The 53,260-nt window shown below is 65.8% G+C and carries 62 protein-coding genes and 1 pseudogene (1 of these 63 cut by a window edge); 28 read left to right on the top strand and 35 right to left on the bottom strand.

Going from position 1 to position 53,260, the window contains the following annotated elements; translation table 11 throughout:
* Positions 1-17 precede the first annotated feature (17 nt).
* The 3 genes from KBY67_RS04400 to KBY67_RS04410 are packed head-to-tail and all read right to left on the bottom strand — an operon-like array spanning position 18 to position 2,739.
* The gene (locus KBY67_RS04400) at positions 18-1,064 is read right to left on the bottom strand and encodes a long-chain acyl-[acyl-carrier-protein] reductase (RefSeq protein ID WP_255109156.1); all 1,047 of its coding nucleotides are present in this window, start codon (positions 1,062-1,064) and stop codon (positions 18-20) included.
* Between the two features lie 60 nt (positions 1,065-1,124).
* Complete coding sequence (locus KBY67_RS04405) at positions 1,125-1,886, bottom strand: aldehyde oxygenase (deformylating) (protein WP_255109158.1); 762 nt, start codon at positions 1,884-1,886, stop codon at positions 1,125-1,127.
* A gap of 58 nt (positions 1,887-1,944) precedes the next feature.
* A complete protein-coding gene (locus KBY67_RS04410) occupies positions 1,945-2,739 on the bottom strand; it encodes a creatininase family protein (protein WP_255109160.1) in 795 nt (264 codons plus the stop codon).
* 52 nt (positions 2,740-2,791) lie between these two features.
* On the opposite strand from KBY67_RS04410, the gene KBY67_RS04415 reads away from it, so the two are divergent.
* From KBY67_RS04415 to pgeF, 3 genes are read left to right on the top strand one after another with little or no spacing between them, the layout of a single operon-like run.
* Positions 2,792-4,039, top strand: a complete 1,248-nt coding sequence (locus KBY67_RS04415) for a S1 RNA-binding domain-containing protein (RefSeq protein WP_255109162.1) — start codon at positions 2,792-2,794, stop codon at positions 4,037-4,039.
* Positions 4,036-4,935 carry a Tab2/Atab2 family RNA-binding protein gene (locus KBY67_RS04420; protein WP_255109164.1) on the top strand — a complete coding sequence of 300 codons (900 nt, stop codon included), beginning with the start codon at positions 4,036-4,038 and terminating at the stop codon, positions 4,933-4,935. Before KBY67_RS04415 ends, KBY67_RS04420 begins: the two co-directional genes overlap by 4 nt.
* Before the next feature lie 12 nt (positions 4,936-4,947).
* Complete coding sequence (gene pgeF / locus KBY67_RS04425; protein ID WP_255109166.1) at positions 4,948-5,760, top strand: peptidoglycan editing factor PgeF; 813 nt, start codon at positions 4,948-4,950, stop codon at positions 5,758-5,760.
* Here the strand turns inward: pgeF and KBY67_RS04430 are convergent.
* Positions 5,720-7,396, bottom strand: a complete 1,677-nt coding sequence (locus tag KBY67_RS04430) for an NAD(P)/FAD-dependent oxidoreductase (protein WP_255109168.1) — start codon at positions 7,394-7,396, stop codon at positions 5,720-5,722. The two genes, pgeF and KBY67_RS04430, sit on opposite strands and share 41 nt — an antisense overlap.
* A gap of 121 nt (positions 7,397-7,517) precedes the next feature.
* Here KBY67_RS04430 and KBY67_RS04435 point away from each other — a divergent pair, with 121 nt between their 5' ends.
* Together KBY67_RS04435 and KBY67_RS04440 are read left to right on the top strand one after the other, a co-directional pair.
* Positions 7,518-7,652 carry a hypothetical protein gene (locus tag KBY67_RS04435; protein ID WP_255109170.1) on the top strand — a complete coding sequence of 45 codons (135 nt, stop codon included), beginning with the start codon at positions 7,518-7,520 and terminating at the stop codon, positions 7,650-7,652.
* A gap of 36 nt (positions 7,653-7,688) precedes the next feature.
* Positions 7,689-8,429 (top strand): MBL fold metallo-hydrolase, encoded by a 741-nt coding sequence (locus KBY67_RS04440; RefSeq protein ID WP_255109172.1) that lies wholly within the window; start codon positions 7,689-7,691, stop codon positions 8,427-8,429.
* Positions 8,430-8,494: 65 nt separating this feature from the next.
* Here KBY67_RS04440 and KBY67_RS04445 read toward each other — a convergent pair whose 3' ends face one another.
* Positions 8,495-9,334, bottom strand: coding sequence for an Npun_R2479 family HD domain-containing metalloprotein (locus tag KBY67_RS04445; RefSeq protein WP_255109174.1), 840 nt, complete (start codon positions 9,332-9,334; stop codon positions 8,495-8,497).
* Between the two features lie 130 nt (positions 9,335-9,464).
* On the opposite strand from KBY67_RS04445, the gene gorA reads away from it, so the two are divergent.
* The gene (gene gorA, locus KBY67_RS04450) at positions 9,465-10,901 is read left to right on the top strand and encodes a glutathione-disulfide reductase (RefSeq protein WP_255109389.1); all 1,437 of its coding nucleotides are present in this window, start codon (positions 9,465-9,467) and stop codon (positions 10,899-10,901) included.
* 104 nt (positions 10,902-11,005) lie between these two features.
* Positions 11,006-11,782 (top strand): response regulator transcription factor, encoded by a 777-nt coding sequence (locus tag KBY67_RS04455; protein ID WP_255109176.1) that lies wholly within the window; start codon positions 11,006-11,008, stop codon positions 11,780-11,782.
* Positions 11,783-12,039: 257 nt separating this feature from the next.
* Here the strand turns inward: KBY67_RS04455 and KBY67_RS04460 are convergent, their stop codons facing one another.
* Positions 12,040-12,618, bottom strand: coding sequence for a ferritin (locus KBY67_RS04460; RefSeq protein ID WP_255109178.1), 579 nt, complete (start codon positions 12,616-12,618; stop codon positions 12,040-12,042).
* A 173-nt stretch (positions 12,619-12,791) separates the two neighbouring features.
* Here KBY67_RS04460 and KBY67_RS04465 point away from each other — a divergent pair, with 173 nt between their 5' ends.
* Positions 12,792-13,064, top strand: a complete 273-nt coding sequence (locus KBY67_RS04465; RefSeq protein WP_255109180.1) for a hypothetical protein — start codon at positions 12,792-12,794, stop codon at positions 13,062-13,064.
* 105 nt (positions 13,065-13,169) lie between these two features.
* Complete coding sequence (locus KBY67_RS04470; protein WP_255109182.1) at positions 13,170-14,471, top strand: FAD/NAD(P)-binding oxidoreductase; 1,302 nt, start codon at positions 13,170-13,172, stop codon at positions 14,469-14,471.
* On the opposite strand, the gene KBY67_RS04475 is transcribed toward KBY67_RS04470, so the two are convergent.
* Positions 14,472-15,236, bottom strand: a complete 765-nt coding sequence (locus KBY67_RS04475) for a lysophospholipid acyltransferase family protein (protein WP_255109184.1) — start codon at positions 15,234-15,236, stop codon at positions 14,472-14,474.
* Positions 15,237-15,464: 228 nt separating this feature from the next.
* Between KBY67_RS04475 and KBY67_RS04480 the strand changes: the two genes are divergently transcribed.
* Complete coding sequence (locus tag KBY67_RS04480) at positions 15,465-15,896, top strand: hypothetical protein (RefSeq protein WP_255109186.1); 432 nt, start codon at positions 15,465-15,467, stop codon at positions 15,894-15,896.
* Here KBY67_RS04480 and cysK read toward each other — a convergent pair.
* Both cysK and KBY67_RS04490 read right to left on the bottom strand, forming a co-directional pair.
* Complete coding sequence (gene cysK / locus KBY67_RS04485) at positions 15,893-16,879, bottom strand: cysteine synthase A (protein ID WP_255109188.1); 987 nt, start codon at positions 16,877-16,879, stop codon at positions 15,893-15,895. The genes KBY67_RS04480 and cysK overlap by 4 nt on opposite strands.
* Positions 16,880-16,927: 48 nt before the next feature.
* Positions 16,928-18,010, bottom strand: coding sequence for a calcium/sodium antiporter (locus KBY67_RS04490; protein WP_255109190.1), 1,083 nt, complete (start codon positions 18,008-18,010; stop codon positions 16,928-16,930).
* A gap of 251 nt (positions 18,011-18,261) precedes the next feature.
* Between KBY67_RS04490 and KBY67_RS04495 the strand changes: the two are divergent.
* A pseudogene (locus KBY67_RS04495) lies at positions 18,262-19,424 on the top strand (SulP family inorganic anion transporter).
* Here the strand turns inward: KBY67_RS04495 and KBY67_RS04500 are convergent.
* The 6 genes from KBY67_RS04500 to KBY67_RS04525 form a co-directional block, all read right to left on the bottom strand.
* Positions 19,315-19,923 (bottom strand): Crp/Fnr family transcriptional regulator, encoded by a 609-nt coding sequence (locus KBY67_RS04500; RefSeq protein WP_255109192.1) that lies wholly within the window; start codon positions 19,921-19,923, stop codon positions 19,315-19,317. The pseudogene KBY67_RS04495 and the gene KBY67_RS04500 overlap by 110 nt on opposite strands.
* Before the next feature lie 376 nt (positions 19,924-20,299).
* Complete coding sequence (locus KBY67_RS04505) at positions 20,300-20,449, bottom strand: hypothetical protein (protein WP_006171104.1); 150 nt, start codon at positions 20,447-20,449, stop codon at positions 20,300-20,302.
* A 75-nt stretch (positions 20,450-20,524) separates the two neighbouring features.
* A complete protein-coding gene (locus KBY67_RS04510; RefSeq protein ID WP_255109197.1) occupies positions 20,525-21,640 on the bottom strand; it encodes a GTP-binding protein in 1,116 nt (371 codons plus the stop codon).
* A gap of 247 nt (positions 21,641-21,887) precedes the next feature.
* Complete coding sequence (locus KBY67_RS04515) at positions 21,888-23,435, bottom strand: iron uptake porin (RefSeq protein WP_255109199.1); 1,548 nt, start codon at positions 23,433-23,435, stop codon at positions 21,888-21,890.
* Between the two features lie 165 nt (positions 23,436-23,600).
* Positions 23,601-24,326, bottom strand: coding sequence for a hypothetical protein (locus tag KBY67_RS04520; RefSeq protein WP_255109201.1), 726 nt, complete (start codon positions 24,324-24,326; stop codon positions 23,601-23,603).
* A gap of 124 nt (positions 24,327-24,450) precedes the next feature.
* Entirely contained in the window at positions 24,451-25,257 is an 807-nt protein-coding gene (locus tag KBY67_RS04525; RefSeq protein ID WP_255109203.1) for a multicopper oxidase domain-containing protein, read from the bottom strand.
* Positions 25,258-25,275: 18 nt separating this feature from the next.
* On the opposite strand from KBY67_RS04525, the gene KBY67_RS04530 reads away from it, so the two are divergent.
* Complete coding sequence (locus KBY67_RS04530) at positions 25,276-25,410, top strand: hypothetical protein (RefSeq protein ID WP_255109205.1); 135 nt, start codon at positions 25,276-25,278, stop codon at positions 25,408-25,410.
* Between the two features lie 93 nt (positions 25,411-25,503).
* On the opposite strand, the gene KBY67_RS04535 is transcribed toward KBY67_RS04530, so the two are convergent.
* A complete protein-coding gene (locus KBY67_RS04535) occupies positions 25,504-26,559 on the bottom strand; it encodes a metal ABC transporter substrate-binding protein (protein WP_255109207.1) in 1,056 nt (351 codons plus the stop codon).
* Positions 26,560-26,695: 136 nt separating this feature from the next.
* Here KBY67_RS04535 and KBY67_RS04540 point away from each other — a divergent pair, with 136 nt between their 5' ends.
* Positions 26,696-27,391, top strand: coding sequence for a metal ABC transporter ATP-binding protein (locus KBY67_RS04540; RefSeq protein ID WP_255109209.1), 696 nt, complete (start codon positions 26,696-26,698; stop codon positions 27,389-27,391).
* Positions 27,392-27,402: 11 nt separating this feature from the next.
* On the opposite strand, the gene KBY67_RS04545 is transcribed toward KBY67_RS04540, so the two are convergent.
* On the bottom strand, positions 27,403-27,816 hold the full coding sequence (locus KBY67_RS04545) for a transcriptional repressor (RefSeq protein ID WP_255109210.1): 414 nt from the start codon (positions 27,814-27,816) through the stop codon (positions 27,403-27,405).
* Positions 27,817-27,881: 65 nt separating this feature from the next.
* On the opposite strand from KBY67_RS04545, the gene KBY67_RS04550 reads away from it, so the two are divergent.
* On the top strand, positions 27,882-28,685 hold the full coding sequence (locus tag KBY67_RS04550) for a metal ABC transporter permease (protein WP_255109212.1): 804 nt from the start codon (positions 27,882-27,884) through the stop codon (positions 28,683-28,685).
* Here KBY67_RS04550 and KBY67_RS04555 read toward each other — a convergent pair.
* The 7 genes from KBY67_RS04555 to KBY67_RS04585 form a co-directional block, all read right to left on the bottom strand.
* Positions 28,674-30,056: a hypothetical protein gene (locus KBY67_RS04555; protein WP_255109214.1), complete on the bottom strand. Its 1,383-nt coding sequence runs from the start codon at positions 30,054-30,056 to the stop codon at positions 28,674-28,676. The two genes, KBY67_RS04550 and KBY67_RS04555, sit on opposite strands and share 12 nt — an antisense overlap.
* Complete coding sequence (locus KBY67_RS04560; RefSeq protein ID WP_255109216.1) at positions 30,053-30,748, bottom strand: TIGR03943 family putative permease subunit; 696 nt, start codon at positions 30,746-30,748, stop codon at positions 30,053-30,055. Before KBY67_RS04560 ends, KBY67_RS04555 begins: the two co-directional genes overlap by 4 nt.
* A complete protein-coding gene (locus KBY67_RS04565) occupies positions 30,724-31,719 on the bottom strand; it encodes a permease (RefSeq protein ID WP_255109218.1) in 996 nt (331 codons plus the stop codon). Before KBY67_RS04565 ends, KBY67_RS04560 begins: the two co-directional genes overlap by 25 nt.
* Positions 31,695-32,066 (bottom strand): 6-carboxytetrahydropterin synthase, encoded by a 372-nt coding sequence (locus tag KBY67_RS04570; RefSeq protein WP_255109220.1) that lies wholly within the window; start codon positions 32,064-32,066, stop codon positions 31,695-31,697. The genes KBY67_RS04565 and KBY67_RS04570 overlap by 25 nt, the downstream gene beginning before the upstream one ends.
* A gap of 185 nt (positions 32,067-32,251) precedes the next feature.
* Positions 32,252-32,968 (bottom strand): TrkA family potassium uptake protein, encoded by a 717-nt coding sequence (locus tag KBY67_RS04575; RefSeq protein ID WP_255109222.1) that lies wholly within the window; start codon positions 32,966-32,968, stop codon positions 32,252-32,254.
* An 11-nt stretch (positions 32,969-32,979) separates the two neighbouring features.
* Entirely contained in the window at positions 32,980-34,386 is a 1,407-nt protein-coding gene (locus KBY67_RS04580; RefSeq protein ID WP_255109225.1) for a TrkH family potassium uptake protein, read from the bottom strand.
* Between the two features lie 60 nt (positions 34,387-34,446).
* Positions 34,447-35,613, bottom strand: coding sequence for a cation:proton antiporter (locus KBY67_RS04585; RefSeq protein WP_255109227.1), 1,167 nt, complete (start codon positions 35,611-35,613; stop codon positions 34,447-34,449).
* Between the two features lie 44 nt (positions 35,614-35,657).
* On the opposite strand from KBY67_RS04585, the gene KBY67_RS04590 reads away from it, so the two are divergent.
* A complete protein-coding gene (locus tag KBY67_RS04590) occupies positions 35,658-38,420 on the top strand; it encodes a cation-transporting P-type ATPase (RefSeq protein ID WP_255109229.1) in 2,763 nt (920 codons plus the stop codon).
* Positions 38,413-39,105, top strand: a complete 693-nt coding sequence (locus tag KBY67_RS04595) for a DedA family protein (RefSeq protein WP_255109231.1) — start codon at positions 38,413-38,415, stop codon at positions 39,103-39,105. The genes KBY67_RS04590 and KBY67_RS04595 overlap by 8 nt, the downstream gene beginning before the upstream one ends.
* Before the next feature lie 466 nt (positions 39,106-39,571).
* Here the strand turns inward: KBY67_RS04595 and KBY67_RS04600 are convergent, their stop codons facing one another.
* On the bottom strand, positions 39,572-40,867 hold the full coding sequence (locus KBY67_RS04600; protein WP_255109233.1) for a hemolysin family protein: 1,296 nt from the start codon (positions 40,865-40,867) through the stop codon (positions 39,572-39,574).
* Positions 40,868-40,975: 108 nt separating this feature from the next.
* Complete coding sequence (locus tag KBY67_RS04605; RefSeq protein WP_255109235.1) at positions 40,976-41,443, bottom strand: 6-carboxytetrahydropterin synthase; 468 nt, start codon at positions 41,441-41,443, stop codon at positions 40,976-40,978.
* A 42-nt stretch (positions 41,444-41,485) separates the two neighbouring features.
* On the opposite strand from KBY67_RS04605, the gene hisIE reads away from it, so the two are divergent.
* Together hisIE and KBY67_RS04615 are read left to right on the top strand one after the other, a co-directional pair.
* The gene (gene hisIE, locus KBY67_RS04610) at positions 41,486-42,184 is read left to right on the top strand and encodes a bifunctional phosphoribosyl-AMP cyclohydrolase/phosphoribosyl-ATP diphosphatase HisIE (RefSeq protein WP_261350563.1); all 699 of its coding nucleotides are present in this window, start codon (positions 41,486-41,488) and stop codon (positions 42,182-42,184) included.
* Positions 42,185-42,223: 39 nt separating this feature from the next.
* Positions 42,224-42,580, top strand: coding sequence for a hypothetical protein (locus KBY67_RS04615; protein ID WP_315855549.1), 357 nt, complete (start codon positions 42,224-42,226; stop codon positions 42,578-42,580).
* On the opposite strand, the gene KBY67_RS04620 is transcribed toward KBY67_RS04615, so the two are convergent.
* On the bottom strand, positions 42,577-43,347 hold the full coding sequence (locus KBY67_RS04620; protein ID WP_255109237.1) for a matrixin family metalloprotease: 771 nt from the start codon (positions 43,345-43,347) through the stop codon (positions 42,577-42,579). The two genes, KBY67_RS04615 and KBY67_RS04620, sit on opposite strands and share 4 nt — an antisense overlap.
* Positions 43,348-43,356: 9 nt before the next feature.
* A complete protein-coding gene (locus KBY67_RS04625; protein ID WP_255109239.1) occupies positions 43,357-43,863 on the bottom strand; it encodes a DUF2214 family protein in 507 nt (168 codons plus the stop codon).
* 211 nt (positions 43,864-44,074) lie between these two features.
* Between KBY67_RS04625 and KBY67_RS04630 the strand changes: the two genes are divergently transcribed.
* From KBY67_RS04630 to KBY67_RS04650, 5 genes are all read left to right on the top strand, one after another.
* Positions 44,075-44,998 carry a sigma-70 family RNA polymerase sigma factor gene (locus tag KBY67_RS04630; protein WP_255109240.1) on the top strand — a complete coding sequence of 308 codons (924 nt, stop codon included), beginning with the start codon at positions 44,075-44,077 and terminating at the stop codon, positions 44,996-44,998.
* 95 nt (positions 44,999-45,093) lie between these two features.
* Positions 45,094-45,516: a YkvA family protein gene (locus KBY67_RS04635; RefSeq protein WP_255109242.1), complete on the top strand. Its 423-nt coding sequence runs from the start codon at positions 45,094-45,096 to the stop codon at positions 45,514-45,516.
* A complete protein-coding gene (locus KBY67_RS04640) occupies positions 45,516-45,878 on the top strand; it encodes a hypothetical protein (RefSeq protein ID WP_255109244.1) in 363 nt (120 codons plus the stop codon). Before KBY67_RS04635 ends, KBY67_RS04640 begins: the two co-directional genes overlap by 1 nt.
* Before the next feature lie 39 nt (positions 45,879-45,917).
* Complete coding sequence (locus KBY67_RS04645) at positions 45,918-46,169, top strand: hypothetical protein (RefSeq protein ID WP_255109246.1); 252 nt, start codon at positions 45,918-45,920, stop codon at positions 46,167-46,169.
* Positions 46,169-46,660 (top strand): phosphate-starvation-inducible PsiE family protein, encoded by a 492-nt coding sequence (locus tag KBY67_RS04650; RefSeq protein ID WP_255109248.1) that lies wholly within the window; start codon positions 46,169-46,171, stop codon positions 46,658-46,660. Before KBY67_RS04645 ends, KBY67_RS04650 begins: the two co-directional genes overlap by 1 nt.
* Here the strand turns inward: KBY67_RS04650 and KBY67_RS04655 are convergent.
* Both KBY67_RS04655 and KBY67_RS04660 read right to left on the bottom strand, forming a co-directional pair.
* Positions 46,602-47,141, bottom strand: a complete 540-nt coding sequence (locus tag KBY67_RS04655) for a Nif11 domain/cupin domain-containing protein (protein WP_255109250.1) — start codon at positions 47,139-47,141, stop codon at positions 46,602-46,604. The genes KBY67_RS04650 and KBY67_RS04655 overlap by 59 nt on opposite strands.
* Positions 47,142-47,150: 9 nt before the next feature.
* On the bottom strand, positions 47,151-47,630 hold the full coding sequence (locus KBY67_RS04660) for a GNAT family N-acetyltransferase (RefSeq protein ID WP_255109252.1): 480 nt from the start codon (positions 47,628-47,630) through the stop codon (positions 47,151-47,153).
* Positions 47,631-47,796: 166 nt separating this feature from the next.
* On the opposite strand from KBY67_RS04660, the gene KBY67_RS04665 reads away from it, so the two are divergent.
* Both KBY67_RS04665 and KBY67_RS04670 read left to right on the top strand, forming a co-directional pair.
* Positions 47,797-48,030: a DUF3136 domain-containing protein gene (locus KBY67_RS04665; protein ID WP_255109254.1), complete on the top strand. Its 234-nt coding sequence runs from the start codon at positions 47,797-47,799 to the stop codon at positions 48,028-48,030.
* A gap of 24 nt (positions 48,031-48,054) precedes the next feature.
* Entirely contained in the window at positions 48,055-48,441 is a 387-nt protein-coding gene (locus tag KBY67_RS04670) for a c-type cytochrome (protein WP_255109256.1), read from the top strand.
* A 15-nt stretch (positions 48,442-48,456) separates the two neighbouring features.
* Here KBY67_RS04670 and KBY67_RS04675 read toward each other — a convergent pair whose 3' ends face one another.
* Positions 48,457-48,726, bottom strand: a complete 270-nt coding sequence (locus tag KBY67_RS04675) for a YciI family protein (protein WP_255109258.1) — start codon at positions 48,724-48,726, stop codon at positions 48,457-48,459.
* A gap of 57 nt (positions 48,727-48,783) precedes the next feature.
* Entirely contained in the window at positions 48,784-49,170 is a 387-nt protein-coding gene (locus KBY67_RS04680) for a molecular chaperone DnaJ (RefSeq protein WP_255109260.1), read from the bottom strand.
* A gap of 225 nt (positions 49,171-49,395) precedes the next feature.
* On the opposite strand from KBY67_RS04680, the gene KBY67_RS04685 reads away from it, so the two are divergent.
* The 3 genes from KBY67_RS04685 to KBY67_RS04695 are packed head-to-tail and all read left to right on the top strand — an operon-like array spanning position 49,396 to position 50,122.
* Positions 49,396-49,581 (top strand): hypothetical protein, encoded by a 186-nt coding sequence (locus KBY67_RS04685; RefSeq protein ID WP_255109263.1) that lies wholly within the window; start codon positions 49,396-49,398, stop codon positions 49,579-49,581.
* A gap of 48 nt (positions 49,582-49,629) precedes the next feature.
* On the top strand, positions 49,630-49,785 hold the full coding sequence (locus tag KBY67_RS04690; RefSeq protein ID WP_255109265.1) for a hypothetical protein: 156 nt from the start codon (positions 49,630-49,632) through the stop codon (positions 49,783-49,785).
* 52 nt (positions 49,786-49,837) lie between these two features.
* The gene (locus KBY67_RS04695; protein ID WP_255109267.1) at positions 49,838-50,122 is read left to right on the top strand and encodes a FeoA family protein; all 285 of its coding nucleotides are present in this window, start codon (positions 49,838-49,840) and stop codon (positions 50,120-50,122) included.
* On the opposite strand, the gene feoB is transcribed toward KBY67_RS04695, so the two are convergent.
* The 3 genes in view from feoB to trpA are tightly spaced (at most 8 nt apart) and all read right to left on the bottom strand, a layout consistent with a single transcriptional unit that may run on beyond the window.
* Complete coding sequence (gene feoB, locus KBY67_RS04700) at positions 50,058-51,866, bottom strand: ferrous iron transport protein B (RefSeq protein ID WP_255109269.1); 1,809 nt, start codon at positions 51,864-51,866, stop codon at positions 50,058-50,060. The two genes, KBY67_RS04695 and feoB, sit on opposite strands and share 65 nt — an antisense overlap.
* On the bottom strand, positions 51,863-52,516 hold the full coding sequence (locus KBY67_RS04705) for a DUF938 domain-containing protein (RefSeq protein WP_255109271.1): 654 nt from the start codon (positions 52,514-52,516) through the stop codon (positions 51,863-51,865). The genes feoB and KBY67_RS04705 overlap by 4 nt, the downstream gene beginning before the upstream one ends.
* Before the next feature lie 8 nt (positions 52,517-52,524).
* Positions 52,525-53,260, bottom strand: partial view of a tryptophan synthase subunit alpha gene (trpA, locus tag KBY67_RS04710; RefSeq protein ID WP_255109273.1) — the 3' portion only. Its footprint extends 95 nt past the window's final position; only the last 736 of its 831 coding nucleotides appear in the window; its start codon lies beyond the right edge, outside the window — the gene reads right to left on this strand; it ends in the stop codon at positions 52,525-52,527.

Raw genomic sequence — 53,260 nt, forward strand, 5'->3', positions numbered from 1 at the left:
GAGGGAGGGAGGGTGAATCACACGGCCGCCAGCTGGGGCTGTGGAACCTGGTTCAGGCCGATGGAGCGGAAGCCGTGACGCAGGGAAGCGGCCCCGATCAGCTCCATGTTGGCCAGGGTGATGTTGTTGCGGCCCCAGCTGAAATTGGTGTGAAGGCCTTCGAACTCCAGCAGCATCGCTTCGGCGAAGCAGGCGAAGAGCTGGCGCCTGGGATTGTCCATCTCAGCCACCTCCATCATCTGCCAGCCGATGTCCTGCCAGAACTCGACGATGCCGCCCTTGATCACGTGCACGCCGCCACCGGCCACCTTGGTGTCGAGATTCTTGGGGTAGCCCCCATCAATCATCAGACAGGGGGATCTGAGGCTGTCCGCCTCGATGCTCAAACCCTGGGGAAGGCTGGCCACCCAGACCACCACGTCGGCTTGGGGCAGGGACTCCTCCAGGCTGAGGATGCGGCCGCCGCCCAGCTCGGCCTGCAGATCCAGCAGCGGCTGGGGCTGGCGGGCAACCAGCAGCAGCTCAGCCACGCCTGTCTTTTGGCTCAGCCAGCGGCAGACAGCACTGCCGATGTCGCCGGTGGCCCCCACCACCGCCACCTTGGCCTGGCTCAGATCGATGCCGAGGGCCGGTGCATTGAGTTCCACCTGCTGGGCTATCACCCAGGCGGTGTGGGTGTTGCCGGTGGTGAACCGCTCCCACTCCAGGGCGGTACTGCGTATCTGCTGGCTTTTGAGAAGGTTGAAATTCTCGAAGATGATCGAGGTGAATCCACCCAGGGCGGTGATATCGATCCCACTCTTCTGGGCCAGCTCCATGGCGTTGAGCACCTTGCGCCGGGCGGTCTTGAAACGGCTGAGCATCTCGGGCACAAACACCGAATCGATGTAAGCGCCCTCGATGGTTTTGCCGGTTCGGCTGGTGATGCTGACGGTTTCCACCAACTGAGGTGGAGCCACGCACCAGAGGTCCAGGTCACCCTCGGCATACTCGGGAAAGCCCAGCTCAAGGGCCTTGGACCGTGCCTGCTCCAGGCTGGTGGAGTGACCAATCAGACCGAACATGCAGCTGAGGCGGGGCGAGATGGGGGCGGCTGTGGCCGACGACACATCCTGCCATGGGCTTCAGCCCAACAGAGCGGCGGTGGCCATCCTGGCGATTTCCCGGGTGGTGAAACCGATGTCGATGAGGGCCTCCTGGTAAGAAGTCATGAAGTCGGCCATCAGATCCTCCTGGTCCATGTGCAGCACAGCGGCATCACCAGCCACCTGCTCCAGCATCTTGCGCACCAGCGGCAGGTTGACCCGGTTGGCCTGCTCCAGCTCAGCCCGGGAGGTTTCGAGATTGGCCTTCAGCCACTCCTGGCCGTAATTGAGGTGGGTGTATTCGTCCTTGACCACACCTTCGGTGATCTTGCGGGCGAAGGGATCAGCAACAGGAATATAGATGTGATAGGCGGAGATGGCGAAAGCCTCAATCAAGATGGCCTGAATCAGCAGGCAGGTCACCACCTTCCCTTCGGCGAGGGCCGCCTGGAAGTTGCCGTGGAGTGGTGAGAAGAACTCCTTGGCAAAGTCCATGTCGGCGGTCACCGAGAGATTGTTGGCACAGGCCGTGAATCCCTTCTTGTGCTTCAGCTCCATGCGGGCCAGCCGCGCCAGCTCTTCCGCCTGGTCGGGGATCAGACCACCAAGGGAGATGTAGTTGTCGTGGGCTTCCTGTTCGCCCTCGATCACGATCGCGTTGATGCGGCTGTAGGCGTCCTTGTAGGTGCTGCTGCTGAAATCAGGCAGGTCCAGGTCCTGGTCATCGCTGCTGCCAACAGCAGGGGTGGAGAGAGGGGAATCGGCTGTGCTGACGGCGATGGTGGTCTCAAGGCTGGGCATGGCGTCGCCTGCGGAGGGATCAGTGATGGCGACTGTAACCAGGCCGGCCGGGATTGGTTCAGGGGCGGGGTGGCCAGCTGCTGGTGAGCAGATCCCCCAGCAGCGTCACCCAGCCATCCACCAGGGCTGTGTACAGGGCTTCCCCCAGTGCCGCATCAGCCCCACGAGCATCTCCCACCACGCCACTGGCGGAGAGATCAGCGGTCAGCCAGGCGGTGGGAACAGCCCCCTCCAGGCTCCAGCCCGGCGGCGGCGGCGGATCCAGTTGACCTCCCCTGGGCCGCTGGGGCCCCACCAGGTCGGGGGCCAGATGCAGCATCAGGCTCGTTTCGGCCAGGGCCGCATGCAGCCCCTCGCTGCGCTCCGGCTCCGGCACTAGCGCGGCCACCCCCGGCGGCCCACTCCAGAGGAAACAGGGCATCACTGCCAGGCGGGGATGGGCAGCCCTGAGCTGCCGCGCCGCCACCTGCAGCAGGGCGATCTGGCCGCCGTGGGCGTTGAAGAGCACGAGGCGCTGGAACCCTGCCCGGGCCAGGTCGGCCCCTATGGCCATCACCACCTGCAGCAGCACCTCCGCCGGCAGGCTGAGGGTGCCGGGGAAGGCGCCATGCTCGGGGGAAAAGCCCAGCTGGAACAGCGGCAGCCGCCAGATCGGCAGTTCCGCAGGCAACCGCTCCAGCACGGCCTCAAGCACCCGTTCAGCGAAAATGGAATCAGTGCCCAGGGGCAGCTGCGGACCGTGTTGCTCCACCGCCCCGAACGGCCAGATCACCGTGCTCCCCGGCCGGGAGGCGGCCTCCTGGGCGGCGATCCAGCTGAGCCCTTCGAAGGCGTGCTTGGCAGGTGTCCCCATCCGCTCCACGGGCTGATCCTTACAGTGTGGTGCTGTCAGATCAACCTGGGCCATGGCTGGATCGCAGCGTCCCGTTCCTCCCGCAGGCCCCCGCCCCAAGCCGGCCGCTCCCACCAGGGCAGAGGCGCCGTTGCGCAAGCCGCCTCAGTTGATGTATCTCAGTCGCAAGGACGAGGAGGAGAAGGTGTCGTCGGTGGCCGGCGCTGTGCCGGCTGAGGCGACGGCTCCCCAGCCCGCCGCAGCCAGGGCCGACGATGACGAACGCTTCGAAACGGCCAGCCTTGAGGGCATGACCATGGCTGACCTGATGGGGGCGGCTGATGGCCCCTCCCGTCAGGGCCGCTCCAGCCGCTCCGCCGGCAGTGCCCCTGCCGCTGCCACCACGTCCTCGCGGCCGGCCCGCACCGTCGACGACTTCGACTTCGACGAGGACGCCTTCCTCGCCGCGCTCGACGAGAATGAGCCCGTGGGGGCCACCGGCGATGTGGTCACCGGCACCGTGATCAGCGCCGAGAGCGATGGGGTCTACATCGACATCGGCGGCAAGGCGCCGGGCTTCATGCCCAAGGCAGAGGCAGGCCTCGGGGTGATCGGCAACCTCAAGGAACGCTTTCCCAAGGGTCAGCCCGTGGAGGTGCTGGTCACCCGCGAGCAGAACGCCGATGGCATGGTCACGATCAGTGCCCGCGCCTTGGCCCTGCGCCAGAGCTGGGACAGGCTGAAGCAACTGGAGGCCGCCGGCAAGGTGGTGCAGGTGAAGGTGAGTGGCTTCAACCGCGGTGGCGTCACCTGTGACCTGGAAGGCCTCAGGGGGTTCATCCCCCGCTCCCAGCTCCTGAACGGCGAGAACCACGAGCAGCTGGTGGGCACCTCCTTTGCCGTGGCCTTCCTGGAGGTCAACGCGGACACCCGCAAGCTTGTGCTCTCCGAGAAGCGGGCCGCCAGTGCCTCCCTGCTGGCGGGGCTGGAGGTGGGGCAGCTCGTGGATGGTCAGGTGGTGTCGGTGAAGCCCTATGGCTTCTTCGTGGACCTCGGCGGGGTGAGCGGATTGCTGCACCAGTCGTCGATCACCGGTGTTCACCTGCGCGACATCCGTGAGGCCTTCAGCCAAGGGGAGCGGCTCAAGGCCCTGGTCACCCAGATCGATCCCTCCCGCGGCCGGATCGCCCTCAACACCGCCCTGCTCGAAACCCAGCCCGGTGAGCTGCTCACGGCCAAGGAGACGGTGATGGCCGAAGCGGAGGACCGGGCCAACCGGGCACGCCTGCTGCTGCGTCAGCACGAGCAGGAGGCGGGATGAATCAGGCCGCCCCTCCAGCCCCTGGCACCCAGCTCTCCCTCGACTGGGAACTGGATTTCTTTTCCCGTCCGGTGCTCGATCCCGGCGGCAAGAAGCGCTGGGACCTGCTGATCACGGCCACCCCCGCCAAAGACAGCGGCCAAGCGCCCTTTCGCTGGGCGAAGAACTGTCCGGCCAACACGGTCAATTCGGTGTGGCTGCAGGGAGCCCTCAACGAGGCGCTGCTGGCAGCAGCGGAGCAGGGTCTGGGGGCTCCGCGGCGGCTGCGCTGCTGGCGGGCGACGATGCGCACCATGGTGCAGCGGGCCGCTGAGACCATCGGCCTTGAGGTGATCCCCAGCCGACGCTGTTATGCCTTGGTGGAATGGCTGAGTGAACGGGAACGGGAGGTGTACCCCGCCGAGGAGGGCTACATGGCCGGCCCCCTGGCGCCGCCGCCGTTGCCGATGCGCTCGCTGCCCCTGCCCCTGCCGGAGGCGGCCCGGGGCGATTCCTGGGACTGGGTCTCGCTGCCCCTTGGCGCCCTGCGTGAAGCGCCAGAGTGGGAGATCGGCTTTGAAGGGCTGTTTCCCCTGCCCGATGAACTGCCCGATGAGCTGGTGGTGCCGGGCCTGCGCCTGTTCAGCCGCACCCGCTCCCTGGCCATTGCCGGCTGGATCGCGGGCCTTGAGCCTGCCCGCCTGGAGATGGAAGGTGCCAATCTGGTGCTCGAAGCTGGCCTTGAAGACCGCTGGCGGCTGGCAACCTTGGCCAAAACCGAAGCAAGCGAGGTGACCGAAGCCTTCGCCGCCGCCCGCACGGCCGCCGCTGGTCTGCAGTTCATCGCCGTGCAGAGCGAGGCGCAATCCGAGCGTTTCGATGGCTTCTGGCTCCTGCGCGACATGCTCGATTGCTGAGCACGCCGTTCCGTGGCTGAAGCCGTCGATCCGCCTTTCGATCGCTTCGATCAGGGCTTCAACGCCCTCGATGGCTGGACCTGGGTGGGCACCTATGGCGGCTACTTCCTCCAGTGCGATCGGCTCTCAGAGTTCGAACACGGCTTCTTCACCCGCCAGTGGAGTGGGCGCGGTCCCCAGGAACTGGCGGCCGCCCTCAGCGCCGGTGTCTCGGTGCACCGCACCCGCCAGATCCACAGCCCCCTGGTGCTGGCGGCCACGGAGGCGATCGCTGAACCCTGGCCGGAGGGCGATGGGCTGGTGAGCGATGCCGCTGGCCAGTCGCTGTGGGTCTGCGGCGCCGACTGCACCCCGGTGCTGATCGCCGATCGGGCCCGGGGCTCGGTGGCGGCCTGCCATGCCGGCTGGCGCGGGGTGGCAGGCCGGATCCTGCCGGCTGCGATCGAAGCGCTGGAGCGCTCAGGCAGCCAGCGCCGTGATCTGCTGGTGGCCCTGGGCCCTGCCGTCCGTGGTGAGGCCTACCAAGTGCAACTGGATGTGGCCCTGCAGGTGGGCAAAGCCTGCTGCGCCCCGGGGGAAGATCCCGCCCAGAGCCTGATGGCGGCCGGAGCCCTGAAGCCCGATGATTCGCCCGACTCACCTGGGGATCGCTACCGCCTCGATATCCGCCTGGCCGCCCATACCCAGCTGCTCAACGCCGGACTTGGGCCCGAGCAGCTCAGCCTTTGCCCTCTGTGCACGGTGGCGGAGCCGATGCTGTTTCACTCCTGGCGCCGCGATCAGGTCAAGGCGGTTCAATGGAGCGGCATTGTGGCCCAGGGCTGAGCAGGCTGCAGGCCACTGCCTCCGCCACCCGGATGCCATCGATGCCCGCTGAGAGAATGCCACCGGCATAGCCGGCCCCTTCTCCTGCCGGGTACAGGCCACGGGTGTTCACGCTCTGCAGGTCCGGCCCTCGCGGAATCCTCACGGGTGAGGAGGTGCGCGTCTCGACGCCGGTGAGCAGGGCCTCGGCCATGGCGTAGCCGGGAATGCTGCGCTCGAAGGCCGGGATTGCCTCGCGCAGGGCCAGCACGGCGAACTCCGGCAAGCAGGCGCTCAGATCAGCCGGGGTGGTGCCCGGGGCGTAGGAGGGCTGGATCGTGCCCGGTGGCCGGCTCAGCCCCCGGCCCGAGAGAAAATCATCAAGCCGCTGGACAGGGGCTCTGTAGTTGCCGCCGCCCAGGGCAAAGGCCTTCGCCTCCCAGTGGCGCTGGAAGGCCACGCCGGCGAGGGGATCGTCAGGGCCCTGGCCGTAGGGGAGCAGATCTTCCAGCTCCAGGCCCACGACGATGCCGCTGTTGGCATTGCGCTCGTTGCGGGAGTGCTGACTCATGCCATTGGTCACCAGGTGTCCGGGCTCGGAGGCGGCGGCCACCACCAGGCCGCCGGGGCACATGCAGAAGCTGTAAACGCTGCGGCCATTGCCGAGGTGATGCACCAGCTTGTATTCCGCCGCCCCCAGCCGGGGATGGCCGGCGCAGGCCCCCCAGCGGGCCGCATCGATCAAGGACTGGGGATGCTCCAGGCGCACCCCGATCGAGAAGGGCTTGGGCTCCAGGCGTACCCCGTCGCGCTGGAGGCTGGCGAAGGTGTCGCGGGCGCTGTGGCCCACCGCCAGCACCACATGGCGGGACGCCAGGCAGGAGCTATCGGCGAGCACCACGCCGCAGACCCTTTGCCCGCCAGAGTCGACCTCCGTGTCCAGGCGCACCACCTCGCTGCCGAAGCGGATCTCCCCGCCGAGGGCTTCGATGCGGCTGCGCAGGCCTCGCACCACCGTGGCCAGCTTGAAGGTGCCGATGTGTGGATGATGCAGGGTGAGGATCTCGGGATTGGCCCCGCAGGCCACCAGCTCCTCCAGCACCTTGCGGCCCAGGTGGCGGGGGTCCTGTACCTGGCTGTAGAGCTTGCCGTCGGAGAAGGTGCCGGCTCCGCCCTCGCCAAATTGCACGTTCGAGTGCGGATCGAAAGGCCGCTGGCCCTTCCAGAAACCGAAAGTGTCGGCCGTTCGCTCCTTGATCGGTTTGCCTCGCTCCAGCAGCAGGGGCCGGAGCCCCATCTGGGCAAGCAGGAGTGCGGCGAAATAGCCGCAGGGCCCGGCGCCGACCACGATCGGGCGCTCAGGTCTCCGCGCCGCTCCAGGCTCCAGTTCGGCCACGAAGCGATAGGTGGTGTCGGGGGACGGCCGCAGATGGGGGTCCTGGCGCCAGCGCTGCAGTAGTCCCTTGGGATCGGCCACGTCAAGATCGAGGCTGTAGCTGAAGCGGATGGCGTCCTTGCGGCGGGCATCCACGCTGCGCCTCACCAGCTTCAGGCCCCGCAGAGCATGGGCCGGAAGCGCGAGCCGCTTCAGCACCGCCTGACGGAGTTCGTCGTCGGTGTGATCAAGGGGGAGCTTGAGTTCGCTCAGCCGCAGCACGGGGCCCGCCTGGTCCCTGGTGGGAGTGTCACTTGGAGTGGTATTTCAGCAGCCCGACCCCACAGGCGCCTGAGGACTGTCAGGCTGAAGCCACGACACAGTTTTTCAACGAGCGTTTTTCATGGGTCTTGCCCACTGCCCGCTCTGCGTTGGCCTGGCGGTTGTCAGCCTGGTACGTGCCGGCACGATGGGGGTGATGCTCTGGCGGCTCTGCAGCGGCGAACGCCAGCCACGGTTGCTCCTCAACGCGGCTTAGGGTCTGGGCCCGCAGTCGGATCCGAGCCCTGAAGCCATGGCATTGCAGGCCACTTACTTCGGTGCCAATGGCTGGCTGCTGGATTTTGGAGGCTGCCGAGTTCTGCTGGATCCCTGGCTGAGCGGACCACTGGAGTTCCCCCCTGGTCCCTGGTTCTTTCGCGCCGAGCTGAACCAGCCCTGGCCAGTGCCCGAAGGGATCGATCTGCTGCTGCTCACCCAGGGACTTCCGGACCACTGCCATCCAGCGACCCTGGCGCTGCTGGATTCCAGCTTGCCGGTGGTGGGCTCGGCGGGTGCGGCCACCAGAGCCAGCGACCTGGGCTTTCAGACAGTGCACAGCCTTGCTCCCGGTGAGCGGTTTGAGCACGGCGAGCTGACGATCATGGCCAGCGCTGGCGCTCCGGTGCCTCAGGTGGAGAACGGCTATCTGCTGCGCCATCCTGCCGGCAGCCTTTACGTGGAACCCCATGGCTTCCTCTCGCCTGAGCTGCCGGCTCAGCCGCTGGATGCGGTGATCACCCCGGTGCTGGATCTGGGCTTGCCCCTGGTGGGGGCCTTCGTCAAGGGGAGGCAGGTGCTGCCCCAGCTGCTGGAACGTTTCCAGCCCCGGGTGGTGCTGGCCAGCACCAGCGGTGGTGATGTGCGCTACGCGGGTGCACTGACCCGCATCCTCTGGCAGAAGGGCAGCATCGAGGAGGCGACTGAGGTTGCGGCGGCAGGCTCCCGGTTGATTGATCCGCGCCCTGGCGTGAGCTACGACCTGATGACGGCCTGAGCCGCGTCACCCTTTGGACCAGCCCAGGCTGGATGGGTCGCTGGATGGATCACTCTCTCGTTCCTTCAGGGAATCTCCAGCAGTTCGTGCTCCACCATGAAAATATTGCCGTAGAGATTGGCGAGGATGTCTTTGCCGGCCTGGGTGAGTTCCAGGTAGGGGATGGAAGCCTTGATGTAAGGGAACACCTGACCCCAGTAGAAGGTGGGGTAGGCCTTGAGCAACTGGCCGGGATTTTCACAGCCCAGGGCCTTGTTCACGCCGGTTTCCTCGAACTCCCAGAACAGGGCCGGAATCTTGTTGAGGTAGCGGGGATCACTCAGCTGGCCGATCAGATCGGAGGCCCGCAACAGACCGGGCATGTGGGTGGTGCACTGGTGATCGGTGGAGGCGGGAACGGGAAAGCGGGTGAGCTCAATGTTGCGCTTGATCGCGTCAGCGTCGATCAGCCCATGGCCCCCGAAACGCTCTTCGATGAACAGTTTGCCGCGGTCAATGTGATAGGGCGTGAGAGAGGCACAGGTGGCCCCTTCCTTGAGACTCACCAATTCACCGTTGAGCCCACTGGCGTACTGACCCCCTTTGTCATCACGACAGACTCCCTTGATGTAGCCGATGTCGTGGCAGAGGTGGGAAATCGTGAAATGCAGCCAGGCATCCGGGGTGATTCCGCCCTCGCGCAGATGCTTGCCATAGAGCATGTGCTGGCCCACCAGGGTGACCAGGATCGTGTGCTCGACATCGTGGTAGAGGGCGTCACCGGTGGCGATGTTCTCCAGCGCCATCGAAGCCGCCCAGGAGATGATCTCCTCGTATTCCCGCTTGAGCGTGCCGTAGGAGGCTCGGTAGGTGGTGATCAGACGTTGCTGCACGTCGGCGATCATCAACCGGGTGGCGTTGAACATCGCGGCTGCTGACGGGCGCCCCGCCTGATTCATCGCTCCAAGTTTGCCACCACCTTGGCGAGCTGTGATGCCTGCATGGCAACCGATCGATCATCCTGAGGGCAGTGCAGCAGCTCCCGCCTTGACCACCATCGCTGATCCTGCCCCCAGCTCTGAGGCCCTCTCCGTTGCTGATCACGATCGTTTCGATCTGGTGGTGATCGGCGCGGGATCCGGGGGACTGGCTGCCGCCAAGCGTGCCGCCAGCCATGGGGCCAGGGTCGCGGTGATCGAGGGGGACCGGGTGGGAGGCACCTGCGTGATCCGCGGTTGCGTGCCCAAGAAACTGCTGGTGTACGGCTCGGCCTATCGGCACCTGCTGGCCGATGCCGCCAGTTACGGCTGGAGCGTGGGCCAGAGCCACTGCGATCCATCGCGGCTGTTGGCGGCGGTGCGCGTCGAGGTGGATCGTCTCAATAACTTGCACATCGGCTTTCTCGAGCGCGCCGGGGTGGAGCTGGTGAGGGGCTGGGGCCGCTGTCTGGACGCCCATCACGTGGAAGTGGGCGGAGCCCCAGGCCACGCGACTGACAGTTCGGATGGCCGCTCGGATGACCATCGGCGCCTGCTGCGCGGTGAACGCCTGCTGATCGCCACGGGAGGTCGCCCGCACCGTCCCTCGATTCCCGGAGCCGAGCTGGGCTGGATCAGTGATGACATGTTTCTGCTGGAGCGCCTGCCCCAGCGGGTGCTGATCGTGGGAGGCGGCTTCATTGCCTGTGAATTCGCCTGCATCCTGCGCGGCCTGGGGGTGGAAGTGGATCAGTTCGTGCGCGGGGATCATCTGCTGCGGGGCTTCGATCGGGAACTGAGTGCGGCGGTGCACGAGGGCATGGAGGCCGATGGCATCACCCTTCACTTCGCCCAGACCCTCACCGCCATCACCGCTGAGGCCGGTGATCTGATCGCCAGCACCTGTCAGGGTCGCCAGGAGCGCTGTGGCGGCGTGCTCCTGGCCACAGGGCGTCAGCCCTTCCTGGCCGGCCTCGACCTGGCGGCGGCGGGCGTGGTGGTGGAGGGCGGCCGCATCCCGGTGGATGCCGACCAGCGCACCAACGTGCCCCACATCTTTGCGGTGGGCGATGTCACCGACCGCGTCAACCTCACCCCGGTGGCGGTGGATGAAGGTCGGGCCTTCGCCGACAGCGTCTACGGCGGGCGGCCCCGCCAGGTGGAGCACGACCTGGTGGCCAGTGCGGTGTTCAGCCAGCCGGAGCTGGCCACGGTGGGCCTGAGTGAGGAGAAGGCCGTGGCCCGGCTCGGTGCTGAGGGGGTGCGTCTGTACCGGGCTCGCTTCCGCTCCATGGCCCAGGCACTGCCCCAGCGTGGCCCCCGCTGCCTGCTGAAGCTGGTGGTGGAGGTGGCCTCGGGCCGCGTGCTGGGCTGCCACATGGTGGGCGAACACGCGGCCGAGATCATTCAGATGGCGGCGATCGCCATTGGCATGGGGGCCACCAAGGCCGACTTCGATCGCACCATGGCCCTCCATCCCACCGTGGCGGAGGAGTTCGTGACGCTGCCTGACTGAGCCCAGTCCTGTTGGGTGGAGGTTTCAAGGCTGTCAGTGGATGGAAACAGCGGCAAAATTGATTACGTTCAAGCTGTTGCCTAGATCACGCACTGTTGTCAGCGATGCCCGCTCTCGTTCTGCTCATCGACCAGGATCGGATCGGCCGTGATCGCCTGGCCACCCAGTTGCTGGAGGCTGGCTTCCAGGTGGCGGAGGCGGAGGATGGTCCCCAGGGACTAGCCCTGGCCCGGCAGCTCAATCCCCAGCTGATCGTGATGGATCTGTTGCTGCCGGGCCTCGATGGCCTAAGCGTTCTGCAGCGCTTGCGGCGGGATCAGCGCAGCAGTCGAACCCCCATCCTGCTGCTCACGGCCCTGGCCAGCCTCGGCGACAAGGTGCGGGGCTTCACCACCGGTGCTGACGACTATCTGACCAAGCCCTACGCCTCGGAGGAACTGCTGGCCCGACTCCAGGCGCTGCTGCGGGTCCGTGCCAGCACACCGCAGCAACTGCGGGCTGTTGAAGTGCTCCGCTACGGCCCCCTCACCCTGGTGCCGGAGAGCTGCGAAGCCCTCTGGCATGGGGAGCCGGTGCGGCTGACCCGCACCGAATTCGAACTGCTGCACTGCCTGCTGCAACGCCATGGTCAGGTGGTGCCCTGGGCGGTGCTGCTTCGCGAGATCTGGGGCTACGGGCCTGACAACGATGTGGAATCCATCCGCACCCACGTCCGCCACCTGCGCGCAAAGCTGGAGCCAGATCCCCACAGGCCGGTTCACATCAAAACGATCTACGGCATCGGCTACTGCCTCGACCTGCCCCTCGATGCCGCTGCGGGGTCTGCCGCCGGGACAGGAAGTCTTGTCCTGGTGGGGGAGTCCCCTCGCCGGAGAGCCTGAGTAACATTGATCACACGATCTGGTCACTCCTGCTCCCAGGGCCCAGCCTGGAAGCGCTTGGATGGTTCCAGGATTTTTCACCCATCCCGTCATCCTGTGAACGAAAGTTGCCCCTGGATCGAAGCCTGCCTTGAGCGGGCGACCTGCCCGGTGATGACCGTGGCCAAGTCGAAGGGGAAAGGCTGCAAAGCCAAGAAGTGCTCCAACTGGAAGGGGGGTCGCTGCCGCTGTGGCCGCGACTGATCTCCCCCTCAGCCTCAGGCCACCCCGGCAGCGGCAGCTGCGGCCAGGGATTGATCCAGGATCATCAGGGCGCCAAAATCGGTGCCGCAATGCCGCACCTGGGCCAGTAGATGGGCCACTTCACTTTCAGCATCCACCTGGCTCTTGATCATCGGATCGAGAAAGATCGAACTGCGGTAGTCGCCGCAGCGCTCCGCCAGGCTGTAGAGCTGCTGCAGCGATGTGGTGACCTCCGCTTCCATCTCGAAGGCGGACATCAGCACATCCTCCACGTGGGTCCAGGTCTGCCGGGGCTGGGGCAAAGCGGACAGCTCTACCGGCTGGGAGCGAGCCACCAGGTAATCAACGAAAAGGCCGGCATGGGCACGCTCGCCATCGGATTCAGCCGTGGCGAAGGCGGCAAAACCATTCAATTCCCGCTGGGTGAACCACACAGCCAAGGAGAAGTAAGTATAACTGGCCATCAACTCCATCTGCAGATGGTTGCAGAGGCCTTGGTGCAATTCGGCCTCCATCTCCTGGGCCACGGGCCGCCTTGGCAGCAGCGGCAGTGGATTCAGGCTGGTGGCGCTGGTCGTATTGCTGATCACCATGGAGTCTCTCGCTTCGGCTCAGCTTACAAAGACAGCTGTGTTTTTCGCCAGGGCAGCCCGCCCCCCAGCGGCCTGCTGAACCGGCTGCCAGACCCCGTAGGCTCGGGGTCAGCAAAGCTTGATAACTCTTAACTCTTCATCCCATGTCTGAGGATTGCCGCTGCCCTGGCGGCATGCCAACGGATCTGGCCGCCCTCAACCGCCTCTGCTGGTGCCTCGGGGTGCGCAGTCGCGGGGCTCTCCAGGCGCTCAGGAGCTGCTCCAACCCCCAGCTGCGAACCCGGCTGGAACATGACCTGCTGCAATTGCGTCTGCAGGCCAACACCCTCAGCCACCATGGCGAAACGCTGGCGGCGGCGCTGGATCCGCTGCACTGGCAGCTGGCGCTGCTGCGTGAGCTGATGCGCCGCAATCAGCTCCTGTTCGCGGTCTCCGCCCACAGCTGAGTGGGTGGCCTCAGGGTCGTGGGCCTGCGCCCAGCGGGGACCACTCCAGTGCCGTTGTCGAGCAGCCCCTGCGCGCCCTAGACAGGAATGGTGAGATCAGATGTCATGAGTTCGTCGAGCCCGTCGCAGCACCACCAGATCCTGATCGTCGGCGGCGGCGCGGCGGGGATCACGGTGGCAAGCCAGTTGCTGCTGGCCCGCAGCGGCCTTGACGTGGCCATCCTTGAGCCCAGCAGCGATCACTACTACCAGCCCGGCTGGACCCTGGTGGGCGGTGGGGTGATGACCCAGGAGCAGACCCGCCGCGATGAGGCCGGGCTGATTCCCGCCGGCTGCACCTGGATCCGCGCCGCCGCCGCTGGTTTTGAGCCGGAGTCCAACCGGGTGATCACCAGCACCGGCGAGGCCATCAGTTACGACGCCCTGGTGGTGGCCACCGGCCTGCAGCTGCGCTGGGAGCGGGTGAAGGGGCTCGAGCAAGCCCTCGGCCGCCATGGAGTCACCAGCAACTACTCCAAGGAGCACCTCCCCTACACCTGGGAGACCATTCGAGCGTTCAAGGGCGGCACCGCGATCTTCACCTTCCCCGACACGCCGATCAAGTGCGCCGGGGCCCCGCAGAAGATCATGTACATGGCCGACGACATCTTCAAGGCCACCAGCGGCGTGGGGGTGAACACCCAGGTGATCTTCGCCACCGCCGGTCCCGGCCTCTTCGGTGTTCCGGTCTATGCCCGGGTGTTGAAGAAGGTGGTGGAGCAGCGGGGCATTCAGGTGCTGCTGCGCCACAACCTCAGGGAGATCAGGGCCGAGGAGCAAGTGGCGGTCTTTGAGGTCAGTGACGCAGAGGGGAACACCTCCAGCACGGAGATTCCCTTCTCAATGATCCATGCGGTGCCACCGATGTCGGCGCCGGAACTGATTGCCCAGAGCCCGCTGGCCACCAATGCCCCCGGGGGCTGGGTGGAGGTTGACAAGTTCAGCACCCAGCACGTGCGTTATCCCAATGTCTTCTCCCTGGGAGATGTGTCGTCGCTGCCCACCTCCAAAACCGCCGGTGCGGTGCGGGGCGAGGCACCGGTGCTGGTGGCCAATCTGCTGTCCCAGCTGGACGGCAAACCGCTGCAGGCTCGCTACGACGGCTACAGCGTCTGCCCACTGATCACCGGCTACGGCAGGGTGGTGATGGCGGAGTTCGACTACGACCTCCAGCCCGTGAGCTCCTTCCAGATCGACCCAACCCGCGAGCGCTGGAGCATGTGGCTGATGAAGACCAAGGGCCTGCCCTGGATCTACTGGAACCGGATGCTCAAGGGGCAACCCCACGAGAGCCGCTATCTCAAGCCCTTCAAGCCCCTGGCCAAGGCCCTCGGACTGGCCTACAAAGGCGAACCAGCCGCCAGCTGATCAGCCGCCGCTGCTGCGGGCCAGCTCATCGAGCTGCTGCTGCATCTCCGCCACCACCCGGGCGTAGCAGCTCTGCACGTAGTCGCGGTCGCGGCTGGCGGCATGGCCGCTGCGCTCGAAGCGGATCGGCCGGCAGACCCGGGTGTGGATCCGAGCCGGCAGGGGCAGGTTGGGCAGTGGGCCCACGGCAAGACCCCAGGGCAGGCCGAGATAGAGGGGAAACACCTCCGGGTCGATGCCGAAGAGCCAGGGCAGGCCGCGCTCATGCCAGCGCTTCATCGGCTTGTAGCAGTCTTCGAGCACGACCAGGGTGTCGTGGCTGCCCCAGGAGATCAACGGCACGATCGGTACGTCATGCCAGAGGGCCAGCCGGATGAAGCCGGTGCGTCCCATGAACTCAATGCTCTGGCGCTTGCGGTGAGGCCGGAAGGCATCCTGGCCGCCGCCGGGGAACACCAGCAGGCTGTCGCCCCGCTCCAGAACGGCCATCGCCCCCCGCGGGTAATAGGGGATCGCCCCGGTCTGGGCCGCCAGGTGCGCCGCCTGGGGAAACACCTGCCACACCTTGGGGTGGGCCAGGCCATACACCCGTCGCTCCAGGCCGTAGCGCCGGAACCAGTCGAGCATCAGCATCGGCAGATCGGGGCTGGCCAGCCCGCCGTTGTGGGATCCCACCAGCAGCATCTGGCCTGCGCCTGGGATCTGCTCCCAGCCACTGGTGCTCACCCGGAAATAGTGGCGGTAGAGCCATTCCCAGAGTGGCATCAGACGCCGGATCACCCGTGGATCGCGCTCGGCCCCAGGTTCAGGTCCCGCGCCAGGGCCTTCTCGCATGGAAGTGGATCTTGAGCTTGACCCGACCTTAGGGGCAGTGAGTCGCGCCGCCGGAAGGAGCTCTGGCGTGTCGCTCTGTCGAGGTTCAGACTGACTTCGGAGCTGGCCGCTGGGCCCCCAGGCCTGCTGGTCCGGCGCCCTGCGCAGCCGTTGCTTGCCATGACCGTACCGATCGATCGCGCCCTGCGCCTGCGGGCCCTGTGGCTGGCCTGGCTGCTGTGCATGCTCTTTCACGTGGATCTGGGCCTGATGCCCCTGTTCCACGGTCTCTCACCGGAGATCGAGAGCCATATGAGCCAGCCGCAGCTGCCGCTGCTGTTCAGCGGAATGATGATCTACTTCCTCGTGCCGGTGGCGGCCCTGGTGTTGCTGGCCTACAGCGCCAGTGACCCCCAGCGTCCCCAGCGCTGGCAGGGCTGGCGGCGGCCACATTTCTGGCTGAGCGTGGTATACACGGTCACGAATGTGCCGCACCTGGCAGCCGACATCCTGGTGCCCGATTCGCGCGCGGATCAGGTGGCCCTGATGCTGGTGCTGGTGCTGATCGGACTGCTGATCAACTGGGAGGCCTGGCGCTGGTGGCGCGATTAGCCCTCAACCGGGGCCAGACCGGCGGCATCAAAGACCCCCTCGAACAGCACCGAGCTGAGGTAACGCTCCCCGGAGTCGGGCAGGACCACCACGATCGTCTTGCCGGCGAAGGCCTCCTCGGCCGCCAGCCGCAGGGCAGCCACGGTGGCGGCCCCGCAGGAGATACCCGCCAGGATTCCCTCCTCACGCATCAGTCGCCTGGCCATAGCCACGGCTTCCTGGTCGCTCACGGACTCCACCCGGTCCACCAGGTTGAGGTCGAGGTTCTGCGGCACGAAGCCGGCACCGATCCCCTGGATCTTGTGCGGCCCCGGCTGGGGCGGCTCACCAGCCCTGGCCTGGGCGATCACCGGGCTGTTCAGCGGCTCCACCGCCACCGAGACCAGGGCCTGGCCCCGGGTGGTCTTGAAGTAGCGGCTAACGCCGCTGATGGTGCCGCCGGTGCCCACCCCCGCCACCAGCACATCCACCTGGCCATCGGTGTCGTCCCAGATTTCCGGGCCGGTGGTGTCGTGGTGGATCTGGGGGTTGGCCGGGTTGGCGAACTGCTGCAGCAGCACGTAGCGCTCGGGATCGGAAGCGGCGATCTCATGGGCCCGGCCCACGGCACCGGTCATGCCGAGTTTGCCCTCGGTGAGTACGAGCCTGGCGCCGTAGGCAGTGAGCAGCTTGCGCCGCTCCAGGCTCATCGACTCCGGCATCGTCAGGGTGAGGGGGATCCCCCGGGAGGCGGCCACGAAGGCCAGGGCGATGCCGGTGTTACCGCTGGTGGGCTCGATCAGCTCCTTGCCAGGACCGAGCAATCCATCCTTCTCCGCCTGCCAGATCATGGCGGCGCCGATGCGGCACTTGACTGAATAGGCGGGGTTGCGACCTTCGATCTTGGCCAGAACGGTGGCGCGGCTATCACCGACCACCCGGTTCAGCTTCACCAGGGGGGTGCGACCGATGCTCAGGCTGCTGTCAGCAAAAATCGACGCCATGGACGACACGGGAACTGCGGGCACCCTCGCACCCTCAGGCGGTGAAGATCAATTGGCCTGCCTGGCCTGAACGGCGGTCTGTCGCCAATGCCGCCAGATCTGAACCGCTAGCAGGAGCACCAGCACCGGAAGCACCACCACCAGGGTGAAGGAACGCAGGGGTGAGGCCAGGGCTGGAATGGTGAGAGGAAGAATCTGTTCCACCAGGTAGAGCCCGTAGAGGCCCACAAGCAGTACCCCCTCTCTCCGGGAAATCACCCCGCCCGTCCAGAAGATGGGAAGCAGGGCCAGGGTGGTGGCCACCATGATCGGCAGATCGCGTTGGATCATGACCGGGTCGACATTCAGGCCGCGCGATCCTGAGATGAAGGCACAGCCACCAAGGATCACCAACTGGTTGAGCAGGTTGCTGCCCACCACGTTGCCGATGGCGAGATCAGCTTTGCCCTTCAGGGCCGCCATGATCGAAGTGACCAGTTCAGGCATCGAGGTGCCGGCCGCCACGATCGTGAGGCCGATCAGTGTTTCACTCACCCCCAGGCTCAGGGCGATGGCGATAGCCCCCTTAACAAGGATCTGAGAGCCCCAGACCAGCAGGGCAAGGCCGGCCGCCAACCGGATCAGGGCCGGTCTGTAGCCCCCTTCTGCGTCGGATGGATCGATCTCATCTCCACCAGATTCACCTTCCTCGCGAGCCGTGCGGGTTTCCCAGACGGTGTTGATCACCACGGCGGTGAGCAGGGCCAGGCCGGCCTGCCAGGTCACCCGGCCTGCGGAGGCCATGCCCCAGACCGCCATCGACACGGCCAGTAGCACCGGTACATCCCGGCGGATCAAGCGGCTGTGCACCCTCAGGGGCAGGATCACGGCGCTGATGCCCAGCACCACCAGCACATTGAAGATGTTGCTGCCCACCACGTTGCCCACTGCAATATCGTCTGCGCCCTGCAGCGTGGAGAGCAGGCTGACGAACAGCTCGGGGGCGCTGGTGCCCATCGCCACAACCGTGAGACCGATCACCAGCTGGGGAATACCCAGCAGCAGGGCCAGAGCCACCGATCCCTGGACGAACAGTTCGCCGCCTCCGAAAAGCAGCAGGATGCCCACCACCACCTCGATCACACTCAGCATGGTGGGCTCCCCCAGGACACACCACAGAGTCTGCCTTGTGATTGCAACCGTGCCAAATCAGGCCCTGACTCCAGGTGCTGATGATCCTGGCCTCCGTGGGCCAACGACCACCTCCGGATCAGTCCAATCGCCCTGGCGGTCAGTGTTGCCACTGCCTGGATCGGATGTCACAACCTGGTCCCATCAGCGGCCTGGTCCTGACCTGAGATGCGCTTCCCTCTTTGGTTTACCCCATCACTTGCAGGGACCGTGTGGCTGTTGCCCGTCCTAGGAGCAGGTCGAAGCAGATCAGTTCACAACGCAGCAACGGTGATGTCTTTGGCGGTGTCACTGCAGCTGGTGGTGACCCTGCTCATGGCCTTTGCCTTTGGCGTGGCCTCTGGTGCCGGGGCGATTTCTGCCCTATGGGGTGCGGTGCTGGTGGGTCTGTTCGCCGCTCTCTTCGGCGGCACTCCCACCCTGATCTCGGAGCCCACCGGTCCGATGACGGTGGTGATGACAGCGGCGATCATCTGGTTCACGCCCTCCCAGGTGAAGTGTCTTGTGCCTCCCCTGTTGGTGGCGCTGGTGATCGGCACCGTGCCCTCGCTCACGCTGCTCAATGGCGGCCGAGGCGCTGAGCTGGAGGGCCTCCGCCGCATCGGCGAAATCCCCAGCGGATTCCCCCCAGCTGGGGATGCCCCACTTTGAGCCCGGCCTGTTTCAGCTGATGGTGATCGATGCCCTGGTGCTGATGGTGGTGATTCTGGGAGCCTCAGGCCTGGCGGCCTCGATCCCGATGGCGGTGCTGGCCGGCATTGCCCTCAAGGTGCGCATCGACATCATCGACTGGAGCTTCCTGCGCCGCGCCCACCACGTCTCGATCAAGGGGGCAGTGATCATGCATGGGGTGATCCTGCTCACCATGCTGGTAGATCTGATTGCGGCGGTGGGCATCTTTGTGGCCAACATTCTCACGATCGAGAAGATGAGCACACTCGAAACCAAGTCGGTGAAGGTGATCAGCACCGCCGATGACGATCTCAATCTGCCGGAGAACGAGAAGGCACTGCTGGATCAAGGAGGTGGCAAGGTGCTGCTGTTCCAGTAGATCGGTCCGATGAAGATGAACTTAAGTCTGGCCAAGACCATCTCCCGAGAGCACAATGCCATGTAGGAGTGTGAGGCGATCGTCGCTGATCTCAGTGAGGTCTCACACATGGGCATGACAGCCTCGCTGGCCCTGGAGAACGCCGTCAAGGAAGCCCTGGAAAAGGAACTCAATGTTGATGTGGTGGGGGCTGAAGGCAGCACCCTCAAGCGTCTCAGGAGTTTGAAGGTGTATAGCCTGCTGCCCCACGATCATGTGGAGATGAGCCGGGCGGAAGCCCTTGCCGATGCCGTGAATTCTCGGTCACAGATCGGCATGGTCTGAAGCCATCCGGGTCCGCCCGGTGAGGGAGCAGCAGATCTCCGTTGGCCATCGGGATGGCCTGAGCGAGGGATTTGAACTTATTCAGACTTTTGGTCACGGTCACGCGGGTGAGGCCGGTGAGCTCAGCAATCACCTGATGGGTCAGGTTCATGTCCTCCAGCGAGAGACTGTGGCCGAGGCTGTTGACCCGCCCGAACTGGGCGGCCAGCCAGCGCAACATGGTCAGCAGGCGGTCATCGGCCTTGCGGATCCGGCTGATGCGCATGATCTCCATCGAGCGGCTGATTTGGCGCTTGAGCGCATCATGCCGTTCCACGTCCGTTGGCGAATGGCCCTCAAGGGAGACATGGGAGATTGTGGTGGTTTCATTGCGGCACTCGAACGTGGCCTGGCTACCGAGTATGAGATCTCCGGGCCCCCAGAGCATCAGCGTGATCAGCTCGGTGTCTTCATTCCAGGTGACCTGGCGGACATAGCCATCACTGATGCACCAGGCCATCCCAGCCGGTAGCACCGAGTTGGGCTTGAGTTGCAGCGATGGACAGGGTCCAGGCATGGGTGGAGGCATCTCTGGACATCGACACAGCAGGGGAAATCATCCGAAAACTGAACAAAGCGCGGTTTGAAAACGAACCGGCCTGGAAGGGTTCCTTCTGGTGTGGGGCAAACGTAGAGCCGTCCCAATCCCTTTGGGACCCCGCTTCAGACAGCATCGACAATTCCCCGGATCAGCCGCGTTAATCAGTCGAGCTCGGGCTGCTTGGCCGTCTGGGCTCAGACAGACCAAAACCACCGATACCCAAAGGCATCGGTGGCGAGGAGCTGTGGAATTGGTTGGGGCTGGAGAGCGCTGCGCAAACCCGGCGTTTCGGCTCTCAGCGCCGGCTCGATCGGCTGATGCGCACAGGGACCAGAACCGGTTGCATCATGCCGCCGCCACCGCTGTCGTCATCGGAGTCGGTGGTGAGCCAGAACGCCAGACCGAAGAGCGCGAGAACGCTGGAGACAAGCAGCAGTTCGGCCATCGGTCGGGCTCGTAGTTGGCACAATCTAGCCAGATTCCATGGCCTTGAAGTGCCCGATGCTGCGGTCGGGCCGCCTCAGGCGAATCCCTTGCCCGCGTCCTTGGCCACACAGGCCTGGAGCTGGCGGCGCAGGCGCTGGTGGTCGAGATCCTTGCCGATCAGCACCAGCTGGTTCTTGCGCTCGCCAGTCCAGTCGCTGTCGTCGATGGAGAAGCGCTTGCCGGCCAGGTGAAAGACATGACGGCGTTCGCTCTCGTTGAACCAGAGGATGCCCTTGGCCCGGAACACCTCCGTGGGCAGCTGATTGTCGAGGAAGTTCTGGAACTTGCGCAGGGCGAAGGGCCCTTCGCTGGCGAAGGAGAGGGAGGTGAAGCCCTCAATGGCGAGGTGGTCGGCCGGATGCTCGCCGGAACCTGAGGAGTGGTCGTGATCGTGGGAGTGGCTGTGGCTGTGGCTGTGATCGTGGTCATGGCTGTGGTCGTCGTCGTGGGCGCAGTGGCCATGGTCGTGGTCACAGTCGCCGTGGTCGAGTTCAGGGGTGGGGTCGCCTGTGGCCACCACCCGATCGGATTCGAACAGACCCACGCTCAGCAGCAGCGGCAGGGCCACATCTCCTTTGACTGAGCGCAGGATGCGAGCGTCGGGTTTGAGGTTGCGCAGCAGGCTCTCCAGTTGCAGCAGCTGGGGCTCCGGCACCAGATCGCACTTGTTGAGCATCAGGATGTCGCCGTAGATCACCTGCGCCCGGCCCACCTCGCTCTCGAAGCTGCTGGCTTCGAAGTTTTCGGCATCAATCAGGGTGATGATCGAATCCAGGCGGGTGCTGTCGCGCAGCTCACTGCCCAGGAAGGTCATCGCCACCGGCAGGGGGTCAGCCAGGCCCGTGGTTTCCACCACCAAATAATCCACGGGTTCGGGGCGCTCGAGGATCCGCTCCACCGCCTCCAGCAGCTCGCCGTTGATCGAGCAGCAGATGCAGCCATTGCTGAGCTCCACCATGTCTTCGCTGGTGGCGATGATCAGGTCATTGTCGATGCCGATTTCACCGAACTCATTGACCAGTACAGCGGTCTTCAGTCCGCTCTGGTTGCTGAGGATGTGGTTGAGCAAGGTGGTTTTGCCGGCACCGAGGAAGCCCGTGAGGATCGTCACCGGCAGACAGGTGGGGCTTGGATCCTCGATCCCCTCCATGGCGGCAGAGGACGCGGGACGAGCAGAGGCAGTGCGAGTCATCACGGGCAAGAGGGGGCGGTAGTCGCCTGGTTCGGGCAGTCTGGCGCCAAGGCCGTCGATGGGGCACGGATGCTCGCGATGGTGACCGCCCCGCAACCCTGGCCTCCCCCAGAGCCCTGTCGGATGAACCAATCAGCCTGTCCCAGCCGATGACAACATCATCACCACGCTGCTTTGCCCGTCAGTCCTGGTCCAGCGGTTGGGCTCAGAACGAGAAGCTGGTCTTGACCAACCCGCCCAGTTGGCGGAACGAGCTGTCGCTGGGGGTGTCCTGGCCGAGGGGACGGCTCAGATAGAACAACGCCGGGGTGATCGAAATGTTGTCGGTGACCTGGAACTTGTACCACCACTCCCAGACAAAATTGCCGTCATCGGGGCTGTCGCCTCCAATCAGAGCCGTGGCAAAGACCGGCTGACCCACCGCCATGCCGAGGGCATTTCCCTTCCAGAAGACGTCGCTCCATTCCAGACCCACCATCCACGACTGGCTGGTGCTCAGATCGCCATCCACATCCTGGCCGTCATAGGAGATGGTGTTGATCCCCCAGCCGGCGCTGATCGATGGGAGCCAACCTGAGGTTGACGGCTGCCAGTAGCCGCTGATTCCGAAAGCATTGGTTCGGCTACCGGGGGTGTCGAAAGCGGAGGCCGTGAACGGTGTGGTTCCAGGTACCTCCACCCCGGACTGAATGTAGGAATAAATCGCGGCAAGAGCCCACTGCTCCTGGCTGTAGCCGATCTGAGCGGTGCCGGTACCGCCGCTGGCTTCAGTACCGATCCCCCCCTGGCTCGGGTTGCCCGAGTTGCCGTTGGCCGCGACATAGTTGCCACTGACACTGAAGCCACCGCTCTGCCACCAGAGGCCGGCGCCGGGGCCGAGGTTCTTGTTGTAAGCCGCCGGCGCACCGTTGAGGGTGAGCACATTCAAAATCGTATCGGCTGGATACACGCTGGGCCAAAGGGCAAGCATGTCTTCCTGGCCGACGCGGCCGCCGAGGGTGGCCGTGAAACCGCTGCCGATCGGGAATTGGTAGTAGAGCTTGTCAATCCCGAGAGAATCGGGACCTGAGGCTTCCTCGAATGCGACCTCAAGGGTGGAGAGACCGCCGGTGGGACCAGCCCCGCCGAAGGCCGAGTCGCCGAAGTTGCCTGCGCGAAGAATTGTACGCAGGAGGTCCTTGCCCGTGAAGCTTGTGTCGAGCGAGAGTTGGAGGTCGTAGGAGAAGGTGGTGGCCCCCACCTCGGCGCGAGCAGAGTTGACCTCTTCCCGAGCACTGCCGCTGAAGGCATTAGCCCCCACCACGAACGTGGCCAGCCCACTTAACTTGGTGGTGGTGGAGAACTGGTTGGCCTCCAGCTCACCCACCTTGGCTTCGAGGTTGTCGACCCGGCCGCGCAGGATGGCGAGTTCCTTCTCGAACTCCTTGAGCAGACGGCGCAGCTCGTCGGTCACTTCGGTGATCCGATCGAGGCAGGCGTTGAGCAGAGCGGCGGCTTCCCAGCGGCTCAGCGGCTTCTTGCCGCGGAAGGTGCCATCGGGATAGCCAGCGACGCAGCCGTAGCGCTCGATCAGGTTCGAGAGCGCCTGATAGGCCCACTCGGTGGGCTGCACGTCAGAGAACTGGCTGATGCTGGTGACCTGATCCTGACGGCTGGAGCTGGAGCCAGAGCTGTAGCGCTGAATCGCTTCGAGATTGAGGTCAGCGGCCCTGGCCCCAGCCACTGGACTCAGCAGCAGCAGCGGGCCCAGCATGGCGGCGACGGCTGGACCGGCGGGGCCAGAGCACTGGAGCCAGCAGAGGGGTACGAATGAACTGGGCACGTTGGCAGCACGACAACAGCGGGAATGATAATCGTTCTGATCCATGAGCTCCATTGGAGCGGATGGATAGGGCTTGCTCCGATCGATTGGACCTGCTCAGATCGACTGGATCAGGGCCTGCACCTGTTGGGCGGTCTTGATCGGTTGCTCCGGGGGCATCGTTGTGGGCCACACCGGCAACAGAGCGGCCATGGCGACGCTGAGCCGGCGGCTCAGGGCTGGATCGCTGGCCTGCAGTGCCGGGGCGATGCCTTGTTGGAGCTGATCGGCGTAGCGCACGAAGCCGCGGGAGTCTTGGTATTCGATGGTTTCAGCGAAGCGCCCCTCGGTGATCGAGGCCGCGTATTCGCTGCTGGCGCTCTCGAGGAGTTGACGGATCACGGCCACCACGAAGGCCGGATCGCTGCGCTTGGCCTGCGGCAGTGCCGCCAGGGCCCTGTCGATGCCTTCCTCTGCGGCGTTGAAGGCAGCCTCGGTCTGCGGCGAGGTAGGAGCGCTCTGAATCAGATCCAGCAGGGTGTTGAGCTGCTGTTTGAAGCCGGGGGCGCCGTACTGGCTCAGCGCCGGCTCGAGATCTCCGTAGAGCTCCTCCACAGGATGGCCGATGTGCTTCTCGGCCGCGGGGTAATCCTTCAGTTCCATCAGTTCTCGGGCCACCAGCAGATGGCCCTTCATCAGACCGAGCACGGCGGCATAGCTAATGGGATCCTCACCGCTCACCTCGCCCCCTTCGCCTCCCTCTCCGCCCTCTCCGCTGCCCCCCTGAGAGGTGGGCCTTGGCGACTGGCCACAGGCCACCGCGACTGCGGCCGTTGAGGTCACGGCCAGAAACAGCTGAATGGCTCGGCGCCTTGGAATCACGGGACTGTCGTCGTTGACTGGAGCGCATCGTGCCCCCGCGGCAGCGGTGCAGCTGACCAGAAGTGACCCGCTCGGGTGAGCAAAGCTACCGACCTCTGGCTTCCACGCGGAACTGCCCCATACAGCCCCGCTCGGCGATCTGATCCTGATGGGGATGAAACATGTAGTGGCCCGGATCGCGGTAGCTGAACTCGAGGATGTGGCGCTCAGCCATCCCCATCGTGATCACGTCGGTGATCTCATCGGCACGGGTGGAGTAGCCCCCCCTGAACAGCTCGAAGAGGTTGGCGTGCAGATGAAAGGTCAGCGGACCGTCCCACTCCACCATGTTGAGCAGATAGAGGCGAATCCGTTGTCCCTGGGAAATGGCGATGGGCTGATCGCGATAGAGATTGGGCCGGCCATTGAAGGCATAGAGATCATTGCGGCCCGCACCCTTGAGGTCGTAGCCGCCCATCACCAGCACCATCTCATCGGCTGCCGGCCTTGGGGATGGGGGATCCACGATCAGCAGGCCGTAGAGCCCCTTGCTCACATGGCGCGTCACCGGCGCCACATGGCAGTGGTAGGGGAAGAGGCCAAAGGGTTCCGCGTCGAATTCATAGACCGTGCTGCCGCCGCGACGCACTGGGCGGATGCCATCCATGGCCGCGGGGTGGATGCCATGGAAATGAAGACTGTGGGAGGTGCTGTCCTCGTTGCGAAAGCGGACGCGCAGCCGCTCACCGGCCTGGGCCCGCAGGGTGGGACCCGGCACCCGTCCGTTCACGGCCCAGGCCTTGAAGGTCACCGCCTCGTTGAGCTTCAGCAGCGTGGTGCTGGCCGTGAGATCGAACTCCCGCACCCGGCGGCCGTTCTCCATGAGCACACGGCCGCTGTCGAACTCGCGCAACCCCCCAGGCGCCGGCGGTTGAGGAGCGACCTCGTGCCCCAACCCCTCTGGACTTCCACCTCGCTTCAGCAGCAGCTGCCCCAGGCCCAGAGCCAGGGCAGCGCCGCCCAGCGGCAGCAGCTCACGCCGCCTCCACAGGCGCGTCTGGCCTGAATCCGATGGGGTGGCCATGGCGGGGAGCATCCAGCTCCATCCTCAGCCCGCTGCCACCCCTGGCTGGTGTGACCAATGGCACCTGGCAGGGTCTCAGTTGATCCGCGACCACGCCTGCGTCAGGGCCTCACCCCCCTGGCGGTCGCAGCGGCCGCCCCAGCCCTCGACGATCGTGCAGGTGTTGCGCACCAGGGTGGCCATCAGGCTGAGGGGACCCTCGGGGCCCATCGCCAGGCCATCGGCGGCCAGGGGCACAGCTGCGATCGGAACACCGCTGAGTTCGCTGATGCGCTGGAGGGTTCTGGCTGGAGGGCTCTGCTCGGCGAACAGACGGGGGGTGGAGCCAGCCCGAAGGTTGTCGACCACCTGCCGGAAGGCGTCGGGGCGCAGGGCCTCACTGGTGCTGGTGGCATCCACCAGGGGCAGCTCATCAAGGCCGTAGGCCAGAGCCAGGCTGGCAAAAGCGCGGTGGCTGCTGGCCAGGGGAGGCCAGGGCTTGGGGAGGGCATTGAACTGTTTACGGTTCCAGGCATCGAGGTGGTCGAGCTGCTCGGCCATGGCCCTGGAGCGCCGTTGGATGCCCTCGGCGGCAGGGGGATCGAGGCGGCTGAGCTGGTCTGCGATCACCGCCGCCATGGCTGCCGCCTGGCGCGGGTTGTGCCACACGTGGGGGTCGAAATCGCCGTGGTCGTGCTCAGCTTCGTGGTTGTGCTCACCTACGGGTTGTCCGCTACCTTCCGGCGTGAGCCTGAGGGGCTGGGGCACGGCTTTCTCGGAAATCGCTACCGCCCCCGACAGGGACTCCAGGGCGGGGGTGAGGTCGTAGCCACTGATCAACAGCAGCCTGGCGCCGGTGATCTGGGCCTTCTGGTCGGGTCTGAGCCGGAAGTCGTGGGGATCATCCGCCGGCTGCAGCAGGCAGCCCACCGCCAGCTCGCCGGCGGCCAGTCGCTGGGTCAGATCGCAGAGCACGCCATCGGCTGCCACCACCTGGGGCTGGCCGCCGGCGAGCTGGCCCACGGGGGATGAGCTGCCCGGCACTCGGCTGCAGGCCGGAAGCGAGACCCCAAGGCCGCCGAAGAGCAGGAGCAGCGCCAAGGTGAGCGGTTTGCGCTGATGGTGGAGCCGTGAGCCAGGAAACAGGGCCACGGGCCAAAGACAACGATCAAGAACGATAACAGTTCTCATTTCTGATGGTGTCAGCGACTGCCGTCCTCGGGATCGACGGCTTCTTCAGGTCTTGGTCCTCGGTAGGTTGCGATGAGTTGTCCCTCTGCCGGATCCGATGGCCCTCGAGGCCCGTCATCTCAGCGTGCGCCGCGGCGAGGGACTGGCCCTGGAGGACATCAGCTTCTGCCTGGAACCCGGCACCCTCACCGCCCTGGTGGGACCCAATGGCGCCGGCAAGAGCACCCTGCTCCAGGCGATCGAAGGCCAGATCCCCCTGGTCTCCGGTGAACTCCTGCTCGATGGCGCAGCGCTCACGCCCCGCCTGGCCCGGCGCCAGCTGGCCCTGATGCCCCAGCGGGGGGAAATTGCCTGGCACTTTCCGATCAGTGTGCGCGAGCTGGTGGGTCTGGGCCGGCTGATGGCGGCACGCCCCGGCTGCTGCGCCGTTGAGGCGGCCCTGCAGCGGGTGGGAATTGATGCCCTGGCCTCCCGCCGCCTGGATCAACTCTCCGGCGGCCAGCAGCAACGGGCCCTGCTGGCCCGCCTGCTGGTGCAGCCCGCCTCGGTGCTGCTGTTGGATGAGCCCTGCGCGGCCATTGATCCCCCCTCCCGCACCCAGTTGCTGCAGGTGATGGGCCAGCTGCGCGATGCCGGCTTCACCCTGCTGGTGAGCAGCCACGACTGGGGCCATGACCTCGATGCCTACGACCGCGTGCTGGTGATCGACCGAAAGCTGCTGGCTGATGGCCCTCCGGCCTCAGTGCGTCACTCTCTCGGCGACCTGCGCCTGGGGAACCATTGCTGCGGCTGATGCTGACCTGCTCAGGCGTCCGACGGGGCGGACTGGCTGCAGCGGGAACAGCGGCCGAAGTATTCCAGAGTGTGGAACAGCAGCTCGAAGCCATGGGCCGTCTCGGGCTGGGGCTGGATGCCATGCATCGGGCAGTGGTCCAGCGGCAGGGTCAGACCGCAGGACACGCAGGTGAGGTGATGGGTGTCCCGCTCCCGGGGGGCATAGAGGGCCTCACCGCTGGGCAGGTGGCGGCAGCGGGCCAGACCCAGGCGCTGGAGCTGGCGCAGGTGCCGGTAGACCGTGGCCAGTCCGATCGCCTGGCCGTTGAGTCGCAGCCGCTGGTGCAGCTCCTGACCGGAGAGTTCCTCGCTGCTGTCGCGCAACATCGCCAGCACACTCACCTGTTTGGCGTTGAGCTGCTGGCTGACCGCCTCGGAATCCATCGGTGTCTGCCCCTGGGCTGGATCCTATGCAGACCGCCCCAGCCCCCTCGCCCTGCAGCAGCCCGATGACCGTCACCTGGTGGATGCTCCCCCTGGCCCTGGCCCTGCTCAGCGGCCTGCTCTGTCCCTTGGCGGGCACCCTGTTGCTGGTGCAGGGACGCCTGTTCCAGGCCAATCTGATCTCCCATGCGGTGCTGCCCGGACTGGCGGTGGCCCTGGCGCTGGGCCTCGATCCAGGCCTGGGCGGGGTGGTGAGCGGAGTGGCCGGCGCCCTGCTGGCGGAGCGCTTCAGCCGTCCCGCCAGCTCTGGCGGCCGTGGCGATGAGGCGGTGCTGAACACGGTGCTGGCCGGATTTCTGGGCCTTGGAGTGCTGCTGATTCCTCTGTTGCGCATCCGGGTGAACCTTGAAGCGGTGCTCTTCGGTGATCTGCTCGCGGCCGGACTGCCGGATCTGCTGCGCACCGGTCTGTCACTGCTGGTGGTGCTAGGGCTACTCAGCTTCCGCTACCGCCAGCTGGTGTTTCTGGGCGTGGATCCCCTCGGGGCGGCCAGCTCCGGGCTGGCGGTGGGGCGCCTGCGCCTGCTGCTCACCTTCGTGACTGCCCTGACGGTGGTGAGTGCCATGACGGCCGTCGGGGTGGTGCTGGTGATCGCCCTGATGGGGGCACCGGCGCTGCTGGCCCTGGAGGGAGCGATCAGCCTGCGGCAGGCCCTTTGGCGGGCCTCCCTGATCGGGGCCCTGCTGGCCGGCTGCGGCTTTCTGCTGGCGATCCAACCGGCCATCAACCTACCTCCCGGGCCCCTGATCGGCGTGCTGAGCCTGCTGCTGCTGCCCCTGGTGCTGCGACGGCGAGATTCAGCCGGGTGAGAGCCAGCTCACCTGCCGCACCGGCCCCTTGAGCAGGGTCAGCTCCAGGCTGGTGGCATCGATCAGGGCCGCCTGGGGTTCCGCTCGGGAGGTGTCCGGCGCCGGTCCTGACGCTTGCAACGGCCGTAGGGCCAGCAACAAGCGGTCGGTGGTGGGGTCGTAGCTCAGGCCGGTGCCCGGCTCCAGTTCCCAGCCCTCCAGCCGTTGCCGACGTTCGCCGCCCCCGCGGCTGAGGGCCAGCAGGGTCAGCTCGGGCCGCTCAATTCCATCCAGCAGCAGGGCCCAGACCCGCTCGCCTCCCCTGGAGCAGGCACTGGCCAGCAGGGCTTCCGAACCCAGCCAGAGGGTTCTGGGCGCCTGGGCCGGCTCCACCAGCTCCAGGGAGCGGCGGAAGTCGGGCCAGTGGCGACTGAGCAGGGCCCGGCCCGCCACCGGGCAGAAACTGCTCAGATCCCGGCTGCCAGGCAGCAGCTGGCGGCGCTCCGGAAGTGGCGGCAAGCTCCTCAGCGCCAGACCATCGGCCTCGGGCACCACCAGGGCTCCCCCCTGGGGCACCAGCGCAATGGGTCCGCGCGGATCCAGCTCCAGACGGCGACGGCTGCCGTTGCGCTCCCACAGCACCACCTCCTCCTGGGGGAGCTCGCCGCCCGGGGCCTGAGCGGCCGCCTGCACCAGCAGATCGCCGTTGATGTTGCTGCTCAGATTGGCGAACACGAAGCTCTCGGAACTGAAGGGCTCCAGCTCCCCGACCTGGGCTGGAGCCAGTTCGCTGGAGCGTTGGGCCAGGTGCCGGCGCTTCAGCTCCAGCTTCCAGACCCGGTGGTCCCCCTGCAGGTCGCGGCTGACCACGCCAAGCCCTGAGCCATCACCGAGGGCCACGGTCTGGGGGATGGCGGGCCATATGGGGGTGAGGGGCACCCAGGCCCCCTCGGCTGTGCGTAGTCGCACCTGTTCGCCTCCGGGCACGGGCACCACGGCCAGCAGGTCGGGGCGGGGATCCCAGAACCAGCGCTGGGGGGGCAGGGCCAGCCCCCGCTGGTCGCGACCCTCCAGCCGCAACTGCAGGGGCTCTTCGATGCGGGAGCCAACGGCGGGCAGCAGCAGCAGCGGATTGCCCTCCCCCTGAATGCTGAAGGGCAGAGAGGGTTGCAACTGGCTGTCCGAGGCCACGCTGGACGGCTGCATCGGCCGGCTGAAGCGCAGGCTCAGGGCTGCTGGTCCGGAGCTGGCGCTGGCCTGGCGCAACTCCAGCAGGCGTGGTGGCCGGTGCCAGAGCACTTGCTGCTGCAGCAGGGCCACGGCCGCAGCGGCGATCAGCATCAGCCTCAGCCTCTTCTGCCGGCGCCACCAGCGCAGGGGAGACCTGCTCATGGCTCCAGCGGCTGGCGGGGCCTGGGGATCGGCTGCACAAGCCTGGCTTCCACCACGCTGCGCTGGCGCTCGCCCATCGTTTCGCTCACCATCACCCCCTCTAGGCGCAGCCACTGGTCGGCCCGCGGTTGCGGCTGGTCGGCGGGCCAGCGCACCGGCAGCCCCACCGGCACGGCATCCACCAGGCAGCAGCGCACCAACAGGCGGGCCAGGTGCGGCTCCTCGCCGGGCATGGGCAGAACGAAACCGCTGATGCGCACCGCATCTCCTGCATAGAGCCGGGGGTCCGGTTCGCTGCGCAGCAAGCGCACCCAGTCGGTGAGGCTGCGCTGGGCGGGGGGGAGCACGAAGCTCAGGCCCGGCTCCTCCAGCAGGTTGGCCTGGCGGTTGGCGGCCAGATCGGCGAAGGACGGCCTGGGGGGCAGGGCCAGCACCGCCAGGGCCGCGCCGATGCTCAGCAGCGACGTCCAGCGGCCACTGACGCGGCTGCCATCGCGCCAGTGGCCGCTGATCTCCACTCCGGCCAGCAGCAGCAGCAGGATCCCGCTGCCCCACACCAGCGGATGGAACACGGCCCGCAGCAGCAGATCAAGCCGTCCGCTCAGGGCGCTCTGCAGCAGTGCAACGCCCCACAGCGCCAGGGCCAGAGCCTTGAGCCGGCCAGGGCTCAGAGCAGAAGTAAATTGACCCATTGACCGATCAGCAACACCACCAGGGACGCCGCCCCTGCCGTGAGCAGGATGGCGCGGGGCCGCAGCAGGATGCCGAATAGCCCCACCAGCTTGAGGTCCATCACCGGCCCCAGCAGCAGGAAGGCCAGCACCGCCCCAGGGGTGACTTGGGCGGCAAAACCCAGGGCCAGAAAGGCATCCACGCTGGAGCACACCGACACCACCAGGCTGAGCAGCATCAGGCTCAGGATCGAGAGGGTGGGGGTGCCGCCCACGGCGATCAGCCACTGGCGCGGCACCACGGTCTGTACCAGCGCGGCGATCGCGCAACCCATCACCAGCAGCAGGGCCAGCTCCAGAAACTCGCTGCCGCCGTGGGAGAGCACCTGGCCCAGGGGGGGACGGCGGCTGGATCCGCCCAGGGCGGGGACGGCAGCGCCGGCCGGCACTCCGATCAGGCCACTGCGCCGCTCCAGCAGCGTCACCTCCCCCAGGGGCTGGCTCAACCGCCGCTCCTCCAGCAGGGCCGGCTGCAGCAGTTCGTGCTCGGGCAGAAGCCGCAGCAGCGTGGCCAGGCACACCGCGATCAGCAGAGCCCCCAGGGGCCGTGCCGCCAGCAGCCAGGGTTGGTCGGGAAAGGCCGCCCAGGTGCTGGCCAGCACGATCGGATTGAGCACCGGCGCCGCGAACAGAAAGCCCAGGGCAGTGGCGATCGGGGCTCCCTTCACCAGCAGATGCCGGGCCATGGGCACGTTGCCGCACTCACAGGCGGGTAAGGCAAAGCCCAGGGCCGCGCCGCTCAGGGGTCCCAGCAGCGGGTGGGCAGGCAGGTCCCGCACCCATTTCCCCCCGGGGCTGATCCAGCGGGCGAGGGTCGAGAGGGCCACCCCGATCAGGAGAAAGGGCATCGCCTCCACCAGCAGGGCCTGAAACAGGGCCCAGGTGGTGGCCAGCCGCTCCACCGCAATCACGGCCGCCCCTGGGCGAACCACTCGAGGGAGGCCTCGTAGCTGGCGGCATTGCGCTTGTTCTCGCGCGCCTCCACTTTCCAGCAGCCGCTGAGGCCGCCGTCGCGGTCGCGCAGCAGCCCACTGGCCCAGCCCCAGACCAGCTCAGCGCTGCTCTCCATGCCCACATTGGTCATCACACGCAGGTCGAGGGCTCCTTGATCATGCAAGTTGCGCCATTGCTCCAGCAGTGGGTCATCGACGTTGACCAGGAAGGTGTGATCAAACTGCCCGGCCAGTTGGCCCTCCAGCGTCTTGAGGCCCGAGAAATCCACCACGAAGCCGTTGGCATCCAGCTCTCTGGCCCGGAACCAGCAGGTGAACAGGGCCATCGCCGGGATGGGAGAGGATCGCAGCAGCCGGACGACACAAGGTCTAAACCGGATAAGAAAGGCCACTCTGAGGGGCAGCGCCACGACCAAGGCGCAATCAATTCCCACATCTGGCTCGTTCCTCTCCGTTTCATCCAGCTGCTGGAACTGCTAACGAGGTGATCGCTGAGTTGGCGATGACTGGCTCAGCGGGAGGGCAGAGCCTTGAGGGCTTCGCCAGATCCCATCACAACAAGCAATTCGCCCTCTTTGAGGACATGGGACGCGGGGGGGTTCACAGTCAGCTGGTTCTCAGGGCCGACAGCCAGGACAGTGACGTTGTGGTTCTTGCGCAAGTTCAGTTCACGCAGAGACTGGTCCACGAAGGCCTTTGGTACACGAATCTCCTCGATGCTGTTGCGATCATCGAGCCGCAGCCGTTCCAGCATGTTCGGACGCACGAGCTCCAGGCCAAGCCGGTGGCCCTGCATTTTTGATGGATAGACGACCCGATCGGCTCCGACGCGCTGGAGCATTTTCATGTGAATATCACTGGTTGCACGGGAAATCACCTGCTTCACCTTCGTCCCATCACTGTGTTTCGCGATCAACGTGGCAGTGATGCTCGCCTCGATAGGTTCGCTGATCGCTACCACGACAGTGTCAACTTCGAGAGCCCCTGCTTCGCGGAGTGCTTCCTCATCGGTGCAGTCCACCACCCTGGCTTCGATTGAGGGATCGATCAGGCGCATCGCATCAATAGCCCGCTGACTGGCATCGATGGCCAACACCGTTGCACCGTTATGAATAAGTTCGTCGCAGACCGCTGATCCAAACCGGCCAATACCGATTACGGCAAAGGTTCCAAACGACGTCGATCCATCGGGGGGGGCCCATTGCCACCACGCATTGCTTGATGCCATCGGTTCACACCTCAGATGAAGACCTCTTCGCGGGGGTAGCCGACCCTGGACGGGGGTCTGCTGCCGTAGAGGGCTGAGAGCAACAGCATGATGCCCAGCCGTCCGACAAACATCCCCACCATCAGCACCAACTGACCCCAGCGGTTAAGGTTAGCGGTCACCCCGACATCAAGTCCGACGGTGCCGAAGGCCGACATACAGGTGAACAGCTTCTCAAGGAAGCTGTAGGCCTGGGCAGTAGGTTCTCCTCCCGCCGTTGGTCCAAGACCGAGCACGAGCGTCATCAAGATCACGAACAGGCCGGAGGCCAGGGCCACCCCCACGGCCTTGAGCACGATATCTCCGGGGATCTGATGTTTGCGGATGATCACCTCCTTGCGTCCTTCAAGGGTTGAGCGGGTGGCACCCATCAGCACCGCGAAGGTGGTGGTCTTGATGCCACCGCCTGTGCCCCCAGGGCTGGCACCGATGAACATCAGCACGATCATCAGCAAAAGGCCAGCATCGGAGAGCGTCTCGATTGAGAGCGGCACCGTGTTGAAGCCGGCTGTGCGGGTGGTGATCGACTGAAAAATGGTGACCTGCAACTTTTCCCAGAGGGGGAGGGTCGACATGACCCCATCGGGCGCGAACTGTTCGGTGAACAGCAGCCCCAAGGCCCCGAGCCCGATCAGCAGCAGGGTGCTGCGCAGCACCAAGCGCGTGTGCAGACTCAGGCGACGGATCCGTTGGAGCCGGAAGCGTTTCTCCCAGAGGTCGTTGGTGACGCGCCAACCGATGCCGCCGGTGACGATCAGGCTGCCGATCACGCCATTGACGACCGGATTGGCCTTGTAGCCCACCAGGTTGTCGCTCCAGAGTCCGAAGCCAGCGTTGTTGTAGGCGCTGATGCAATGAAACATCGCCGCCCAAAGCCTCTCGCCATGGTTGCTGATGTCGGTGAACCCGAAGCTGTAGAGAATCACGGTGCCGACCCCCATCACACAGCCGGCGGTGATCAGGATCTGATGGAAGGTGGGGCCGATGCCTCCGACGCCGAACTCATCGAGAGCCCGGCCCTTGTCGAGGCGTAGACGCAGGCCGGAGCGACCCTGCACGAAACCCTGAAGAAAGGTGGTGATCGCCATCAGGCCGAGCCCGCCGGTGATGATCAGCCCGGCCAGGGTCACCTGTCCAAAGAACGTGAGGTCCTTGCCCACGTCAATGATCGAAAGACCCGTCACCGTGATCGCCGAGGTCACGGTGAACAAGGCCTGCCAGAGCCCCACTTCATCGCTGGAGCAGAGCGGCGAGGCCAGCAGAAGGGTTCCAGAGGCAATCACCAAAGCCCCGGTCACCACCGTGAACTGCGGCACCGTGAGCCGATGGCGCCAGCGCATCAAGCCTTTCCCCAGACGATCCAGCGACTGAGAGGTCATCGAACCAGGGAATCTCATCTGTGGGCGGCCAACCTACCGGAGTGATCCATCCTTGGAGCCTCAGATTGGCGGCAGAATCCCTTTGAATCGAGTGCGTCTTGCCAGGCGGCGCTCCAGCAGCAGCAGTCCCAGCACCGTGGTCACGGTCACCATGATCACCAGGGCGGAGAACTGGGTCGGGTTGATCACCCCGGCGCTTAGAGCCGTGGTGGCGAACACCAGGCCGGGCAAGCCCCGGGGGATCAGCCCGAACACCACCAGCCAGCGGTCGACCCCGGCGGCGCGATCCGCCGCCGTGACCCCCAGGCCGCAGAGGAGCTTGCTGAGCACCGCCATCACCACCAGGGCGGCTGCCAGGCTCCAGGCCGCCGGCTCCAGCAGGGTGTCCGCCGAAATCCGCATCCCGACGCTGATGAAGAACAGGGGCAGGAACACATCCGAGAGCACCGAGAGTGTGCGGGAGACGTCCGCCTCGGGCGGACTGAGGCGAGCCAGCAGGATCCCACCCCAGAGGGCCCCCAGAAGGGAGGTGAGGCCACTGGCTTCCCCCAGCCACGAGGAGGCGATCAGCACGATCAGAATCGCCAGGGGCGTGGTGGGCCGTTCGGGCCGGTGACGCGCCCACAGCCCAACGGCCAGAGAGATCAGGGCCGCCAGGGCGAAACCCAGGAGCGGTCCGGGTCCTGCCAGGCCCGAATGTCCCATCGGCAGGCCAGCACTGGCCATCGCCACCGAGAGAAGCGCGATCGCCGGCAGGTCGTCGAGTACCGAGACGCCCACCAGGAGGCGGCCGGAGGGGGTCTGGAGAGCATTCCCCAGTGCCAGCACCCGCAGGGTCACCCCCGTTCCGGTGGCGCTGAGCACCGCCAGGCAGAGCAGGGTTTCAGGCGTGGCCATGCCGAACAACTGGTGCAGGGGCCAGTAGGCCAGCAGGGGGGCCAGGAAACTGATCCCCACCGTTCGCAGAATGCTGGCGCCGCGTGAGGTCAGCAGATCGCCCCTGACCTCCAGACCCACCTGAAAGAAAAGGGTGAGCACCCCCAGCTCGGTGATGCCGCTGAGCGGTTTGATGGCGTCAAACGGCAACACTGTGTTGCCCAGGATGAACCCCACCAGCAGCTCCAGCACGATGGTGGGCACGGCCCACGCCACCAGCCGACCAGCTGACACGCGGGCGATCAACACCCCCGTGAGCAGGATCAGCAGGGTGGTGAGCAGCGTCGGCATTGTGGTGTGGACCTTAAGGTGACCTGGATTTCAGCCTGTCACCGGTGAGCCGCCCTGTTTCGCCTGCCTGGCACAGCCTCGCTCCCCAGGATTGCCTCCGAGAACTTCAGGCCAGCTCCGAGGGCCTGAGCACCGCCCAGACCGCTGAGCGGCTGGCCCGGCTGGGGCCCAACAAGCTGGAGCTGGCCCCCGGCCGCAGCAACCTGCGGATCCTCTGGGACCAGCTCAGCAACGTGATGCTGATCATGCTGCTGGCCGTGGCCGCCGTGTCGGCCGCGATCGCCTTCCAGGCGCAGAAGTTCCCGAAGGACGCGATCGCCATTGTGCTGATTGTGGGCCTCAACGCGCTGCTGGGCTACATCCAGGAAAGCCGTGCCCAGACCGCCCTGCTGGCCCTGCGCGAGATGGCCCAGCCCCTGGTCACCGTGCGACGTGACGGCCATTGGGATCGGATCTCCAGCGAACAACTGGTGCCCGGCGATCTGATCCGCCTGGAGGCAGGCGATCGGGTGCCCGCTGATGCCCGATTGCTGGAAGTGGCCGAACTGGGCCTGCGCGAGGCGGCCCTCACCGGCGAGGCCGAGGCCGTGTTCAAGAAGGCGGATCTTGTGCTGGAGGCCTCCACGCCGGTGCTGGAGCGGCAGAACTGCCTGTTCCAGGGCACCGAAGTGGTGCGGGGGCGGGGCACGGCGGTGGTGACCGCCACCGGCATGGGCACGGAACTGGGCCAGATCGCCGAGCTGATCAACACCGCCGGGGGTGAAACCACCCCGCTGCAGGAACGGCTCGATGGACTCGCCAACGTTCTTGTGGTTTCAGCGCTGGTGCTGGTGGCTTTGGTGGTGCTGGGCGGTTGGCTGCTGGGCCAGCCGTTGCTGGGCCTGCTGGAGGTGGCGCTGAGCATGGCCGTGGCGATCGTGCCGGAGGGCCTGCCCGCCGTGATCACCGTCACCCTGGCGATCGGCACCCAGCGCATGGTGCAGCGGGCCGCCCTGATCCGCCGCCTGCCGGCGGTGGAGGCCCTCGGCTCGGTCACGGTGATCTGTACCGACAAGACCGGCACCCTCACCTTGAACCGCCAGGTGGTGGAGGAGCTGCGCTGCGGCAGCCAGTCGATCGCCGTCAGCGGCCAGGGCTACGACCCCCACGGTTCCTTCACCCCGGCCGAGCTCGCACCTCCTCAGGGAGCCGTGGCGGGCATTACCGCTGGAGCCAGGGATCTGCTGCTCTCAGCCGGTTTGCTCTGCAGTGACGCCGAACTCAAGAAGGCCGAGGACGGCAGCTGGGATGTGCTGGGCGATCCCACCGAAGGCGCCCTGGTGGTGGCCGCCGGCAAGGCCAAGCTGGATGGCTTCGCCCTCCGCAGCCAGTACGAACGCAAGGCCGAAATTCCCTTCAGCTCGGAGCGCCAGCTGATGGCGGTGTGGGTGCAAGACAGCGACGGCACCCTCCAAACGCCTCTCGGGTCGGTGGCGAGCGGCTCCCACACCCTGCTGATCACCAAGGGGGCACCGGAGGTGATCCTCGGCAGCTGCGACCGCTGGATCGGCGGCGCCGGTGTTGAGGGGCTCAGCGATTCCCAGCGGCAGTGGTGGGTGGAGCAGGGGCGGAGCCTCGCCGCCTCCGGCCTGCGGGTGCTCGCCTTCGCCTGCGCCCCCCATCACACCAGCCCCGAACAGTCGCTGGATCACCAGGTGCTGCTCGGACTGATGGCCCAGCTCGATCCGGCCCGGCCGGAAGTGGCCGTGGCCGTGGCCCGCTGCCGGGAAGCCGGCATCCGGCCGGTGATGATCACCGGCGACCATCCGCTCACCGCCCGGGCCATCGGCCAGAACATCGGGCTAGTGGACGGTGACGCGGAGGTGGTGCTGGGCCGCGAGCTGGAGCAGTTCAACGATGTCCGGCTTCAGGAAGTAGTCAACCGCTGCAGCGTCTATGCCCGGGTGCCGCCCGAGCAGAAGCTGAGGATCGTGAAGGCCCTGCAGGCCAACGGCCAGGTGGTGGCGATGACCGGCGACGGTGTCAACGACGCCCCGGCCCTGAAGCAGGCCCACATCGGCGTGGCGATGGGCATCACCGGCACCGAGGTGAGCAAGGAGGCCTCCGACATGGTGCTGCTCGACGACAACTTCGCCACGATCGTCAACGCGGTGGAGGAGGGGCGGCTCGTGTATGCCAACATTCGCCGCTTCGTGAAGTACATCCTCGGCAGCAACGTCGGTGAGCTGATCACGATCGCCTCAGCGCCGCTGCTCGGCCTGGTGGGCTCTCCCCTCTCGCCGCTCCAGATCCTCTGGATGAATCTGGTGACCGATGGTGTGCCCGCCCTGGCCCTGGCCCTGGAGCCCGGCGAGGAAGGTCTGATGCAACGGCCTCCAGCTGAACCCGGGGAGTCGATCTTCGCCAGAGGGATCGGTAGTTACATTCTGCGAATCGGGGTGGTGTTTGCGATCCTCACGATCGTGCTGATGGTCTACGCCTTCCGGGCCGGGGCTCCATGGCAGACGATGGTGTTCACCACCCTCTGCCTGGCCCAGATGGGCCATGCCCTGGCCGCCCGCAGTGATCTGCCGCTCGTGCAGGTGAATCCGTTCTCCAACCTCTGGCTGATCGGGGCTGTGGTGCTTACCTCCGCCCTGCAGATGGCCCTGCTCTACGTGCCCGTGTTATCGAACTTCTTCGAGACGACGCCCCTTAGCCTCCCGGATCTAGCCATCTGCGTAGGGTTCAGCTTCCTGTTCTTCCTCTACCTGGAGCTGGAGAAGGTCTGGCGGCTGTGGCGCCGCCGCGCCCATGCCGATGCCTGAGCTGCTGGTCGGCTCCCTTGTCCAGGCGGGACGGTTGCAGCAGTGGGCCGAAGCGTTTCTCACGCTGATCGGTGACACGGTCGAGACCAATCCCGCTCAGGGCTATCTGTTGATCGGCCTGGCGCTGCTCCTCGAGAACGTGATACCGCCGATTCCCTCAGAGCTGGTGATGCCCCTGAGCGGCTTTCTGATTCAGCAGGGCAAGCTCCAGTTCATTCCCGTGGTGGGCGCCGCCTTGACCGGCACCGTGCTCGGGGCCTGGTTCTGGTACGGGATTGGTCGCCTGGTGAATGAGCAACGACTGGAACATCTGATCGGTCGCCATGGCCGTTGCCTCGGCCTCAAGCCTGCTGATCTGGCTCTCAGCAGGCGCTGGTTTTCTCGCCATGGAGCGGCGGTGGTGTTCTGGGGTCGACTGGTTCCTGGTATCAGGCCATTCGTTTCGATACCTGCCGGCATTGAACTGATGCCTCAACGGTCGTTTCTGTTCTGGACCAGTGCAGGAAGCCTGCTCTGGATCCTGGCACTCGTCAGTGCTGGCTTCCTGCTGGGGGACAACTACCGCCAGATCCTGGTCTGGATTGCGCCCTTCACCAGCCTCATGATCCGCCTTCTGCTCGTGCTCATCGCTGTGGTAACGATCTGGATCGGGGCCCGTGCCCTTCAGCGAAACTCCAGACCGTGAAGGCTCCCCGGAGGCAGGCCTATTCAGAGGAGATCTGGATCGAATCACTCAGCTCCTGACTGTTCCTTCACCGGCCGACCGTCGCGCTCGCTGAAGCCGCTTGGGTCGACCAGGATTGGAATTCCGGCTAGCACCAAAGCGATGAGAAGCATGGTAAAGACGCTGAGCCAGAAGCCCAGTCCCCGATGATTCATTATTCCAAGCACAGGGTGACCACACCCCACGCAGATCATCGAGCCCTTCCCCAGACTCCCTTTGGTGATCATGCGGCAGCCACAACGTTGACAGGGCACGACAGATGGAGGCACCAACACCCCTCAGACCATTGCAGCTCAGCCGTGACATCTGCTGATTCAACCGCAACCAAAAAATGGAAAATCGATGCCCTGCCTTCATCGATCAACAATTCATTGCTGGCTCGCTGGGTCGTTGCATCTATCATTGTGATCCATTAGCCCTGGCTTGATCACTTCATCTCAAGAGGCATTACCAGAATCTTGTCAACGCGCTTTCCATCCATATCCATCACCTCAAAGCGATATCCTTGCCAGTTGAAATGGTCGGATGCCTTGGGGATGCGCTCCAGTGCATGAATCACGAATCCAGCCATGGTGTGATACTGCCGCTGTTCATCTGAGCCGAGCAGTTTGCTGCCGATTCGATCATCAAAATCATTGATGTCGAGGCTGCCGTCCACCAGCCAACTGCCATCATCGCGGATCACGAATGAAGGCTCCTCCTCGTCTTCCAACGCTGGCAGGTCCCCGACGATGCCCTCCATCAGATCGTTGAGCGTCACGAGACCCTCCACCCCACCGAACTCATCAGTGACCAGGGCGATGTGAATGCCGGTGCGTTTGAACTGCTCTAACACCGTGAGGGACCGGATCGATTCCGCCACATAGAGCGGCGGCTGGCAAAGCGCTTCCAGATCAATGGGGTCGCTGCCCAGTTGGGCGGTGAGCAGGCTTCGCACTCGAACGATACCGAGGCAGTCGTCCAGACTGCCTCGGCCTACCGGGAAACGGGAGTGGTTCGACTCCTTAACCTCAGTGAGATTCCACTCCAGGGATGACTCCAGATCCAGCCAACGGATCTCAGTGCGCGGCGTCATCATTGTCTTGATCGTGCGATCTCCCAGTCGCAACACCCGTTGCACCATGTCATGCTCACTTTCCTCGAAGACACCGGAATCGGCACCCTGGCGGATCAGGGCTTTGATTTCCTCCTCGGTGACGTCGGGTTCAGCGGAGGGGTCCACGTTCAGGAGTCTCAGCAGAGCATCAGTGGAGATGCCGAGCAGGTGCACTGCCGGGGCACTCATTCTGGAGAGTGTGCGCATGGCGGGGGCGATGCGGCAGGCGATCCGCTCCGGATTGGCCAAGGCAATCCGCTTGGGCACCAACTCGCCGATCACCAGGGAGAGGTAGGTGATCAGGGCCACCACCAGCGTGACACTTAATCCTTCGCTATAGGGCTGCAGCGCCTTGATGCCATCGAAGATGGGCCTGAGATGCTGCGCCACCGTGGACCCGGCAACGGCACCGCTGAGGATGCCGATCAGGGTGATGCCGATCTGCACCGTCGAGAGGAAATCGTTAGGCGATTCCGCCAGGCGAAGGGCCGCTTGAGCAGGGCGGTTCCCTTTCTCGGCCAACTGCTGCAGCCGCAGCTTCCGGGCTGAAACTACGGCGATTTCAGAGCCTGAGAAGATCCCGTTGGCGATGATCAGCAACAGGATGAATAGGATCTCGAACGCCAAGCAGTGATGAAGACCCAGTCGAGGTCAATAATCTACTGGTTGGATCAGGCCTCATCCTGGTTGTTGCGGTGGCAGCCCAGTTGGGGCCAGCCAGCCGCTCCACACCCTTCACTGCCGGTCCTGGGCGAACCACTCGGGGGTGGCCTCATAGCAGGCGGCATTGCGCTCGTTCTCACGCGCCTCCACCTTCCAGCAGCAGCTGCGGCCGTCGTCGCGGGCGCGCAGGAGCTCGTTGGCCCAGCCCCAGACCAGCTCCGCGCTGCTCTCCATCCCCACGTTGGCCATCACGCGCAGGTCGAGGGCTCCTTGATCATGCAACGAGCGCCACTGCTCCAGCAGCGGGTCATCGGCATTCACCAGGAAGGTGTGATCAAACTGCCCGGCCAGTTGGGCCTCCAGCGTCTTGAGGCCCGAGAAATCCACCACGAAACCATTGGCATCCAGCTCTCTGGCCCGGAACCAGCAGGTGAAGCTGCGGCTGTAGCCGTGCACGAAGCGGCAGTGGCCCCGGTGCCGCCACTGGCGGTGACAGCAGGGGTAACCGCTGAACTGTTTCGAGCAGGTGAACAGGACCATCGCCGGGATGGGAGAGGATCGCAGCAGCCGGACTCCTCTTCCTTGGAGGCATCATTTCAGCCCCCCAGCCCGATCGGGGCAGACCCCGCCGCCTGGTTGGATCAGCTGCGCTTCGATGGAGCCGGCCTGGTTCCTGCCATCGCCCAGGACTGGCTCGATGGTGCGGTGCTGATGCTGGCCTGGATGAACCGGGAGTCGATCAAGCAGACCCTGGCCACGGGCGAAGTGCACTACTGGAGTCGCTCCCGGGCCGAGCTGTGGCACAAGGGCGCCACCAGTGGCCATCTGCAGCGGCTGAAGGGCCTCCGCTACGACTGTGACAGCGACGTGATGCTGCTGACGGTGGAGCAGGTGGGGGATGTGGCCTGCCACACGGGAACGCGCAGCTGCTTCTTCACGCCCGCTCCGCCCCAGGCGATCAGCACCCCAGCGCTGACCGACCCACCGGCCGATGCCTGCACTGAGCTGGCGCGGCAGATCCAGGATCGTCGTGATAACCCGGTGGAGGGGAGCTACACCAACCGTCTGCTGGCGGGGGGCGACAACCGCATCCTCAAAAAGATCGGTGAGGAGAGTGCCGAGTTCGTGATGGCCTGTAAGGACGACGAGGCCGATGGCATCGCCGGGGAGGCGGCCGATCTGATCTTTCACCTCCAGGTGGCCCTGGCCCACCACGGGGTCGAGTGGCGCCGGGTGCTGGAGATGCTTGCCGCCCGCCGTGGCGCTCCGCGCCGGAGTTGAGGCCGCGAATAGGGTCGAAACACTTCAGCTAGTCCCCCCTTGCCTCCTTCGCCCCAGGACAGCCCCGCCAACTGCGGAGGACGCCCGCCGCTGCTGGCCACCGGCGTCGCCCCCCTGGGGATCATCTCGATCGGGATTGTTCCCATGGGAGTGGTTGCGATTGGCGTGGTGCCGATGGGGGTGATCAGCCTCGGGGCCGTCTCGATGGGTCTGGTATCGGCGGCGGTGGTGAACATGGGGGTGCTCACCGCCGGGGTCACCACCATGGGCGTGTGGTGGGCCGGCCTCGAGGGCCATGGACTGGTGCAACTGAACGCTCCCGCCAAGCCCCCCGTACCTCTGACGGTGGAGCCGGCCCGCTCCCCTGGCCACCAACACGAGCAACGCACGCCCTAGGGCGGCGGCCCGAAGCGGCTTGGTTGCTGGTAGAGCCAGCGCACTGTTGCGCGGTCGCGGGCACTGAGGCTGAGCTTCGGCTGGGCACCGGGCACCGCCGCCATGGCATCGCCAAGCTCATCGCTGTGGCCCCAGAGACCGATGGCGTGTCCCAGTTCATGCAGCGCCGTGGCCTGCAGGGCCTCCAGGCGCTGATCGGGGCTGAGCAACACCAGCACACGGGGCTCAGGGCGCCAGGCCCCCTGGCGCTCCACCTCCAGCAGCTCCAGGAGGGCGCGGCCATGGCTGGCCCGTCGGCGGCCCTGAGCATCCAGGAGCGGAGGCCGTCGCCGATGGATCAGGATCTGGGCCCGGGCGGGATCGCTCACCATCACCAGGCTGAGTTCTGAGCCCCAGCTGGCCAGGGCGCCGTCGACCGCCTGCTGCCAGCGCTGCTCAAAGCGAAGGCCGGGGCCGGGCTCCCCCAGGGGTTGCACCCATATGCACCAGCGATCAAGCCTGGGCCAGCCCAGCGGTGTGGTCTCCAGCAGGTGGCGGTAGTCGGGGGCTGTGGGAGACGGGGCTGCTGGAGCTGCTGCTGCTGGGCTTGGGCTGTGAGCTGAGCCGTCTGGCCCTTGGGGCAGCGGCCTGATGGGGCGGCTGGAGGTGGCCATAGGGCAGCTCTGCTCACCATGGCGATCAGCCCCAACAGGGTCGGCATTGGCCAACGGAGCGGCCAGTAGCAGCGCGATCAGCACCAGGCGCCGAATGGTGGAGGAACTGGGCACGCAGCCCCCTCAGCCCGGCAGCCCGACGCCGCGGGCCATCAGGGTGGCCAGCAGGGGGATGGTGGCGAAGCCCACCAGCTCGATGTTGAGAATCCAGCCCAGACGGGTGGCCAGGCCCTGGCTCACCTGGGGCAGCTCGCCCTTGCGCAGCGGCAGAGCCCAGAGGATGTAGGTGACCGTGGGATACAGCGAGAGGGCGCCCACCGTGAGATAAACCCCCACCTTCCACCAGAACAGCGGATTTTCGGTGTAGAAGCTGCTGCCCTGGCCGTAGTGCAGCACCCGCAGGATGCCGCTGAGCAGCACCAGCAGAGCCGCGATGCCGTACACGATGTCGGTGATGACCATGGTGATGGCCACGGAGCGATCAGGGTCCGGCCGGATCAGGCGGCGCTCCAGCACCAGCGCCCCGAAGCAGACCATGAAACTGAGGTAGTGGACATAGGCCACGGCGGCACTGGGCAGCACACCGGTAGGCAACAGTAAGGCGGCGGGCAGATGAACCAGGGCTGTCATGGACAGGATTTTGCTTGGTGTGGGCCAAGACAGTAGCGAGGGAGGCCCGGAAGTGAGTCGTCAGCTGAGCGGGCCGATCTGGCGGCCTGTCTTGAAACCACATTCAAAATCAAGTCCGAATACCGAAGCAAGTTGGAAGTTGGAAGCCTTTCTGATGATTCTGGCTGAAATGAATTTTCGGCCTAAATTCATTACAGCTTCGGGGTTGAACATGGCTAGCTCGTTGAGTTCCTTTCTCGGAGAGATCGGTCGTCATCAATTGCTCACCCCAAATCAGGAGCTCACCCTCGGGCGCAAGGTCCAAGCGATGGTCGCGCTCCATGAGCGATGCACCCAGGCCGGTGGCAGCGGTGAAGCCTGCGAGTACAGCGATGTGGAGCGCCGCACGATCCGCACGGGTGAGCTGGCCAAGGATCAGATGATCACCGCGAATCTTCGCCTGGTGGTGAACCTTGCCAAGCGATATCAGGGCAAAGGACTGGATTTGCTCGATCTGATCCAGGAGGGGACTTTGGGTCTTGTGCGGGCTGTGGAGAAGTACGACCCCACTCGTGGTCACCGGTTCAGCACCTATGCCTACTGGTGGATCCGCCAGGGACTGAACCGCGCCCTCTCCACCCAGAGCCGCACGATTCGTATCCCGGTGAATGTGAACGAAAAGCTCACTAAGTTGCGCGCCGCCAAGGCACGGCTCCTGCAGGCCAATGGCCTGAGCGCCTCAGCCAAGGAGCTGGCCGTCAGCATGGGTCTTCCGCTCTCGGAGGTGGAAGACCTGCTCTCCTGTGAACTGCGCAGTGTCACGGTCAGCCTCCAAGGGGCGGTCAGATCCAAGTCGGATCCCACCGAATTGGTGGATGTGCTGCCCAGTGATGAAATGCCCCCGATGGAGCGGGCAGAGCTGGCTGAGCGCAGCGCCTCGGTGTGGACATTGCTTGAGAGTTCAAGTCTCACTCCACGCGAGCGCACGGTGGTGATCCTGCGCTTCGGGCTTGATGGCAGCCACGAATGGCGCACCCTGGCGGAGGTGGCCCGCCAGCTGGGCTGCAGCCGTGAGTATTGCCGCCAGGTGGTGCAACGCGCCCTGCGTAAGTTGCGCAAGGCCGGTGTACAGAGCGGCCTTGTGGAAGCGGGATAGGGCCGGATCACCGTCCGAAAGGGGACTGAAACCGTCCTTGCCCGCTCAGGCTCGGTTGATGATGATGGCCGTGTCCGCTGCTCCCTGAGTGAGCCATGGCCCCAATCGACGCCAGCCTGTACGACTTCTCTGATGGATCCGCTTCAGGGCGCGGCTCAGACTCTGGAGATCAGACCACCGTTGAGACGGAAGTGCTGGAGAGCACGGTCATCGACGAAGGGCTGCTTAAGAGGCTGCTGCGCAAGGCGGGTCGTGCCATTGCCCTGCCGGCCCTGGAATGCCTGGAGCTGCTGCTTGATGGCAGCACCCCCAACCAGGTGCGGCTGACCATGCTCGCCGCCCTCACTTATCTGCTGCTGCCCTTCGATCTCATTCCCGATTTCATTCCCGCCGCAGGCTTCAGCGATGATCTGGTGGCGCTCACGGCCCTGCTGGGCCTCACCGGGCGCCATCTCACCCCAGACATCCGCTCCAGGGCCCGGCGCAAGCTGGATCGCTGGTTCCCCCCCGGCCGTTGATGCCCGATCCCAGCAGCTCACCCGCCAGAACGGCTCCTGCTGAGCGCTCCTTCCTCAGCGACCAGCAGCTGGAGGACCTCCAGACCTTCCTCAAGGACTGGCTGCGCCACCAGGGACGCACCCAGGCGGATCTGAGGCGGGCCCTGCAGGCCGAGTCGATTCGGATGCCGGTGCTGCTGGACACCCTTCAGCAGCTGCATGCCCAGGGGGGGGTCAGTGCCCTGGCCGCGAGGCTCTGCAACATCGAGGAGCTGTGGCACCGGCAGGAGGGCGATGGGGCCTACTCCGACGAGGCTGGAGAGATTTCCCAGGACCAGCTGGATCTGCTTCTTGAGGAGATCCGACAGGACCGGCGGATCTAGCGCCCGGAGGGCAGAGTGGCAGGAGCCACGCAGCCCTCCATGGCATCCACTTCCCCCAAGATCCTGGCGATGGCGGTCCTCGCCCTGCTCGCCCTGGCCCCATCAACCCTCAAGGCCCAGAGCTTGCGCTACAACCTTGGTCCCGGCAGCCGGGTGGGCGTGCCCACCCAGGTGGAGCCCACTGATTGCGTCACCGATCCCAAGGATGGGGCGGTGACCTGCGACACCAAGCTCAAGAACCCTCCGGGCGAGTCTCCCGCTCGCCCCCAGTTCGAACCCTTTAACAATTGATGGCCAGATTCTCCGGCCTCTTTGATGACGAAGCGTTCCTGGCGCTCGTCGATCGTTTTGAGCGGCAACTGGCCAAGGCGCTCTCGATTCTGCTCTGCGTGGTGCTGATCGCCGCCTCCACTCAGCTGATTGTTCGGGTCTGGCAGGAGTTCTTCAACCCCAGCACCGGTTGGCTAGGCAACGATCTGATCAAAATCCTCGGTGATGTGCTCACCGTGTTGATTGCCCTAGAGGTGCTGCAGAACGTCACCGCCTACCTGCGCCACCACGTGGTGCAGATCGAGCTGGTGCTGCTCACCGCCCTCACCGCCGTGGCGCGGAAGGTGATCGTGCTCCAGCCCGGCGCCGAGGACAAACCCCTGCTGCTGGCAGGACTGGGGATCACGGTGTTGAGCCTCTCGGCGGGGTACTGGCTGGTGCGTTCCTCCACGCTCATGGAGAAGGCGTCCAGAAGAGGGCGAGCCAAAGTGTTCCGGGATCCGGATCAGTAGCCACCACCCGGTGGCGACGTCGGGGGGCGATCAGCAGGCTGTCGCCCACCGCCAGATCCCGTGTCCCGGCCTCATCCTCGAAGCGCAGGCGGGCACTGCCACGCAGCAGCAGCACCCATTCGCTCTGCGGCTGCTCGCACCACTGGCCGCTGGCTGTGCTGTGGGCGCAGGAGTGAATCCGCTCCAGGCGCAGGTCGGGGCTCTTCAGCAGCACGTCCAGCCGTTCCTCCCCCGCCGGCGGACAGGGGCTTTGCAGCAGGTTGCCCGCTCCGACGAGCTTCCCTGTCTGCAGGTCTGCGACCGGTTCGCCCCAGCGCTTGCCGATGTCATAGCCCTGCGCCCGGGCCAGGGCCACCACCTCGTGGTGACTGGAGCAGCCCGCCAGGGCCGCACGCAGCTCGGGCTGTGCCTCGCTCTGGGCCACAAAGGCGTTGAGCTGGCGAACTTTCTCGAGAAAGGTCTGCAGCTGCTCCTCGGCCATGGCGGGCGCTCAGTCGGAGGGCAGGTCCTTGACCATACGGAAGCGGCGAAAGGGCACGGAGCCGATGTTGAGTTCCTCGATCCAGTCGACGCTCCAGCCCTCCCGCTCGAACAGGGGGCGCGAGAGAAAGCTGGCTTCCGTGCGCAGTCGACGGCTGCCGTAGCCCCGCGCCAGGGCCTCGAGGGCACGGAGTAAGGCCGTGGAGCGGCCCTGGCGGCTGGCCCTGCCACGGCAGTAGAGCAAAGAGATGCGATCGGCGGGCTCCAGCACCGCGAAGGCCTCGATCACGGCACCATCCCGGGAGCAGCTGGCCAGGCCGATGCCCTGCGCCAGGATCGTGTCGAGAGGGGAGCGCTCCAGCACCACATCCGCCCAGGCCTTCACCTGCTCGGGGCTGTAGAGCTGTGGGGCCTGGCTGAGCACCGCGTCGCGGTACACCTCACGCACCGCCTCAAGGTCGTGGGGGCTGAGGGGTCGCTGGCTGTGCATGGGCTGGCCCCTGGCTGGCTGCTGGGAGGGTATCGAGGCGGCCCAACGAATTGAGACAACTTTGTTTCAGCGCCTGCCCCTGGCCTGGTGCCGCCTGGCCCGCTGCATAGCGTGGTGTCAGGTTCAGCGTTTGGCCGTGTCAACACGGTGAGCGCCGGGGAACGCCATGGCAGGCTCACGACCGCCCAGCATCGGTGAACTGGAGGCGGGCTTTTCGGCCTACTGCCAGGCCCTGCGTCGTCTGGTGGCCGACGGCCGCAGTCTGGAGCGCATCGAGCTCACCCTCTGCTGGCATCACCTCAGTGCCCTGCACAGCTCCCTGCCCCGGCGCTACCGCTCACCGCAGGATCTCTACGACCGTTACCTGCGCGCCCTGAAGGCTGACAAACCAGCAGACTGACACTCCTGGCGCCCCAGCCCCCGGATGACTTTGCTTCAGACCATCTCCAGCGGCCCCTCGGCCTGGCGCCGCTGGCTGGGGTTCCTGGCCTTGTTCGGCCTTGTGCTGCTGCTCTGGTGGCCCCAGCCGGCCTGGGGCGCGTCCGGCGAGAGCCTGTTTGCCAACCATTGCGCCGGGTGCCACATCAATGGCGGCAACATCCTGCGTCGCGGCAAGACCCTCAAGCTCAAGGCCCTGGAGCGCAACGGCATCACCGGCCCCGAGGCCATCGCCGCCATTGCCGCAGCCGGCCTCGGCCAGATGTCGGGCTACGGGGAGGTGCTGGGCCCAGGGGGACCGCAGGCGGTGGCCGACTGGGTGTGGCAGCAGGCCCAGCTCAACTGGCCCGCAGCGACGAAACCCGCGGCCTGAGAGTTGGCGCTGAGATCAGAAGGCCTGAATCCAGGGGTAGACCTCCACGCCAGTCCAGATCCCCTGGCGCCAGTACACATCGCCCTTCACCAGGGCTTCCACCTGCTCCTGGCTCTCGGCTTCATAGAGGCCGAACACCCTGGTGGTGCAGGCGGTGGGCCCGAGGGTGAGCAGCACTCCCTGCTCCTTCTGCTGGCGCAGCCCGGCCAGATGCTCCTCGCGGAAGGGCCCCCGCCGTTCAAGAACGTCAGGGCTGTAGGTGCCCCAGAGAACGAATTTGGCCATCGGCTGTCGCTAATCTCCCTAGCACTCTGACTGCAGACCCGGCGCAGCCCAAGCGCCTCAGCTCTGAAGGCCCCGGCCAAGGAGCAGGTCGCGGGCGCCGTTGACCAGCTGCATGGTGTCGTGCTGGCCGCCACGGTCGGGATGGTGCTCGGCCGCGGCCAGCTTCCAGGCGCGGGTCACAGCGGTGGCTGTGATGCGGCCGCAGCGCGGCAGGTGCAGCCGTTGCCGGGCCACGATGGAGTCCAGGTCGGGGTGCTTGCCAAGGGGCCCCCAATCGGCCTTGCTGAGGGCTGGATTGCGTTTCTTGCCGCCCCTGGCCTGGCCCTTGGCGCGGCCAGAAGTGGCCCGAGTGGCTTGGCTGGATCCGAATCCCTTGCGCGGCTCCTGCTGAACGGGTCGGGCGCGGGCCAGGGGAGAGTCAGGTTTGTGCAGGGTCTGGGGCATGGCTGTAGCTGATCGTGAACCCAGCCTGATGCATCACCGAGCAGCCTTGGGTGTTCATCTGCCAACACTGATTACTGAAAAGCAACTGGCTGTCAAGCTTCTGAAATACTCCTTTACGTTGGCAAGGCTTCCGGGTTTGCTCCGGGTCACCGTCACACTTCGATCAACCATCTGAGGCTTCAAGTCAATCGGGGCCCAGCCAATCCAGAGAACTCGTTGTTACCCATGACTCTTCACCAAGGCCAGATGGTCCGGCTCACCACCAGCCCTGACCACACCTATCAAGTGATCAATATCGACGCCGACACCAGCACCTGCTGGGTGCGCCGCTGGCCCCTCTCCCGCCATGGCTCGCCACCCTTTGCCCTGTCGCTGGATCAACTCCAGCAGCTCGAGGCCGCCACCGTCTGATCCATCCACCGCCGCTGACCTCCACTCGCACCTGAGCTGCACACGCGCTTGACCTCCAATTTCCAACTCCAGGGAGACCCCGTTGTGATTCCCATCCGTTATCTGATCTGCTCCCGCCTGCTGGGCACTACCACCCGCCTGCTGCTGCTGCTGGGGGCGATCTCCGCCAGCCTCGGCGAATGGCTGCTCCACAGCGTTCTCTGAACGCCGCACTGCTTGAGTGCACCCAGCCGTTGAAGCAGCCCTGAACCAGGACATGAACCTGGCCGACGCGCCCCTCGCTCAGCCGCTGGAGCTGCTCACTCTCCCCAGCCATCCCAACCTGAAGGCACGGCTGCGGGCCATGGGGGTGAAGCCGGGTTGCCAGTTACTGGTGATGCGCCGGGGCAGCCCAGGCGGCATCCTGCACCTGCGCATGGGCCTGCTCGATTTCATGCTGCGTCGCTCAGATGCCTCCGAGATGGAGGCGCGGCCCCTCAGCTCATACCGAGACGAAGCCCTCCCTGGTACAGGAGGAAGGCCATCACCCAGGCCAGGCTGAAGGACCACAGCAGCGACAGCGCCACGAAGCGACCGCTGTGGCTTTCCCTCAGCTGCACCGCCACCGTCGAGAGGCAGGGGGTGTAGAGGAGGGTGAACATCATGAAACTCAGGGCCTGCAGCGGCCGGATCGCCCCCACCACCGCGCTGGCCAGGGCGCTCTCGCGGGTGGCATAGATCACCGCCATGGCCCCCAACAGGATTTCCTTGGCAATGAAGCCGAAGATCAGCGAGATCGTCAGCTCAGGGTTCATGCCAATCGGCCCCAGCAACGGCTGCACCAGCCTGCCGATCTGACCCGCCAGTGACTGGCCGGAGAGGTGATCCACCCCCGGGGGGAGGTTGTTCAGCAGCCAGATGGCGATCACCCCGAGGATGATGAAGCGGCGGGTAGTGAAGAAGAACGTCACCATTTCAAGCCAGGCGCGGCTGAACACCGTGCCCAGGCTGGGGGCCCGATACGGGGGCAACTCCAAGACAAAGCCCCCCTGGCTGGGGAACACCCCCTTGAACAACAGGGCCGTGAGCACGGCGGCACCAAAGCTGACCACATAAAAGCCGAAGATCACCGCCCCCGCGGCCCACCAGGGCCTGGGGAAGAAGGCGCCGGCCATGAACACGAACACCGTCAGCCTGGCCTGACAGAGCGAAAACGGAATCATCAGCATCGCCAGCCAGCGCTGGGGCCGGTCGCGAATCACCCGGGTGCCCATGATCGCCGGCACATTGCAACCGAAGCCCATGATCTGCAGCACAAAGCTGCGGCCATCGAGCCCCAGCCAGTGCATCACCCCATCCATCAGAAAGGCCGAGCGGGCCAGATAGCCCGAGTCTTCGATCAGGGCGATCATCATGTAAAAGAGAAAGATGATCGGCATGAAGCTGATCACCGTGGTGGCGCCCATCCACAGCCCCTCGCTGAGCAGCCGGCTGAAGAAATCAGGCAGGTCCAGGGATTCCAGGGCCGGTTGCAGCAGCTGGGCCTCGAGGCCGTCGAACAGGCTGGCCAGCCAGGCCTGGATCGGCCCGCCCACGGCATAGATCAGCTGGAACACCGCCAGCATCACCACAAAGAAGCTGAGCAGGCCCAGCAGGGGGTGCAGCAACAGCCGATCGAGGCGGTCGCGACCGGGATCCGGATTGGGTTGGTCGTGGCCGGCGATGCAGCTGGCCACCAGCCGGGCCTGGTGCTCCTCCAGCTCCGTTTCAGGCAGCAGGCGAGTGGGGGCCGGCACCAGCTGGGCAAAGCCGTGGATGCGCTCCAGCAGCGTGTCGAGCCCCTGGCCCTGGCGGGCACTGATCACCAGCACCGGCAAGCCCAGGTCGGCAGCCAGGCGCTGGTGGTCGATGCGGACGCCGAAGCGCCGGGCCTCATCGCCCATGTTCAAGGCCAGGAGCAGAGGCAGCCCGGTGGCCTGCAACTCCAGGGCCAGCCGCAGCTGAGTGTCGGCATGGCTGGCATTGAGCACCACCACCGCCAGATCCGGACGGGTGGCGCTGAGGAAGCGGCGCACGATCGCCTCATCCTCACTGCTGCCGAGCAGGTCGTGGATGCCAGGCAGATCGATCAGGTCGTAGGGGCGGCCGCAGCTGTCGGCGGGCAGGGATCCGCGCAGCAGATCCACTGTGAGCCCGGGCCAGTTGGCCACCCTGGCGTGGCCGCCGGTGAGCTTGTTGTAAAGCGTCGACTTGCCGGTGTTGGGCATCCCCAGCAGGGCCACCTGCACCGCCGTGGCGCTGGTCATGGCCGGGGAGAAGGCCCCGCCGCGTCCTCGCGGCGGAACACCAGCAACCGGTTGTTAGCGGGCATGGGCAGATCATCGATGGCCTGCAATCCACAGCCGGCAGCCAGTCCGCTGATCTCCCGGGCATCGCGCACGCCCATGGCGGGATCGAGGCTGCGCAGGTGTTGATCGAAGGCGGCGTTGCTGGCACTGGTGTGACGGCCCCCGTCATGGAAGGGGCCGTAGAGCAGCAGCAGGCCCGAAGCCCTGAGCACCCTGGCGCTGCCCTCCAGCAGGGAGGGCACGGCACTCCAGGGCATGATGTGCGCCGTGTTGGCGCTGAAGACCGCATCGAAGGGGCCCGCAGGCCAGTGGGGCTGGAGCACATCCAGTTCAGCGGGGGCCAGCAGCCACCCCAGCTGACCGCTGGCCTGACCCTCGAGCTGGCAGCGGCGGCGCAGATCAGCCAGGTTGATGGCCCGGTCGCTGGGCTGCCACACCACCTGCAGGTGCCGGCAGAGGTGCACGGCGTGCTGGCCGGTGCCGGAGCCCACCTCCAGCACCCGCTGCCCCTGCTGCAGCCACTGGCGCAGCGCCGCCAGGATCGGTTCCTTGTTGCGTTCGCAGGCCTCGGAGAAGGGCAGGGCCATGGGGGAGTCGTCCGGGACCATGGGCGGTTTCAGGCGTCGAGGGCCCGGCGCAGACCGGCGATGAATCCAGCGGCGGCGGCAGCGGGATCGGAGCCCTGCTGGTGGGCTGCTGCCATCACCTTCACCAGGGCACTGCCGACGATCGCTCCATCGGCGCCCCAATCGCGCACTTGCCGGGCCTGCTCGGGGCCCGAGATGCCGAAGCCCACCGCCACCGGCCTGGGGCCGAGGCCCTTGAGCTGCTGCACCAGATCACCCACCCGGCTCTCCAGGCTGGTGCGCACACCGGTGACCCCCGTGACACTCACCAGATAAGTGAAGCCGCGGCTGGCCTCAGCAATCCGCGCCATCCGCTCCGCAGGGGTGGTGGGTGCCACCAGCAGCACCAGGTCGAGGCCGTGACTAGTGGCGATCGGCGAGAGGCGCTCCGCTTCCTCCAGGGGTAGGTCGGGCACCACTAGCCCGGCGGCACCGGCGGCGGCGGCGTCGCGGCAGAAGGCTTCGAGACCGCGGTTGAGCAGTGGGTTGGTGTAGGTGAAGAGCACCACGGGCAGGCTCAGCTCACCCTTCAAGCTGGCGAGCATCTCCAGCACAGCGCCGGGGGTGGTGCCGGCGGCGAGGGCCCGACCGGCAGCGGCCTGGATCACCGGCCCGTCGGCCAGGGGATCGCTGTAGGGAATCCCTAGCTCGATCAGGTCACTGCCCTCGGCCTCCAGGGCCAGCAGGGTGGCGCGGGTGGTGGACAGGTCGGGATCGCCCGCCATC

It is taken from the genome of Synechococcus sp. RedBA-s (assembly GCF_024345495.1).
Classification (GTDB): Bacteria; Cyanobacteriota; Cyanobacteriia; order PCC-6307; family Cyanobiaceae; genus Regnicoccus_A.

Excerpts from the sequence above, each read along its gene's own strand:
- KBY67_RS04400 (WP_255109156.1), bottom strand. The coding sequence starts at position 1,064 with ATGTTCGGTCTGATTGGTCACTCCACCAGCCTGGAGCAGGCACGGTCC.
- KBY67_RS04405 (WP_255109158.1), bottom strand. The coding sequence starts at position 1,886 with ATGCCCAGCCTTGAGACCACCATCGCCGTCAGCACAGCCGATTCCCCT.
- KBY67_RS04410 (WP_255109160.1), bottom strand. The coding sequence starts at position 2,739 with ATGGGGACACCTGCCAAGCACGCCTTCGAAGGGCTCAGCTGGATCGCC.
- KBY67_RS04415 (WP_255109162.1), top strand. The coding sequence starts at position 2,792 with ATGGCTGGATCGCAGCGTCCCGTTCCTCCCGCAGGCCCCCGCCCCAAG.
- KBY67_RS04420 (WP_255109164.1), top strand. The coding sequence starts at position 4,036 with ATGAATCAGGCCGCCCCTCCAGCCCCTGGCACCCAGCTCTCCCTCGAC.
- KBY67_RS04435 (WP_255109170.1), top strand. The coding sequence starts at position 7,518 with ATGGGTCTTGCCCACTGCCCGCTCTGCGTTGGCCTGGCGGTTGTCAGC.
- KBY67_RS04440 (WP_255109172.1), top strand. The coding sequence starts at position 7,689 with ATGGCATTGCAGGCCACTTACTTCGGTGCCAATGGCTGGCTGCTGGAT.
- KBY67_RS04445 (WP_255109174.1), bottom strand. The coding sequence starts at position 9,334 with ATGTTCAACGCCACCCGGTTGATGATCGCCGACGTGCAGCAACGTCTG.
- KBY67_RS04455 (WP_255109176.1), top strand. The coding sequence starts at position 11,006 with ATGCCCGCTCTCGTTCTGCTCATCGACCAGGATCGGATCGGCCGTGAT.
- KBY67_RS04460 (WP_255109178.1), bottom strand. The coding sequence starts at position 12,618 with ATGGTGATCAGCAATACGACCAGCGCCACCAGCCTGAATCCACTGCCG.
- KBY67_RS04465 (WP_255109180.1), top strand. The coding sequence starts at position 12,792 with ATGCCAACGGATCTGGCCGCCCTCAACCGCCTCTGCTGGTGCCTCGGG.
- KBY67_RS04470 (WP_255109182.1), top strand. The coding sequence starts at position 13,170 with ATGAGTTCGTCGAGCCCGTCGCAGCACCACCAGATCCTGATCGTCGGC.
- KBY67_RS04475 (WP_255109184.1), bottom strand. The coding sequence starts at position 15,236 with ATGCCACTCTGGGAATGGCTCTACCGCCACTATTTCCGGGTGAGCACC.
- KBY67_RS04480 (WP_255109186.1), top strand. The coding sequence starts at position 15,465 with ATGACCGTACCGATCGATCGCGCCCTGCGCCTGCGGGCCCTGTGGCTG.
- cysK (WP_255109188.1), bottom strand. The coding sequence starts at position 16,879 with ATGGCGTCGATTTTTGCTGACAGCAGCCTGAGCATCGGTCGCACCCCC.
- KBY67_RS04490 (WP_255109190.1), bottom strand. The coding sequence starts at position 18,010 with ATGCTGAGTGTGATCGAGGTGGTGGTGGGCATCCTGCTGCTTTTCGGA.
- KBY67_RS04500 (WP_255109192.1), bottom strand. The coding sequence starts at position 19,923 with ATGGCCTGGTGCATCAGTGATGGCTATGTCCGCCAGGTCACCTGGAAT.
- KBY67_RS04505 (WP_006171104.1), bottom strand. The coding sequence starts at position 20,449 with ATGGCCGAACTGCTGCTTGTCTCCAGCGTTCTCGCGCTCTTCGGTCTG.
- KBY67_RS04510 (WP_255109197.1), bottom strand. The coding sequence starts at position 21,640 with ATGGAGGGGATCGAGGATCCAAGCCCCACCTGTCTGCCGGTGACGATC.
- KBY67_RS04515 (WP_255109199.1), bottom strand. The coding sequence starts at position 23,435 with ATGCTGGGCCCGCTGCTGCTGCTGAGTCCAGTGGCTGGGGCCAGGGCC.
- KBY67_RS04540 (WP_255109209.1), top strand. The coding sequence starts at position 26,696 with ATGGCCCTCGAGGCCCGTCATCTCAGCGTGCGCCGCGGCGAGGGACTG.
- KBY67_RS04545 (WP_255109210.1), bottom strand. The coding sequence starts at position 27,816 with ATGGATTCCGAGGCGGTCAGCCAGCAGCTCAACGCCAAACAGGTGAGT.
- KBY67_RS04550 (WP_255109212.1), top strand. The coding sequence starts at position 27,882 with ATGACCGTCACCTGGTGGATGCTCCCCCTGGCCCTGGCCCTGCTCAGC.
- KBY67_RS04555 (WP_255109214.1), bottom strand. The coding sequence starts at position 30,056 with ATGAGCAGGTCTCCCCTGCGCTGGTGGCGCCGGCAGAAGAGGCTGAGG.
- KBY67_RS04560 (WP_255109216.1), bottom strand. The coding sequence starts at position 30,748 with ATGGGTCAATTTACTTCTGCTCTGAGCCCTGGCCGGCTCAAGGCTCTG.
- KBY67_RS04570 (WP_255109220.1), bottom strand. The coding sequence starts at position 32,066 with ATGGCCCTGTTCACCTGCTGGTTCCGGGCCAGAGAGCTGGATGCCAAC.
- KBY67_RS04575 (WP_255109222.1), bottom strand. The coding sequence starts at position 32,968 with ATGGCATCAAGCAATGCGTGGTGGCAATGGGCCCCCCCCGATGGATCG.
- KBY67_RS04580 (WP_255109225.1), bottom strand. The coding sequence starts at position 34,386 with ATGACCTCTCAGTCGCTGGATCGTCTGGGGAAAGGCTTGATGCGCTGG.
- KBY67_RS04585 (WP_255109227.1), bottom strand. The coding sequence starts at position 35,613 with ATGCCGACGCTGCTCACCACCCTGCTGATCCTGCTCACGGGGGTGTTG.
- KBY67_RS04595 (WP_255109231.1), top strand. The coding sequence starts at position 38,413 with ATGCCTGAGCTGCTGGTCGGCTCCCTTGTCCAGGCGGGACGGTTGCAG.
- KBY67_RS04605 (WP_255109235.1), bottom strand. The coding sequence starts at position 41,443 with ATGGTCCTGTTCACCTGCTCGAAACAGTTCAGCGGTTACCCCTGCTGT.
- KBY67_RS04625 (WP_255109239.1), bottom strand. The coding sequence starts at position 43,863 with ATGACAGCCCTGGTTCATCTGCCCGCCGCCTTACTGTTGCCTACCGGT.
- KBY67_RS04630 (WP_255109240.1), top strand. The coding sequence starts at position 44,075 with ATGGCTAGCTCGTTGAGTTCCTTTCTCGGAGAGATCGGTCGTCATCAA.
- KBY67_RS04635 (WP_255109242.1), top strand. The coding sequence starts at position 45,094 with ATGGCCCCAATCGACGCCAGCCTGTACGACTTCTCTGATGGATCCGCT.
- KBY67_RS04640 (WP_255109244.1), top strand. The coding sequence starts at position 45,516 with ATGCCCGATCCCAGCAGCTCACCCGCCAGAACGGCTCCTGCTGAGCGC.
- KBY67_RS04645 (WP_255109246.1), top strand. The coding sequence starts at position 45,918 with ATGGCATCCACTTCCCCCAAGATCCTGGCGATGGCGGTCCTCGCCCTG.
- KBY67_RS04650 (WP_255109248.1), top strand. The coding sequence starts at position 46,169 with ATGGCCAGATTCTCCGGCCTCTTTGATGACGAAGCGTTCCTGGCGCTC.
- KBY67_RS04655 (WP_255109250.1), bottom strand. The coding sequence starts at position 47,141 with ATGGCCGAGGAGCAGCTGCAGACCTTTCTCGAGAAAGTTCGCCAGCTC.
- KBY67_RS04660 (WP_255109252.1), bottom strand. The coding sequence starts at position 47,630 with ATGCACAGCCAGCGACCCCTCAGCCCCCACGACCTTGAGGCGGTGCGT.
- KBY67_RS04665 (WP_255109254.1), top strand. The coding sequence starts at position 47,797 with ATGGCAGGCTCACGACCGCCCAGCATCGGTGAACTGGAGGCGGGCTTT.
- KBY67_RS04670 (WP_255109256.1), top strand. The coding sequence starts at position 48,055 with ATGACTTTGCTTCAGACCATCTCCAGCGGCCCCTCGGCCTGGCGCCGC.
- KBY67_RS04675 (WP_255109258.1), bottom strand. The coding sequence starts at position 48,726 with ATGGCCAAATTCGTTCTCTGGGGCACCTACAGCCCTGACGTTCTTGAA.
- KBY67_RS04680 (WP_255109260.1), bottom strand. The coding sequence starts at position 49,170 with ATGCCCCAGACCCTGCACAAACCTGACTCTCCCCTGGCCCGCGCCCGA.
- KBY67_RS04685 (WP_255109263.1), top strand. The coding sequence starts at position 49,396 with ATGACTCTTCACCAAGGCCAGATGGTCCGGCTCACCACCAGCCCTGAC.
- KBY67_RS04695 (WP_255109267.1), top strand. The coding sequence starts at position 49,838 with ATGAACCTGGCCGACGCGCCCCTCGCTCAGCCGCTGGAGCTGCTCACT.
- feoB (WP_255109269.1), bottom strand. The coding sequence starts at position 51,866 with ATGACCAGCGCCACGGCGGTGCAGGTGGCCCTGCTGGGGATGCCCAAC.
- KBY67_RS04705 (WP_255109271.1), bottom strand. The coding sequence starts at position 52,516 with ATGGTCCCGGACGACTCCCCCATGGCCCTGCCCTTCTCCGAGGCCTGC.